This is a genomic window from Promicromonospora sp. NPDC023805 (assembly GCF_040639635.1).
Classification (GTDB): Bacteria; Actinomycetota; Actinomycetes; order Actinomycetales; family Cellulomonadaceae; genus Promicromonospora.
This window is the reverse complement of sequence record NZ_JBFAAH010000001.1, coordinates 629,826-687,193: the sequence shown is the minus strand read 5'-3', so window position 1 is coordinate 687,193 and position 57,368 is coordinate 629,826. Positions and strand designations below refer to the sequence as shown.

At 71.2% G+C, this 57,368-nt stretch carries 50 protein-coding genes (2 of these 50 cut by a window edge); 25 read left to right on the top strand and 25 right to left on the bottom strand.

The genetic code is table 11. The annotated features are described in order from the left end of the window. Positions 1-350 carry the beginning of an alpha-amylase family protein gene (locus AB0F70_RS03060; protein ID WP_357443430.1) on the bottom strand. The gene continues 1,366 nt to the left of window position 1, outside the view, so the window shows 350 of its 1,716 coding nt (coding positions 1-350); its start codon is at positions 348-350; the stop codon falls past the left edge of the window. 250 nt (positions 351-600) lie between these two features. Between AB0F70_RS03060 and AB0F70_RS03055 the strand changes: the two genes are divergently transcribed. Genes AB0F70_RS03055 through AB0F70_RS03045 form a run of 3 tightly spaced genes read left to right on the top strand, consistent with a single transcriptional unit; the run spans position 601 to position 3,926 of the window. Then, on the top strand, positions 601-1,242 hold the full coding sequence (locus tag AB0F70_RS03055; RefSeq protein ID WP_357443428.1) for a cytochrome b/b6 domain-containing protein: 642 nt from the start codon (positions 601-603) through the stop codon (positions 1,240-1,242). Positions 1,243-1,293: 51 nt separating this feature from the next. Then, entirely contained in the window at positions 1,294-2,847 is a 1,554-nt protein-coding gene (locus AB0F70_RS03050; RefSeq protein WP_357443426.1) for a peptide MFS transporter, read from the top strand. A gap of 23 nt (positions 2,848-2,870) precedes the next feature. Continuing rightward, positions 2,871-3,926 carry a LacI family DNA-binding transcriptional regulator gene (locus tag AB0F70_RS03045; RefSeq protein ID WP_357443424.1) on the top strand — a complete coding sequence of 352 codons (1,056 nt, stop codon included), beginning with the start codon at positions 2,871-2,873 and terminating at the stop codon, positions 3,924-3,926. Between the two features lie 63 nt (positions 3,927-3,989). On the opposite strand, the gene AB0F70_RS03040 is transcribed toward AB0F70_RS03045, so the two are convergent. Then, positions 3,990-4,802 carry a glycoside hydrolase family 16 protein gene (locus tag AB0F70_RS03040; RefSeq protein ID WP_357443422.1) on the bottom strand — a complete coding sequence of 271 codons (813 nt, stop codon included), beginning with the start codon at positions 4,800-4,802 and terminating at the stop codon, positions 3,990-3,992. A gap of 65 nt (positions 4,803-4,867) precedes the next feature. Beyond that, on the bottom strand, positions 4,868-6,163 hold the full coding sequence (locus AB0F70_RS03035) for a glycoside hydrolase family 6 protein (RefSeq protein ID WP_357443420.1): 1,296 nt from the start codon (positions 6,161-6,163) through the stop codon (positions 4,868-4,870). A gap of 331 nt (positions 6,164-6,494) precedes the next feature. Here AB0F70_RS03035 and AB0F70_RS03030 point away from each other — a divergent pair, with 331 nt between their 5' ends. Continuing rightward, positions 6,495-7,409: an aminoglycoside phosphotransferase family protein gene (locus tag AB0F70_RS03030; RefSeq protein ID WP_357443418.1), complete on the top strand. Its 915-nt coding sequence runs from the start codon at positions 6,495-6,497 to the stop codon at positions 7,407-7,409. A 68-nt stretch (positions 7,410-7,477) separates the two neighbouring features. After that, positions 7,478-8,230, top strand: a complete 753-nt coding sequence (locus AB0F70_RS03025; RefSeq protein WP_357443416.1) for a glutamine amidotransferase — start codon at positions 7,478-7,480, stop codon at positions 8,228-8,230. Positions 8,231-8,252: 22 nt separating this feature from the next. On the opposite strand, the gene putP is transcribed toward AB0F70_RS03025, so the two are convergent. Then, positions 8,253-9,755 (bottom strand): sodium/proline symporter PutP, encoded by a 1,503-nt coding sequence (putP, locus tag AB0F70_RS03020; protein ID WP_357443414.1) that lies wholly within the window; start codon positions 9,753-9,755, stop codon positions 8,253-8,255. 223 nt (positions 9,756-9,978) lie between these two features. Then, the gene (ilvD, locus tag AB0F70_RS03015; RefSeq protein ID WP_357443412.1) at positions 9,979-11,688 is read right to left on the bottom strand and encodes a dihydroxy-acid dehydratase; all 1,710 of its coding nucleotides are present in this window, start codon (positions 11,686-11,688) and stop codon (positions 9,979-9,981) included. A 113-nt stretch (positions 11,689-11,801) separates the two neighbouring features. On the opposite strand from ilvD, the gene AB0F70_RS03010 reads away from it, so the two are divergent. From AB0F70_RS03010 to AB0F70_RS02985, 6 genes are all read left to right on the top strand, one after another. Further along, positions 11,802-12,836 carry a TerC/Alx family metal homeostasis membrane protein gene (locus AB0F70_RS03010; protein ID WP_357443410.1) on the top strand — a complete coding sequence of 345 codons (1,035 nt, stop codon included), beginning with the start codon at positions 11,802-11,804 and terminating at the stop codon, positions 12,834-12,836. 102 nt (positions 12,837-12,938) lie between these two features. After that, entirely contained in the window at positions 12,939-13,742 is an 804-nt protein-coding gene (locus tag AB0F70_RS03005; protein WP_357443408.1) for an SDR family oxidoreductase, read from the top strand. Between the two features lie 39 nt (positions 13,743-13,781). Next, positions 13,782-14,771, top strand: coding sequence for an aldo/keto reductase (locus AB0F70_RS03000; RefSeq protein ID WP_357443406.1), 990 nt, complete (start codon positions 13,782-13,784; stop codon positions 14,769-14,771). Between the two features lie 138 nt (positions 14,772-14,909). Then, positions 14,910-16,460, top strand: coding sequence for a sugar ABC transporter ATP-binding protein (locus tag AB0F70_RS02995; RefSeq protein ID WP_357443404.1), 1,551 nt, complete (start codon positions 14,910-14,912; stop codon positions 16,458-16,460). Then, on the top strand, positions 16,457-17,482 hold the full coding sequence (locus AB0F70_RS02990) for an ABC transporter permease (protein ID WP_357443402.1): 1,026 nt from the start codon (positions 16,457-16,459) through the stop codon (positions 17,480-17,482). Before AB0F70_RS02995 ends, AB0F70_RS02990 begins: the two co-directional genes overlap by 4 nt. A 31-nt stretch (positions 17,483-17,513) precedes the next feature. Beyond that, positions 17,514-18,500, top strand: coding sequence for an ABC transporter substrate-binding protein (locus tag AB0F70_RS02985; RefSeq protein WP_357443400.1), 987 nt, complete (start codon positions 17,514-17,516; stop codon positions 18,498-18,500). Positions 18,501-18,519: 19 nt separating this feature from the next. On the opposite strand, the gene AB0F70_RS02980 is transcribed toward AB0F70_RS02985, so the two are convergent. The 7 genes from AB0F70_RS02980 to AB0F70_RS02950 form a co-directional block, all read right to left on the bottom strand. Further along, entirely contained in the window at positions 18,520-19,224 is a 705-nt protein-coding gene (locus AB0F70_RS02980; protein ID WP_357443399.1) for a FadR/GntR family transcriptional regulator, read from the bottom strand. Next, a complete protein-coding gene (locus AB0F70_RS02975; protein ID WP_357443397.1) occupies positions 19,211-20,593 on the bottom strand; it encodes an enolase C-terminal domain-like protein in 1,383 nt (460 codons plus the stop codon). The genes AB0F70_RS02980 and AB0F70_RS02975 overlap by 14 nt, the downstream gene beginning before the upstream one ends. Positions 20,594-20,925: 332 nt before the next feature. Next, positions 20,926-21,420, bottom strand: a complete 495-nt coding sequence (locus AB0F70_RS02970) for a GNAT family N-acetyltransferase (protein WP_357443395.1) — start codon at positions 21,418-21,420, stop codon at positions 20,926-20,928. Between the two features lie 3 nt (positions 21,421-21,423). Continuing rightward, positions 21,424-22,623 (bottom strand): MFS transporter, encoded by a 1,200-nt coding sequence (locus AB0F70_RS02965; RefSeq protein ID WP_357443393.1) that lies wholly within the window; start codon positions 22,621-22,623, stop codon positions 21,424-21,426. Between the two features lie 81 nt (positions 22,624-22,704). Next, positions 22,705-23,106 (bottom strand): hypothetical protein, encoded by a 402-nt coding sequence (locus tag AB0F70_RS02960; RefSeq protein WP_357443391.1) that lies wholly within the window; start codon positions 23,104-23,106, stop codon positions 22,705-22,707. Between the two features lie 80 nt (positions 23,107-23,186). Beyond that, on the bottom strand, positions 23,187-23,816 hold the full coding sequence (locus tag AB0F70_RS02955) for a hypothetical protein (RefSeq protein ID WP_357443389.1): 630 nt from the start codon (positions 23,814-23,816) through the stop codon (positions 23,187-23,189). A gap of 161 nt (positions 23,817-23,977) precedes the next feature. Further along, entirely contained in the window at positions 23,978-25,003 is a 1,026-nt protein-coding gene (locus AB0F70_RS02950; RefSeq protein WP_357443387.1) for a LacI family DNA-binding transcriptional regulator, read from the bottom strand. A gap of 91 nt (positions 25,004-25,094) precedes the next feature. On the opposite strand from AB0F70_RS02950, the gene AB0F70_RS02945 reads away from it, so the two are divergent. Together AB0F70_RS02945 and AB0F70_RS02940 are read left to right on the top strand one after the other, a co-directional pair. Further along, a complete protein-coding gene (locus tag AB0F70_RS02945) occupies positions 25,095-26,273 on the top strand; it encodes a Gfo/Idh/MocA family oxidoreductase (protein ID WP_357443385.1) in 1,179 nt (392 codons plus the stop codon). A 45-nt stretch (positions 26,274-26,318) separates the two neighbouring features. Continuing rightward, a complete protein-coding gene (locus tag AB0F70_RS02940) occupies positions 26,319-27,392 on the top strand; it encodes a Gfo/Idh/MocA family oxidoreductase (RefSeq protein WP_357443383.1) in 1,074 nt (357 codons plus the stop codon). A gap of 65 nt (positions 27,393-27,457) precedes the next feature. Here AB0F70_RS02940 and AB0F70_RS02935 read toward each other — a convergent pair whose 3' ends face one another. The 3 genes from AB0F70_RS02935 to AB0F70_RS02925 form a co-directional block, all read right to left on the bottom strand. Continuing rightward, positions 27,458-27,739: a hypothetical protein gene (locus AB0F70_RS02935; protein ID WP_357443381.1), complete on the bottom strand. Its 282-nt coding sequence runs from the start codon at positions 27,737-27,739 to the stop codon at positions 27,458-27,460. Between the two features lie 226 nt (positions 27,740-27,965). Next, the gene (locus AB0F70_RS02930) at positions 27,966-28,334 is read right to left on the bottom strand and encodes an SgcJ/EcaC family oxidoreductase (RefSeq protein WP_357443379.1); all 369 of its coding nucleotides are present in this window, start codon (positions 28,332-28,334) and stop codon (positions 27,966-27,968) included. Between the two features lie 122 nt (positions 28,335-28,456). Beyond that, on the bottom strand, positions 28,457-29,164 hold the full coding sequence (locus AB0F70_RS02925) for an SDR family oxidoreductase (protein WP_357443377.1): 708 nt from the start codon (positions 29,162-29,164) through the stop codon (positions 28,457-28,459). A gap of 77 nt (positions 29,165-29,241) precedes the next feature. Between AB0F70_RS02925 and AB0F70_RS02920 the strand changes: the two genes are divergently transcribed. After that, the gene (locus tag AB0F70_RS02920; RefSeq protein WP_357443375.1) at positions 29,242-29,895 is read left to right on the top strand and encodes a TetR/AcrR family transcriptional regulator; all 654 of its coding nucleotides are present in this window, start codon (positions 29,242-29,244) and stop codon (positions 29,893-29,895) included. Positions 29,896-29,911: 16 nt separating this feature from the next. Here AB0F70_RS02920 and AB0F70_RS02915 read toward each other — a convergent pair whose 3' ends face one another. Next, positions 29,912-30,967, bottom strand: a complete 1,056-nt coding sequence (locus tag AB0F70_RS02915; RefSeq protein WP_357443373.1) for a hypothetical protein — start codon at positions 30,965-30,967, stop codon at positions 29,912-29,914. A gap of 93 nt (positions 30,968-31,060) precedes the next feature. Here AB0F70_RS02915 and AB0F70_RS02910 point away from each other — a divergent pair, with 93 nt between their 5' ends. Beyond that, a complete protein-coding gene (locus AB0F70_RS02910) occupies positions 31,061-31,639 on the top strand; it encodes a dihydrofolate reductase family protein (RefSeq protein WP_357443371.1) in 579 nt (192 codons plus the stop codon). Positions 31,640-31,916: 277 nt separating this feature from the next. On the opposite strand, the gene AB0F70_RS02905 is transcribed toward AB0F70_RS02910, so the two are convergent. Further along, a complete protein-coding gene (locus AB0F70_RS02905; protein WP_357443369.1) occupies positions 31,917-33,770 on the bottom strand; it encodes a DUF222 domain-containing protein in 1,854 nt (617 codons plus the stop codon). Positions 33,771-34,115: 345 nt separating this feature from the next. Between AB0F70_RS02905 and AB0F70_RS02900 the strand changes: the two genes are divergently transcribed. The 7 genes from AB0F70_RS02900 (at position 34,116) to AB0F70_RS02870 (ending at position 47,853) form a co-directional block, all read left to right on the top strand. Then, on the top strand, positions 34,116-34,646 hold the full coding sequence (locus AB0F70_RS02900) for a glyoxalase superfamily protein (protein ID WP_357443367.1): 531 nt from the start codon (positions 34,116-34,118) through the stop codon (positions 34,644-34,646). 235 nt (positions 34,647-34,881) lie between these two features. Then, positions 34,882-39,951: an SGNH/GDSL hydrolase family protein gene (locus AB0F70_RS02895; protein WP_357443365.1), complete on the top strand. Its 5,070-nt coding sequence runs from the start codon at positions 34,882-34,884 to the stop codon at positions 39,949-39,951. A gap of 308 nt (positions 39,952-40,259) precedes the next feature. Next, a complete protein-coding gene (locus AB0F70_RS02890) occupies positions 40,260-43,685 on the top strand; it encodes a CARDB domain-containing protein (protein WP_357443363.1) in 3,426 nt (1,141 codons plus the stop codon). A 162-nt stretch (positions 43,686-43,847) separates the two neighbouring features. After that, the gene (locus tag AB0F70_RS02885) at positions 43,848-44,294 is read left to right on the top strand and encodes a DUF4383 domain-containing protein (protein WP_357443362.1); all 447 of its coding nucleotides are present in this window, start codon (positions 43,848-43,850) and stop codon (positions 44,292-44,294) included. Positions 44,295-44,413: 119 nt separating this feature from the next. Then, a complete protein-coding gene (locus tag AB0F70_RS02880) occupies positions 44,414-44,818 on the top strand; it encodes a pilus assembly protein CpaE (protein WP_357443360.1) in 405 nt (134 codons plus the stop codon). A 115-nt stretch (positions 44,819-44,933) separates the two neighbouring features. Then, positions 44,934-47,048, top strand: coding sequence for an elongation factor G (locus AB0F70_RS02875; protein WP_357443358.1), 2,115 nt, complete (start codon positions 44,934-44,936; stop codon positions 47,046-47,048). A gap of 172 nt (positions 47,049-47,220) precedes the next feature. Then, positions 47,221-47,853 carry a CGNR zinc finger domain-containing protein gene (locus AB0F70_RS02870; protein ID WP_357443356.1) on the top strand — a complete coding sequence of 211 codons (633 nt, stop codon included), beginning with the start codon at positions 47,221-47,223 and terminating at the stop codon, positions 47,851-47,853. Here AB0F70_RS02870 and AB0F70_RS02865 read toward each other — a convergent pair. Together AB0F70_RS02865 and AB0F70_RS02860 are read right to left on the bottom strand one after the other, a co-directional pair. Further along, the gene (locus AB0F70_RS02865) at positions 47,825-48,226 is read right to left on the bottom strand and encodes a RidA family protein (RefSeq protein ID WP_357443354.1); all 402 of its coding nucleotides are present in this window, start codon (positions 48,224-48,226) and stop codon (positions 47,825-47,827) included. The two genes, AB0F70_RS02870 and AB0F70_RS02865, sit on opposite strands and share 29 nt — an antisense overlap. Positions 48,227-48,296: 70 nt before the next feature. Next, positions 48,297-48,524, bottom strand: a complete 228-nt coding sequence (locus AB0F70_RS02860; RefSeq protein ID WP_357443352.1) for a hypothetical protein — start codon at positions 48,522-48,524, stop codon at positions 48,297-48,299. 26 nt (positions 48,525-48,550) lie between these two features. Between AB0F70_RS02860 and AB0F70_RS02855 the strand changes: the two genes are divergently transcribed. Continuing rightward, positions 48,551-49,069, top strand: coding sequence for a CGNR zinc finger domain-containing protein (locus AB0F70_RS02855; RefSeq protein WP_357443351.1), 519 nt, complete (start codon positions 48,551-48,553; stop codon positions 49,067-49,069). 12 nt (positions 49,070-49,081) lie between these two features. Here the strand turns inward: AB0F70_RS02855 and AB0F70_RS02850 are convergent, their stop codons facing one another. After that, positions 49,082-49,945, bottom strand: coding sequence for a helix-turn-helix transcriptional regulator (locus AB0F70_RS02850; RefSeq protein ID WP_357443349.1), 864 nt, complete (start codon positions 49,943-49,945; stop codon positions 49,082-49,084). Positions 49,946-50,049: 104 nt separating this feature from the next. Here AB0F70_RS02850 and AB0F70_RS02845 point away from each other — a divergent pair, with 104 nt between their 5' ends. Then, entirely contained in the window at positions 50,050-51,576 is a 1,527-nt protein-coding gene (locus tag AB0F70_RS02845) for an MFS transporter (protein ID WP_357443347.1), read from the top strand. On the opposite strand, the gene AB0F70_RS02840 is transcribed toward AB0F70_RS02845, so the two are convergent. The 5 genes from AB0F70_RS02840 to AB0F70_RS02820 all read right to left on the bottom strand — a co-directional run bounded on the left by AB0F70_RS02840 (position 51,501) and on the right by AB0F70_RS02820 (position 56,762). After that, positions 51,501-53,477, bottom strand: coding sequence for a thioredoxin domain-containing protein (locus tag AB0F70_RS02840; RefSeq protein WP_357443345.1), 1,977 nt, complete (start codon positions 53,475-53,477; stop codon positions 51,501-51,503). The two genes, AB0F70_RS02845 and AB0F70_RS02840, sit on opposite strands and share 76 nt — an antisense overlap. Positions 53,478-53,545: 68 nt before the next feature. Next, positions 53,546-54,421, bottom strand: a complete 876-nt coding sequence (locus tag AB0F70_RS02835; RefSeq protein WP_357443343.1) for an aminoglycoside phosphotransferase family protein — start codon at positions 54,419-54,421, stop codon at positions 53,546-53,548. 58 nt (positions 54,422-54,479) lie between these two features. Beyond that, positions 54,480-54,926 (bottom strand): alternative ribosome rescue aminoacyl-tRNA hydrolase ArfB, encoded by a 447-nt coding sequence (gene arfB, locus AB0F70_RS02830; protein WP_357443341.1) that lies wholly within the window; start codon positions 54,924-54,926, stop codon positions 54,480-54,482. A 4-nt stretch (positions 54,927-54,930) separates the two neighbouring features. Further along, positions 54,931-55,599 carry a response regulator transcription factor gene (locus tag AB0F70_RS02825; protein WP_357443339.1) on the bottom strand — a complete coding sequence of 223 codons (669 nt, stop codon included), beginning with the start codon at positions 55,597-55,599 and terminating at the stop codon, positions 54,931-54,933. Beyond that, positions 55,590-56,762 carry a histidine kinase gene (locus AB0F70_RS02820; RefSeq protein ID WP_357443337.1) on the bottom strand — a complete coding sequence of 391 codons (1,173 nt, stop codon included), beginning with the start codon at positions 56,760-56,762 and terminating at the stop codon, positions 55,590-55,592. The genes AB0F70_RS02825 and AB0F70_RS02820 overlap by 10 nt, the downstream gene beginning before the upstream one ends. Positions 56,763-56,892: 130 nt before the next feature. Here AB0F70_RS02820 and AB0F70_RS02815 point away from each other — a divergent pair, with 130 nt between their 5' ends. Further along, on the top strand, positions 56,893-57,368 hold the 5' portion of the coding sequence (locus tag AB0F70_RS02815) for a hypothetical protein (RefSeq protein ID WP_357443335.1). Its footprint extends 214 nt past the window's final position; 476 of the gene's 690 nt are visible here — the first part of the coding sequence; its start codon is at positions 56,893-56,895; its stop codon lies off the right edge, out of view.

The window sequence follows — 57,368 nt, the reverse complement described above, 5'->3', positions numbered from 1 at the left end:
TCCCGCCGCGCCTCCTGGAACCAGCGGTGCTGGTCCGAGGTGTGCTGGGCGATCAGCTCGACGAGGACGTGCAGGCCGAGGTCCTCGGCGGCCTCGAGCAGGTGAGCCATGTCGGCGAGGTCACCCAGACGAGGATCGATCTCGAGGTGGTCCGAGACGTCGTAGCCGCCGTCACGGAAGGGCGACGTGTAGAAGGGCAGCAGCCACACGCATGTGGCACCGAGCCCGCGCAGGTAGTGCAGGCGTTCGGTGATGCCACGCAGGTCGCCCCAGCCGTCGTCGTTGGAGTCGGCGTAGAGGCGAGGGTCGAGCTGATAGATGACGGCGTCCGTGTACCAGGAGGACCGCATGGTCACCTCAGCTCTCGGGGTGGGCTCGGGGACCGGTACGAGGGTTCATGGAGCCGGGGTCCTGGTCGGGGTCGTAGCCGGGCTGCTCGGTCATCGTCGTCTCCTGGTTCGGTGGGGCGTGGCCGGTGCGCCTCGTCTGCACCTCTTCTGGCACCGTGCCACGGCTCCCGGTAGCTCGCACTCGCGGTGGCTTTGGGTGGTTATGGGTGGCGACTGGACGACTGAGCCGATCTGCGGTGAGGTAACGCCCATGAGGTGGCGCAACGGCGAGCACGGCTACGGGATCGTCACGAAGGTCCTGCACTGGTCGACCGTCGCGCTGCTGCTCGGCCAGCTCGCCGTCGGCTACGTGATGGACGACAAGGCCGACGTGCCCGACGTCGACTGCGACCCGCCCGGCGAGGACCGCGGCGGCGGCGACACGTCGGACGCCGAGGAGCAGCGCCTCGACGAGCGCGAGGACCGGTGCGAGCGGGCGCAGGAAGTCCGCGAGGAGGGTGCGGAGGACGCCGTCGGCTCTGCTTGGTCCGACCTGTGGGCCGGGGACCTATGGGGCGGGGACCCGGCCGGCGGCCTGACGCTGCCCGGCTGGCACGTCCTGCTCGGCCTGGCGATCGTCGCGATCGGCGTCGTGCGCGTCGTCTGGCGCCGCACGACGTCGCTGCCGCCCTGGGACCCGCGGCTCACCCGGACCGACCGCAAGGTGCTGCACCGGGCCGAGCAGACCCTGCTCGCGATGCTCTTCGTCGTCCCGGCGACCGGCATCGTGCTGGTGGTCGGCAGCAGCGACCTCGTGCCGCTCCATATCGCCGCGCACCTCTGCTTCTACGTCGCGCTGGCGGTGCACGTCGGGGTCGTCGTCCGACGCCGGGTCGTCGGCCGCATGCTCTGACGTGCGCCGCTCTGACGTGCGCGCCGCCCGCAAGACGATGACGATCGGGGGATGAGCACAAGCTCCACAGGCTCCGCGCCCCCGCCCTCCGGACCACCGCCCGAACCGTCTCCCGCTGCCGCGCTCGCGGGCGACCGCCGGTTCTTCGGGCATCCGCTCGGCCTGATGACGCTGTTCACCACCGAGCTGTGGGAACGGTTCAGCTACTACGGCATGCGCGCCATCCTGGTCTACTACCTGACCGACACCATCGCCAACGGCGGCCTCGGGCTCGACCGGACGCTCGGCGAAGCGGTCGTCTCGATCTACGGCACAGGCGTCTACCTGCTCTCGGTGGTCGGGGGCTGGCTCGCGGACCGCGTGATCGGCGCGCGACGCTCCACGCTCTACGGCGGCGTCATCATCGCCGCGGGGCACGTCTGCCTCGCGATCCCCGCCGCCGGGTTCTCCTACCTCGGCATCGTGCTGGTCGCGCTCGGCACCGGCCTGCTCAAGCCGAACGTCTCCTCGATGGTCGGCTCCCTCTACCGCAGGGACGACCCCAAGCGCGAGGCCGCGTTCCAGATCTTCTACATGGGCATCAACATCGGCTCGCTCTTCTCGCCGATCGTCGTCGGTGCCGTCCGAGCCGTCTGGGGCTACCACGCGGGGTTCTCCGTCGCCGCGTTCGGCATGGCGTTCGCGCTCGTGTTCTTCGTGCTGGGCCGCAAGAACCTGCGCGGCGCCGGCGACGACGTACCCAACCCCGTCCGCCCAGAGGAGCGTCCAGCCGTCGCGCGGATGTTCGTCGTCATCGCCGCCGCCGTCGGCCTCGTCTACCTCGTGGCGCGGCTCGTGTCGGGGGAGTGGGGCGTGTACGCCCTCATCGACACGCTCAGCTACGTCGCGTTCCTCGCGCCCGTCGTGTTCTTCGTCGTCATGTACCGCTCACCCCGCGTGACCGACGCCGAACGTCCCCGCCTGCTCGCCTACATCCCGCTGTTCGTCGCCGCGATGCTCTTCTTCATGATCTTCGAGCAGGCGGCGACCACCCTCGCCACCTTCGCCGCGGACCGGACGTCGCGCGAGGTGCTCGGCTTCACCGTCAGCCCCGAGTTCTTCCAGTCCGTGAACCCCGCCTCGATCATCATCCTCGCGCCGGTCTTCGCCTGGCTCTGGGTCCGGACCAAGGACCGCCCGCCGACGCCGTACAAGTTCGCCATCGGGCTGGCGCTCGCGGCGACGTCGTTCCTCGTGCTCGCGGCCGCGTCGGCGATGGCGGGTGACGGCCTGACGCCGGGCTGGGTGCTCGTGTCCGTGTTCGTGATCCAGACGCTCGGCGAGCTGTGCCTGTCGCCCGTGGGGCTGGCCGCGACGACGCTGCTCGCGCCGCGTGCCTACCAGGGGCAGGCGATGGCCCTGTGGTTCCTCGCGCCGGCTGCCGGGCAGGCGATCACCGCGCAGCTCGTCCAGGTCACTGCCGGGGCGTCCGACACCGTGTACTTCGGCGGCATCGGCGTGGTCGCGCTCGTCTTCGCCGGTCTGCTCGCGCTGCTCGGCCCGTGGGTCACGCGGCACGTGCGCCTGGCCGACCGGATGGAGGGTGTGCGCACGGCGGGGGACTGAGTGGCTGGCACTAGGCTTGCCGCATGCTAGACCCCATGACCACCGGCCCGGGCCGAGCGCCGAAGGTGCCAACGCTCGAGGAGGTCGCCCGGCGGGCAGGGGTCTCGCGTTCCGTGGCGTCCCGCGCGATGAACAACGCCCGCAACGTGAGCCCGGCGAAACGCGAGGCGGTCGCCCGTGCGGCGAGCGAGCTCGGCTACGTCCCCAACGCGACGGCGCGTGCCCTGGCGACGAGCACCGGCGGGTCGGTGGTCCTCGCGATCTCCAACGACGACCCCGCGCTGTTCGGGGACCCGTTCTTCTCGCAGGTCCTCGTCGGTGTGGCGGCGGCGTTGGACCGGTCAGAGCTTGATCTCACGCTCATGCTGGCGTCCTCGGAGCGTGGCCAGGCCCGGCTCGAGCGGCTGCTGCGGTCCCGTCGTTCCGACGGGGTGATGCTCATGGCGCTGCGCGGCGACGACCCGCTGAACCGCGTCGCGTCGGCGACCGAGCTGCCGGTGGTCATCGGTGGCCGGCCGCTGCACGGCGAGGCCCGCTGGTACGTCGACGTGGACAACCGGGGCGGGGCCCGTTCGGCCACGGAGCACCTGCTGGGCTCCGGATGCCGGCGGATCGTCACGATCGCCGGTCCCACGGACCTGCAGGCGGCGGTCGCCAGGTACCAGGGGTTCGCGGACGCCATGGCGGTGGGAGGGCAGCCCGCCGACCGGGTGGAGCACGCCGACTTCAGCTTCGAGGACGGCGCCAGGGCGATGGCGCGGCTCCTCGACGCGCATCCCGACCTCGACGGCGTCTTCGCGGCGTCGGACAACATGGCAGCGGGCGCCCTGCGCGCCCTCAAGGAGGCCGGGCGCCGCGTCCCCGAGGACGTCGCGGTCGTGGGCTTCGACGACCTGGAGATCGCGCGCCGCACGGAGCCGGCGCTCACCACGGTCAGCCAGCCGATCCGTGGCCTCGGCCAGGAGATGGCCACGATGCTGGTGCGCCTGATCGACGGCGAGTCGCCGACCCCGGTCATCCTGCCCACGCGCCTGGTGGTGCGCGGGTCGGCGCCTGGTGGGGCGCCCGGTCGCGGCTGAGTCGCGACCGAGGCACCGGCGGGAGGGGTCGGAGCGTCACCCTCCCGCCGGGCGTTCTCGAGGTCAGTACTGCGTGTACCGGACCCAGTCGTACGTGGCGGTCTTCTGCCCGGTGTAGTTGAACGGCCCGAGCCAGCCGTCGACCCCGGTCCCCGGCCACAGGTTCATCATGATGCGCTGCGGACGCGTCGGCAGTGCGCCGCGGGAGCCGTTCTCCTCGTGCACCTGGCGACCGTCGACGAACCACTTGATGTTGCCGCTCCGCCACTCGATGGCGTAGTTGTGGTACCCGGCAGCGGCGTCGAAGCCGAGGTTGATGACGGCCTCGTGCCCGCCGACCCCGCCGGTGAAGTAGTTGGTCTGCATCTGCCAGGTGTTCTTGCCGAGGATCTCGACGTCGATCTCGTCCCACGGCTGGCCGTCGCTCGGCCCGGTGTAGGTGAAGAACGAGGAGACGATCCCGGACCCGGACGCCGCTTTCATCCGGACCTCGTAACGCCCGTAGGAGTACAGCTCGTTGGTGCGGTACTCCCCGGAGGCGTACGGCTTGCCCGAGCAGCCGCCCGGACACGGGGTGTTGTTCAGGTTCAGGCCCATGACCCCGCCGCTGTGCCAGACGTGGTCGGCACGCCAGCCTGCGTTGAACATGCCCCCGTTGCTCCACCCGTCGGCCTTGTTCCAGCGGCCGCCGTTGTGCGAGTCGAAGTTGTCGGTGAAGCTGCCGCCGACGGCGGCGGCAGGGGGCGTCAGTCCCGGCACCGCCGAGAGCCCGAGCAGCAGGCCCAGGGCCAGGGCGGGAGCCAGGCTCAGGAGCCGGCGGCGTGAGCGTGCGGTGGAGCGGGGCTGCGTCGTCGTTGATCGCTTGGTTGATCGCATGGGTGATCGCATGAGTACCTCCATTGGTACCGGTGGGCGACTGGTGGACTGTTGGTGGTGGGTCTTCAGCTGCCACCGAGCGGGGGCTGAGCGAGCTCGATCAGCTCGCGGGCCTGCTCGGGGAACCACTGGCCGGCGGCCGGGTCGACCATGCCGCGCTCCGGGTCCTCGGGTCCGCCGAGGCCGCGGAAGCACTGACCGTCGGACTCGCCAGGAATCTTGATCCACAGCAGGGCGTCGACGAGCTCGTTGCCGGTGCTGGTCGTCGGACGCAGGCCCAGGCCGCGGTCCGGCGGGTTGCACCACGTCTCGGCGTCGGGGTAGACGCCGGCCGGTGCGGCCCAGGCTCCCCGGCCGTTGCGGCTGGTGTCGATGAGGAAGTGCGTGCTGGGTTCGACGTCGCCCAGCGCGGCCTCGTAGCGCGAGTCGATGCCCGCGGTGTTCAGCGCCGGATCGGCCGCCGTCGGGCTCCAGATGCCCTGGTTGGACAGCGTGACGCCGGTCCAGTCGTTCGCGGGGCCGCCGCTCCAGTACTGGTTGCCGCAGCTCGCGTAGTCGCCGGGCACCACCTGCGTGGCGTAAGCGATGCACTGCGAGATCCAGGTGCCGTAGGCGGTGCTGTTCTCGGTGAACTCGTAGTTGGACACGTTCAGGAAGAACCCGTCAGCGCGCTGGACGCCGGCCTTGACGAGGCGGTCGGAGGCCTCGCCAACGTTGAGCCAGGACGTGTTAGTCCCGTCGAGGTACACGACGGCGTTCGGCTGCTGCTTCAGGCGGTCGACCGCGTAGTTGAGCATCTCGAAGCGCTCGGCGGCGGCGTCCCGGCCAGTGGTCTCGGGGTCGTACTCCGGCGGCTGGCACCGCTCGAGCTGTCCGTCCAGCGTGGTGTACCAGGGGATGACGCCGAGCCCGTCGGGCTCCAGCACGACGGCGACCTCCTCCCGTCCGATCCCGGCCGCGAAGCCGTCGATCCATGCCTTGTACTCGGCGACGCCGAGGGCGCCACCCGCCGAGTAGAGCGCGCAGTCGCGGAACGGGATGTTGTAGGCGACCAGCACGGGCACCTTCCTGCCGGTGTGCTTGACCAGCTTGCGGACGTCGTTCTTCACCTCGGCGGGCGTGCCGTCCGTGAACCAGGTGGAGCTGGGGACCCGGCTGAGCTGGAGCGCGTCGCGCTTGGCCTGCCCGCGCAGGTCGCGGGCCGCGTCCCTGGTGGAGCTGTGGGGGTCGTTGTAGATCTGCGTCCCGGGGGACAGCACGTCGTTGCTCGCCTGGGCGGGCCCGGCGCCGAGCAGGGCCGCGCCGATGGCGCAGACGGTCAGGGCGGCCAGGAGCCGGCGCCGAGAGGTCGGTCGTGTCATGTGGGGGATCTCCCAGGGTCTCTGCGAACAGGGTCTCCGCGAACGCTTCGTTGCTGTTCGCTACGGTGAGCTTCCGCTGCGGTGGACAAGGGACTGGAAGATTGTGGAAGCGCTCCCAGTCGGACCATGGTCGGGTCCGTCCGGCGGCTGTGTCAAGGTTTCGTGCGTCGGAGTTCTGTCGTCGCTGGATCCAGTTCCGGCCCGTGTACCTGGTCATGGCGCGAACCCGCGAGCGGCATGCGTGGTGAGCATCACCTCTTGCCGGGAGGGCAAGGTGCCGGGCTTAAGGTTGCCGGGCGGGCAAAGTGCCCGCTGTGCTCAAGGAGCTGGCGTGACATCGGACTTCCTCACCGTCCCGGAACCGTTCGCCGTCCAGACCGTCGAACGCGAGCAGCGGGCCGGGCGCGAGTGGCTCGACCGGCTCCCGGGGCTGGTACGGCAGCTCCTGCGCGACTGGGGCCTGACGCTGGCCGGTCCGCCGGTCGCCGGCAACGTAGGCCTGGTGTGGGAGGTACGCCGCACGGACGGGACCGCCGCCATGCTGAAGGTGAGCTGGCGTGACGCGGAGACGAGGAACGAGGCGGAGGCCCTGCGCCGGTGGGACGGGCATGGGGCGGCACAGCTCATCGAGGCGTCCGCCGAGGCGGGTGCGCTGCTGCTCGAACGCCTCGACGCGACCACGAGCCTGAGCTCCGCCCCGATGGGCGACGCGATCCAGGTCGCCGCCGAACTCCTGAGCGTTCTGCACGTCTCGGAATGGTCGGGCTCTGAATGGTCAGGGCTCGACGACGCGCTGGAGCTCGAGGCCCACGTCCCGGCGCCGGGCGAGACCTACCGCGCGCGCATCCGCGAGCTCCGGCCCGACGTCGACCGCGCCTTCCGCAGCGCGCCCCACGTGCTGCTGCACGGCGACTTCCACTACGAGAACGTGCTGCGATCAGGCACGTCAGGTACGTCGGGAACGTCCTGGAAGGCGATCGACCCCAAGCCGTCGCACGGCCCGGGCGAGTGGGACCTCCTGCCGCTCCTCAGGAATCGCTTCGACGAGTTCCCGCCGGGCCCGCAGCTGCTGCCGGGCATCCGGGACCGTCTCGAGTCCCTGATCGCGGCGACCGGCGCGCATCCCGAGCGGGCCTACCTGTTCGCCCACTACCGGGCGCTCCGGGACGCGGACTACGCCCGCCGGATCAACGACGCCGGCTTCGAGGAAGTGGCGACCGCGATAGCGGACGCCACGGCCTCCTAGGCGCCTTACCGGCGAAACTACCGGCGAAACTACCGGCGAAACCGGAACCTGACCGAGGAGCTGAACCCATGACGCACCCCGTGGCGCGCAACGTGCTCGCGATCCGACACGTGCCCTTCGAGGACCTCGGGCTGCTCGAGCCACTGCTGCGCGCCCGCGGATACCGGACGTCGTACCTCGACGTTCCGGTCGAGCCCGTCACGCCGGAGACCGCGCTGGAGCCGGATCTCCTGGTCGTGCTCGGCGGCCCGATCGGCGTGTACGAGACGGAAACCTACCCGTTCCTGGCCGCCGAGCGGGAAGCCATCGCGGCGCGGGTCCAGGCCGGGCGACCGACCCTCGGCGTCTGCCTGGGGGCGCAGCTCGTCGCCGCGGCGCTCGGGGCGGACGTCGTCGCCACCGGCCGCAAGGAGATCGGCTACGCCACGCTGACCCTGACAGCCGCGGGCCGTGACACTGCCGAGGGCCATGACACTGCCGACGGCCGTGACTCGGTGCTGGCGCCGTTGGACGACGTCCGGGTGCTGCACTGGCACGGCGACCAGTTCGCGATCCCGGAGGGCGCCGTCCGCCTCGCGGAGACACCGGGCTTCCCCAACCAGGCGTTCGCGATCGGCTCGCACGTGCTCGGGCTGCAGTTCCACCTCGAGGCCGACCACACGCAGATCGAACGGTGGCTGGTGGGCCACGCGCACGAGCTCGCGAGCGCCGGCATCGACCCGAACAGCATCCGGTCGGACGCCGCCGCGTACGGCCCGGCGCTCGCCGAGGCCGCGCGGCGCACGTTCGACCGGTGGCTCGACGGGTCGCTCGACCGGTAGCTCGACCGGTGGCTCGACGGGGTCAGGCCTTGACGGTCCGCTTCGCCGACGCGAGGCGTGTCGCCTCGGCGAACTCCGCCCGGACCGCCTCGGACGGCGCAGGAGTGAGCAGGCTGACGACTATCGCGACGAGCCCGCCCAGCACGAACCCGGGGACGAGCTCGTAGAGCGTGTCCGCGAGCGGGGACCGGCCCCAGGCGAACGCGACGACGGCGCCCACGAGCATGCCGGACAGCGCGCCCCAGCTGGTGAGGCGGCGCCAGTACAGGCTCAGGAGGACCGTCGGCCCGAACGCGGCGCCGAACCCGGCCCAGGCGAACCCGACGAGGTCAAGGATCGTGTCGGTGCGGTCGAACGCGATGATCCCGGCCACCAGAGCGACGAGCAGGACGCCGGCGCGGCCCAGCATCACCTCGGTGCGGGGCGTCATCGCGCGGCCGGTGATCTTGACCAGGTCCTCGACCAGGGCGGACGAGGAGACGATGAGCTGCGACGAGATCGTCGACATGATCGCGGCGAGGACCGCCGCCAGGACGAGGCCGGCGATCAGCGGGTGGAACAGCACCTGCGACAGGAAGAGGAACACCGTCTCCGGGTTCTCCAGGGTCTCGCCGTGGATGTTGACGTAGGCGACGCCGATCAGACCGGTGACTATCGCGCCGCCGGCGGTGAGGATCATCCAGGTGATGCCGATGCGGCGTCCGGCGACGGCGTCCTGCGGGGAGCGCATCGCCATGAAGCGCACGATGATGTGCGGCTGGCCGAAATAGCCGAGGCCCCACGCGGCGGCCGAGATCACGCCGGTGACGGTGGCGCCGGCCAGGAGCGACAGGTGGTTCGCCGCGTCACTCGTCTCCGCGGCGAGGATGCCGTCGTGGATCGGCCCCCAGCCACCGAGGTCGATGAAGGCCACGACGGGCACCGCGACCAGGGCGAGCAGCATCAGGATGCCCTGCGCGACGTCGGTCCAGGTGGCGCCGAGGAAGCCGCCGAACAGCGTGTAGGCGAGCGTCACGCCGCCCACTACCCAGATGCCCGTCGTGTAGTCGAGCCCGAACGAGCCCTCGAAGAACGTGCCGCCTGCCACCATGCCGGAGGAGACGTAGAAGGTGAAGAACACGAGGATGATGGCGCCGGAGGCGACCCGGAGGAAGCGCGAGGTGTCGTGCAGCCGGTTCTCGAAGAAGCTCGGGATGGTGATCGAGTTCTTCGCCGTCTCGGTGTAGGCCCGCAGGCGGGGAGCGACGAACTTCCAGTTGAGCCAGGCGCCGATCGTCAGGCCGATGGCGATCCAGGCCTCGACGAGCCCGCTCACGTAGATGGCGCCGGGCAGACCCATCAGGAGCCAGCCGGACATGTCCGACGCGCCGGCGCTGAGCGCGGCCACACCGGGGCTGAGCCGCCGGCCGCCGAGCATGTAGTCGTCGAGGTTGTCGTCGGTGCGGCGGAAGGCCGCGTAGCCGATACCCAGCATCAGTGCCAGGTACGCGACGATCGCTGTCGTCTTCCAGGCCTCGGGGGTCATGGAGGTGCTCCAGTACTTGTCGCGGACAGTGCGGGTGAAACTTCAGCCCGGCAGTCTGGCACACCAACGCGACCCGCACACCCGCGAGACCTACACACCAGCGAGACCTACACACTGCACGCGACACGCCGACGGTGCGATGCAGTGTGTAGGTCTCGTTCGTCACGAGCCCCGGCCTGGCCGGCATAGGGCTACGCCAGCACAGCCCTACGCCAGCACAGCCCTACGCCAGCACGGCGCCCTTCGACGCCGACTGGACCAGCTTCGAGTACTTGGCGAGCACGCCCCGCGTGTACTTGTGGGGGAGCGGCGCCCAGCCGGCGGCCTCGCGCGCCGCGAGCTCGGTCGGCTCCACGAGGATGTCGAGCGTCTTGGACGCCACGTCCAGGCGGATGCGGTCGCCGTCGCGCACGAACGCGATGGGCCCGCCGTCGACCGCCTCGGGCGCGATGTGGCCGACGCACAGGCCGGTGGTCCCGCCGGAGAACCGGCCGTCCGTGATGAGCAGGACGTCCTTGCCCAGGCCCGCACCCTTGATGGCGCCGGTGATGGCGAGCATCTCGCGCATGCCGGGCCCGCCCTTCGGGCCCTCGTAGCGGATGACGACGACGTCGCCCGCCTGGATCGTCCCGTCCTCCAGCGCGTCGAGCGCGCTCCGCTCGCGCTCGAACACGCGCGCGGTGCCCTCGAACACGTCGGAGTCGAAGCCCGCCGACTTCACGACGGCGCCCTCCGGCGCGAGCGACCCGTTCAGGATGGTGATGCCACCGGTCTTGTGGATCGGGTTGTCCATGGCGCGCAGGATCTTGCCGTCCGGGTCCGGCGGGGCGATCTCGGCGAGGTTCTCGGCCATGGTGCGGCCCGTGACCGTCATGACGTCGCCGTGCAGCAGCCCGGCGTCCAGCAGCGCCTTCATCACGACGGGCACGCCGCCGATCCGGTCGACGTCGTTCATCACGTACTGCCCGAAGGGCTTGAGGTCGCCCAGGTGCGGCACGCGGTCGGCGACGCGGGAGAAGTCGTCGAGGGTCAGCTCGACCTCGGCCTCGTAGGCGATGGCGAGCAGGTGCAGCACCGCGTTCGTGGACCCGCCGAACGCCATGACCACGGCGATGGCGTTCTCGAACGCCTCCTTCGTCATGATGTCGCGCGCGGTGATGCCCTTGCGCAGCAGGTTCACCACCGCCTCACCCGAGCGGTGCGCCCAGGTATCGCGACGGCGGTCGGCCGACGGCGGCGCCGCGGAGCCGGGCAGCGACATACCGAGCGCCTCGGCCGCCGACGCCATCGTGTTGGCGGTGTACATGCCGCCGCACGCGCCCTCGCCGGGGCAGATCGCCCGCTCGATCCGGTCGACGTCGCCCTGGCTCATGAGCCCGCGCGAGCACGCCCCGACGGCCTCGAAGGCGTCGATGATCGTCACCTGCTTCTCGGTGCCGTCCTCGAGCTTGACCCAGCCGGGCATGATCGAGCCGGCATAGAGGAACACGCTGGAGAGGTCGAGACGCGCGGCGGCCATCAGCATGCCGGGGAGCGACTTGTCGCAGCCGGCCAGCAGCACCGAGCCGTCCAGCCGCTCGGCCTGCATGACCGTCTCCACCGAGTCGGCGATGACGTCGCGGGACACGAGCGAGAAGTGCATGCCCTCGTGGCCCATGGAGATGCCGTCGGAGACCGAGATCGTGCCGAACTCCAGCGGGTAGCCGCCGGCGGCGTGCACGCCCTCCTTGGTGGCCTTCGCGAGCCGGTCGAGCGAGAGGTTGCACGGCGTGATCTCGTTCCAGGAGCTCGCGACGCCGACCTGTGGCTTGACCCAGTCCTCGTCGCCCATCCCGACGGCGCGGAGCATCCCGCGCGAAGCGGTGGCCTCCAGGCCGTCGGTCACCGTGCGGGAACGGGGCTTGACGTCGACAGGGCTCTCGGGACTGCTCATGAACTCTCCTCGGGCACAAAGATATTCAGTAGTGGATATTCAACACTGTCAGTTCCGCGGCCTCAGGCCCGCGGTCTCGATCCTGCAGTGCCTACAACCAGACGGAGAGACCCTTGCTCGAGATCAGTCCACTCACGTGGGGCGTGACCATCGGCTTTATCGTCCTGCTGCTGGCGGTGGACCTGGTGCTGGCGGCGGCCCGTCCGCACCACGTCGGCTTCAAGGAGGCTACCGCCTGGTCCGTGTTCTACATCGCGGTAGCCATCGGGTTCGGCGTCTGGTTCGGCCTGCAGTACGGCGGGACGGCGGGCACCGAGTACTTCGCGGGCTACATCATCGAGAAGAGCCTGTCGGTCGACAACCTCTTCGTCTTCGTCATCATCATGAGCACCTTCGCGGTGCCGGACAAGCACCAGCACAAGGTCCTCGTCTTCGGCATAGTGCTCGCGCTGATCATGCGCGCCGTCTTCATCGCGCTCGGCGCGTCGCTCATCAGCCTGTTCTCGTTCACGTTCCTGCTGTTCGGGCTGCTGCTGATCTACACGGCGGTGCAGCTGTTCCGGCACCGGAACGAGGACCCGGACATCGAGAGCAACCTGATGGTGCGCGGCGCGCGCCGCTTCCTGCCGGTCAGCGACGACTACATCGGCGGCAGGCTCGTCGCCAAGGTGGACGGCCGCCGGGTCGTCACCCCGCTGTTCATCGTGCTGATCGCCATCGGCAGCGTCGACCTGCTGTTCGCGCTCGACTCGATCCCGGCGGTCTTCGGCGTCACCGAGGAGGCGTACATCGTCTTCACCGCCAACGCCTTCGCGCTGCTCGGCCTGCGGGCGCTGTTCTTCCTCGTCAAGGGGCTGCTCGACCGGCTCGTCTACCTCTCGGCGGGCCTGGCGATCATCCTGGCGTTCATCGGCGTCAAGCTGATCCTGCACTGGGGCCACGTCGACATCGACGAGTCGATCCCGGAGATCCCGACGCCGCTGAGCCTCGGCGTCGTCCTCGGGGTCCTCGCCGTGGTGACCGTCGCGAGCCTGATCAGGACGCGCGGCATGCCGGACGAGAAGGCCCACGCGGGCTCGCTCACGGCCACCAAGGCCAGGCTGGAGGTCGGGCCGAAGGCCGGGCCCGACCAGGAGCCGCCGCGCTGACCGGGCTGTCGGCTCCGGCCGCCCCTGTGCTATACATCGGACGCTAATACATCTGATGTTTCCGCGCGGGGTCGCCGGAGCGGAGCCGGAGAAGGGTCACACATGACGGTCGAGACCACAGCAGGGGCATCAGCAGGAGCCGCGCCGGACGGTGAGCTCGCCGGCGTCCGCGCCGTCGTCACCGGGGGCGCGTCGGGCATCGGGGCCGCGATAGTGCGCGCCATGCTCGCACGCGGGGCGACGGCGACGTCGATCGACCGGGTGGCCGACGGCGTGCCGGCGGGCGCTGGGGCGCAGATCGCCGACGTGACGGACGACGCGGCGGTGCGCGCCGCCGTCGTGGCCGCGGCCGAGGCGATGGGCGGCATCGACGTCGTCGTGAACAACGCGGGGATCGGCGCGCAGGGCACCGTGGCGGACAACGACGACGCGGAGTGGCTGCGGGTCCTGGACGTGAACGTGCTCGGGATCGTCCGCGTGACGCGCGCCGCGCTGCCGTACCTGCGCGAGTCGCCGCACGCCGCCGTCGTGAACACCTGCTCGATCGCCGCGTGGACCGGCCTGCCGAACCGGGCGCTGTACTCGGCGTCCAAGGGTGCCGTGCAGTCGCTCACGCTCGCCATGGCCGCGGACCACGTGCGCGAGGGAATCCGGTTCAACTGCGTCAACCCAGGGACCGCCGACACGCCGTGGGTGAGCCGGCTGCTCGACGTCGCCGCAGACCCGGCCGCCGAGCGGGCGGCGCTGGAGGCCCGCCAGCCCTCGGGCCGGCTCGTCAGCGCCGACGAGGTGGCGCACGCCGTCTGCTACCTCGCGAGCCCGCTCGCCGCCTCCACGACGGGCGCGATGCTCGCCGTCGACGGCGGATCCCACGCGCTGCGCACCCGCGCGCCCGAGCAGGGCTGAGCTGAGTTGAGCGCAGAGTTGAGTGGAGGGCGCGACACCATGGAGACGACGACGGTGCGCGGCACCGGGATCCGGCTCACCACGCTCGGGTTCGGCGCCGCACCGGCGGGCAACCTGTACCAGGCGATGACCGACGAGGACGTGCACGCGACCTTCGAGGCCGCCTGGGCCGCCGGGATCCGGTACTTCGACACCGCGCCGCACTACGGGCTCGGCCTGTCGGAGCGCCGGCTCGGCGCCTTCCTGCGCACGCGGCCGCGGGACGAGCTGGTGGTGTCCACCAAGGTCGGGCGGCTGCTCGTGCCGTCGCCCGAGACCGCACACCGCAAGGACTCGGACATCTTCGAGGTGCCCGCCGCGACCCGCCGGGTCTGGGACTTCTCGCGCGACGGGGTGCTGCGGTCGCTCGAGGCCAGCCTGGAGCGCACCGGCCTGGACCGGGTGGACGTCGTCTACCTGCACGACCCCGACGAGCACTGGGAGCAGGCGGCGCACGAGGCGGTGCCCGCGCTCGTCGAGCTCCGCGACCAGGGTGTGGTCGGCGCGGTCGGCGCCGGGATGAACCAGTCCGCGATGCTCACGCGGTTCGTCCGCGAGACCGACGTCGACGTCGTCATGTGTGCCGGCCGGTTCACGCTCCTGGAGCAGGCCGCGCTGGCCGACCTGCTGCCGGCGGCCGCCGAACGGGGCGTGGCGGTGGTCGCCGCCGCCGCGTACAACTCGGGCATCCTCGCGTACGACTCACCGCCGTCGGACGCCACGTACGACTACGCGCCGGCGGCGGCGGAGCTGCTCGACCGGGCCCGGCGGATCGCCGCCGTCTGCGCCGAGCACGGCGTGACGCTCCCGCAGGCGGCGCTCGCCTACGTGCGCACGCACCCGGCGGTCGTGAGCACGGTCGTCGGGCTCGCGACGCCCGAGCAGGCACGGCAGGCCGGGGAGCGGGCCGCGGTGCGGGTGCCGGCAGAGCTGTGGCGGGCGCTGGCCGATGCGGGCCTGCTTCCGGAGGCGGCGGTCCCGGATCGCTGACCAGTCATCGGTCATCCGATCTATCCAAGCGAACTAGCGATCCAACGGCACGGCTTGGTAGAGATCTAGCCGCAGATCTTGAGATGCATCGGATGTCTGCGGTATGAATGCGACTACACGGAGGCAAAGGAGCATCGCGTGTCGGACCCAGCACTTCTCCGCGCCACGGGGATCAGCAAGTCCTTCCCCGGCGTGCTCGCGCTCGACGACGTCCACCTCGACCTGCGGCCCGGTGAGGTGCTGGCGCTCGTCGGGGAGAACGGCGCGGGCAAGTCGACCCTCCTGAAGCTGCTCTCCGGCATCCACCGGCCGGACGCCGGGACGATGGAGCTGGACGGGGCGCCGATGAGCCCCGCCGGCCCACGCCAGGCCAACGAGCTCGGCATCAGCGTGATCCACCAGGAGTTCCACCTGATGCCCGACCTGACGGTCGCGCAGAACATCTTCATCGGTCGGGAACCCCGCCGGGCAGGCCTCATCAGGGACGACGAGCTCGTGCGCCGGGCGACCGCGCTCTTCGAACGGCTCGGCATCCCGCTCGACCCGCGGCAGCCGGTGTCGCACCTGAGCGTGGCCGGTCAGCAGATGGTCGAGATCGCCAAGGCGCTCTCGTTCGACGCACGGGTGCTGATCATGGACGAGCCGACGGCGGCGCTCACGGAGACCGAGGTCGCGACGCTGTTCCGGATCGTGCGCGACTTCGTCTCGCCGCGCACCGGCGTCATCTACGTCTCGCACCGCATGGACGAGATCAAGGAGATCTCCGACCGCATCACCGTGCTGCGCGACGGCCGCTACGTGGACACGCTGCCGACCGCGAGTACCGAGACCCGCGAGGTCATCGCCGCGATGGTGGGCCGGCAGCTCGAGACCGGGGTGCGGCCGGCCTTTCGTACCAGCAGGGCCACGGCGTCGGACGCGACCGGGCGCGAGGTGGTGCTCGCGGTGCGCGGGCTGAGCACCCGCAAGCTCCTCAAGGACATGTCCTTCGAGCTGCACCGTGGCGAGATCCTCGGCTTCGCGGGCCTCATGGGCGCCGGGCGCACCGAGGTCGCCCGGGCGATCATCGGGGCGGACCGGTCGACCGGCGTCGTCGAGGTACGGGGCAAGCCGGTCACGGTGCGCCACCCCGCTGACGCCGTCCGGCACGGCATCGGCTACCTCTCGGAGGACCGCAAGCGCTACGGACTGCTCCTGGACCAGGACGTCGTGCGCAACGTGATGCTCTCCTCGCTGCCCGGCATGACCCGCGCGGGTTTCGTCCGCGACGCCGAAGGGCTCCGCGCGGCGACCGAGATGGTGGACCGGCTCTCGATCCGCACACCGTCGGTCACCCAGACGGCCAAGAACCTCTCGGGCGGCAACCAGCAGAAGGTGGTCCTGGCCAAGTGGCTCGTGCGGGACTGCGACGTGCTGATCGTTGACGAGCCGACACGGGGGATCGACGTCGGCGCGAAGGACGAGATCTACGGCCTGCTCACGAGCCTGGCCGCGCAGGGCAAGTCGATCATCGTGATCTCGTCCGAGCTGCCCGAGGTGCTGCGGCTCGCCGACCGGATAGTCGTCATGTGCGAGGGCCGGGTCACCGGCACCCTCGCGAACGCCGACGCGACCCAGCACGACATCATGGAGCTCGCGACGCGGTTCGGTGCCGACCGCTCGCTCGTCAAGACCGGAGACCCAGCATGACGACGCCGTCCAACCCGGCCACGGAGACGACCACCGGCCCGGCCCCGAAACGTGCCACCGCGAAACGTGCCACCGCGTTCGGCAACCGGCAGCAGCTGCAGCAGGTTCTCGCCTTCGCGGGGCTGGTGGTCATCTTCGCCTTCTTCTCGTTCGCCAGCCCGTACTTCCTCGACTGGGCGAACGTGAAGGGCATCCTCCTCGCGACGGCGGTCACCGGGATCATGGCGCTGGGCGCCACCTTCGTCATCGCGACCGGCGGGATCGACCTCTCGGTCGGCACCGGAATGACCCTGTGCTCGGTGATGACCGGCGTATTCCTGGCGAACCTCGGCCTCCCGCTCGTCGTCGGCGTGCTGGGCGGCCTCGCGATCGGCGCCCTGATCGGCCTGCTGAACGGCCTGAACGTCTCCTACCTGCGGCTGCCGCCGTTCATCGCGACGCTGGCGATGATGATGGTCGCGCAGGGGCTCTCGCTGGTGATCTCCGGGACGAAGCCCATCTACTTCAGCGAGGTGGGCGGGTTCGACCAGCTCGCCGCGGGGGAGCTGGTCCCCGGGCTGCCCAACGCCGTCCTGATCTTCTTCGTCGCCGCCGTCATCGCCGGCGTCACGCTGAGCAAGACGCTCACCGGCCGCTATGCGCTCTCGATCGGCTCCAACGAGGAGGCGACCGCGATCTCCGGCGTCGACGTGCGGCGGTGGAAGGTGGTCATCTACACGGTCGCCGGCCTGTTCACGGGTCTGGCGGGCGTCGTAATGGCCTCCCGGCTCAACTCCGCGCAGCCCGGCCTGGGCCTCGGGTACGAGCTCGAGGCGATCGCCGCCGTCGTCATCGGCGGAACCTCCCTGCGGGGCGGCAAGGCGACGATCCTCGGCACCGTGATCGGCGCGCTGATCATGGCGACGCTCACCAACGGCCTGCGGATCATGTCGATCCCGCAGGAATGGCAGAAGGTCGCCGTCGGCATAGTGATCGTGCTCGCCGTGTACGCCGACATGCTGCGCCGCGGCAAGGAAGCCTGAACTGACTGACCATCGAAGGAGCTGGATCAGCATGAACATCAAAACCACCACGCGCAGGCGGTTCGCCGCGGCGGCCGCCGCCTCCGTCGCCGCGCTGCTCGCGCTCACGGCCTGTGCCTCGGGCGGGGGCGCGGAGCCGGGGGCCGGCGACAAGCCCTACGTCGCCCTGGTCTCCAAGGGTTTCCAGCACCAGTTCTGGCAGGCGGTCAAGCAGGGGGCCGACGACGCCGCGGCCGAGCTCGACGTCGAGGTCACCTTCGAGGGACCCGAGACCGAGACCGAGGTCGAGAAGCAGCTCACCATGCTCCAGACGGCCCTCGACAAGAGCCCGGACGCGCTGGGCTTCGCGGCCCTCGACTCCGAGGCGTCCATCCCGATGATGACCGACGCCGAGTCGCGCGGGATCCCCGTCGTCGCGTTCGACTCCGGCGTGGAGTCGGACGTGCCGGTGACCACGGTGTCGACCGACAACCTGGCGGCGTCCGCCGAGGCGGCCAAGCACATGGCCGAGCTGGTCGGGAGCGGCAAGATCGCCATCATCGCGCACGACCAGACGTCGCAGACCGGGCAGCAGCGCGTGGAGGGGTTCACGCAGTACATCGAGGAGAACGCCCCCGACATCGAGATAGTCGACACGCAGTACGCGAACGGCGACCAGCTCAAGTCCGCCGACGCCGCCAAGGCGATCATGGTGGCCCACCCCGACCTCAAGGGCATCTACGGCACCAACGAGGGCTCCGCCGTCGGCGTCGTGAAGGCGGTGGAGGAGACCGGCAGGTCGGGCGAGCTCACGGTCATCGGCTTCGACTCGGGCAAGGCGCAGACCGACGCGATCCGCGACGGGCTGATGGCCGGCGCGATCACGCAGGACCCGATCAAGATGGGCTACGAGACCGTGAAGGCCGCCGTGGCCGCGATCAACGGCGAGGAGCTGGAGCCGGTCATCGACTCGGGCTTCTACTGGTACGACAAGAACAACATCGACGACGAGAACATAGCGGCAGTCCTCTACGAGTAGCGTCTGACAGGTGGGCAGGTCAGGGGACCTCGTCGAGGTTTTCCGGCCTGGGGAGCGAGTCCTCGACGCCCAGGAGGTGGCTCGCCATCCGGATCCGGGCCGCCTCCGGGTCCCGCGCGGCGAGCGCGCGCCAGATGGCCTCGTGCTCGCCGTGCGTGCGTTCCTCGATGCCCTCGGTGTGCAGGCCGCGCCACAGCCGCGCCCGGACGGTGCGGCCCGCGAACGACTCGATGAGCGCCTCCAGCACCGGGTTCCCGGTGTGCGCCGCGATGACGCGGTGGAACGCGATGTCGATCTCGATGAACCTGTCGTGGTCCACCGACGTGCCGTGCATGATCTCCGGGACCCGGTCCAGGATCGCGCGCGCCTCGGCCACCGCGTCGTCGGTCATCCGGATGGCGGCCAGCCCCGCCGCCTCCGTCTCCAGCACGCGGCGCACGCTGTGGAAGGCGGGCATGGCGCCGTCGTCCTGCAGGTCCAGGACCATGGCCATGGGGGAGAGCAGGCGGGCTGGGTCGAGGCTGGTGACGTAGGTGCCGTCGCCCTGGCGGGTGTGCACGACGCCGAGGATCGACAGGGCGCGGACGCCCTCCCGGAGCGAGCCGCGGGAGACCTGGAGCGTGTCGGCCAGGTCCTTCTCGACGGGCAGCCGGTCGCCGGGGCGGAGCTGTCCGTCGAGGATCATCCTGCGGATGCCGTCGACTACCTCGTCAGTGCGGGACATGCTCGGAAGTATCGCGTACGGGAGTGTCGCGCACAGAATCATCGCGCACCCAGTACGTCCCGTGCGGGAACCTGAACCGGTCCAGTGACTCCTCGTACATCTGCGTGGAGTAGCCCGGCCGGGACGGCAGCACGTAGGCGGTGCCCGCGCCCTTGTCGGCGACGATGCACGGGTCAGTGAAGTGCTCGTGCAGGTGGTCCACGTACTCGGTCACGCGGCCGTCGAGGTCGCCGCCGATCGCCACGTAGTCGAGCACGGAGACGTGCTGCACCATCTCGCACAGGCCGACGCCGCCCGCGTGCGGGCACACCGGCACCCCGAACTTCGCCGCGAGCAGCAGCACGGCGACTATCTCGTTGATGCTCGCGAGCCGCCCGGTGTCGAGCTGGCAGTAGTCGATCGCCTCGGCCTGGAACAGCTGCTTGAACATCACGCGGTTGTGGCAGTGCTCGCCCGTCGCCACCCCGATCGGCGCGACGGCGCGGCGGATGGCCGCGTGCCCGAGGATGTCGTCGGGCGACGTCGGCTCCTCGATCCACAGCGGGTCGAACCGGGCCAGCTCGCGCATCCACTCGATGGCCTGCGGCACGTCCCAGACCTGGTTGGCGTCGATCATCAGCGCGCGGTCGGGTCCCAGCACCTCGCGCGCGATGGTCAGCCGGCGCACGTCCTCTTCGAGGTTCGCCCCGACCTTGAGCTTCACGTGCTGGTACCCGGCGTCCACGGCCTCCTGGCAGAGCCGCCGCAGCTTGTCGTCGCTGTAGCCGAGCCACCCGGCCGACGTCGTGTACACCGGGTAGCCGGTCCGTTCGAGGTGCGCGAGGCGCTCCTGCTTGGTGCCCTCGCGCTCCCGGAGGATCTTGAGTGCGTCCTCGCGGGTCAGCGCGTCGGAGAGGTACCGCAGGTCGGCGACGTCGACCAGCTCCTCCGGCGTCATGTCGACCAGCACCCGCCAGAGCGGCTTGCCCGCGCGGCGTGCGACCAGGTCCCAGGCCGCGTTGAGCACCGCGGCCAGCGACAGGTGCACCACACCCTTCTCGGGCCCGAGCCAGCGCATCTGGCTGTCGGACGTCAGCTCCCGGTAGACGGCGCCCATGTCGGCGGCGAGCTTGTCGACGTCCCGGCCCACAAGCGCTGCCGCCTGCTGGCGCGCGGCCTCGGCGACTATGTCGTTGCCCCGGCCGATGGTGAACGTCAGCCCGTAGCCGCCGAGCGTGGCGCCCGGGTCGTCCGGGTCGGGTGCGTCCGTCTCCAGCACGACGTAGGCGGCCGAGTAGTCGGCATCCTTGTTCATCGCGTCGGAACCGTCGGCGGTGACCGACGTCGGGAACCGCACGTCCTCTACCCGGACCCCTGTGATCGTGGCCATGCCCGCCCTTCCGCAAACATCCGATGAACTGCCAGCAATCTACGGATGGTAGGCGCAACGGTCAAGGCGGCGATGTGGGGTCCCGGGGATTGGTTTGATCAATGGGCGAAGGACTGGGCCGGGCGCGGGCGGGGCGGGGACAGCCGGGCGGGCGGGAACCAGGGTTGGCGGGCTCACGAGTTCGGTCCCTTGCACCGTCACTGAGATGACTTCGGTCGGTTGCGCTGAGATCGGTCAATCAACCGACCGATCTCATGGCAACCGACCGAAGTCGCTCACGATCGGCAGCAACCGACCGAAGTCACGGCGCTGTCGGTGCCCAGTTCACTGCGTCATGACGGTCGAGCGAGATAGGCAGTCTTGGCATCGGGCGAGAAACCACACGCTCTGTAGAACGCATGCGCGGAAGGCTCGCGTGAACCTGTCAGCAACATCGCTTTGTAGCACCCCGCGTCCCATGCCGCTCGGAGCGTCCCGGCCATGATCTGCTTGCCCAGACCCGTGCCCCGAAGGGCTTCGTCAACGACGACGTTCTCGATGACCGCGTACGGCGACGCGGATCGAGTCATGTTCGGGATGACGTTCAGGTACGTCGTGGCAACGATGACTCCATCGGCTTCGAGCACGAACAGGTGCAGGCCCGACGAACTCAGAATCTGCGCGAAGGCCGCTGCATCAGAACCGTCAAGCAGAACCGGGTCCTCCGGCTGCAGCTGGCGGTAGAGACGAAGAACGTCTTCGAGGTCGCCCGGTCCGGCTTCGCGAAACAGAGTCATGGCCCGCAGGCTAGTGCGGCGACGCCGCGGAGCGCCGATGAGGCAGCGCACCGTCTACCCGCGGCGCTTGCGGTCGGCCTTGCCCGTCCAGTGGCCCACCCAGATCGCGCCCAGCAGCGCCAGCGTGCCGATGACCACCGGCGCGGCGGCCAGGGGTGCGATCGCGGCTACCGCGGACACGAGCAGCGGCCCGCCGGTGTTGCCGATGTCCCCGCACAGCCGCCAGCCGCCGAGGAACTGCGCGCGGCCCTCCTGCGGCGCGGCGTCGGCGCCGAGGGTCATCACGATCCCCGAGCCGAGCCCGTTGCCGACCGCGATGATCGCCATCACCAGGCCGACGCCGAGCGCGGAGTCGGTGAGTGGCAGCAGCAGGCAGCCGACGCCGACGGCGAGGACCACCGGTATCGCGACGACCTGCCGGCCGCGCTTGTCGAGCAGCCAGCCGCCCGGCAGGGTCAGCGCGATGTCGATAGTCGCCGCCACCGCGAAGAGCAGGGAGACCACCGCCGCGGAGATGTGGATGTGATCGGCCCACAGGGGCAGCAGGCCGGTGCGTACCGAACGCGAGGCGCCGATGATGATGACCGCCACGCCGAGGGTGAGCAGCGTGCGCCGGTGCTCCCACAGCACCGAGCGCACGGACAGCGGGGCGACGCCGCGGGTCACCCGGCCGAAGTCCGGCATGCGGGTGACGATCAGCGCCGAGGCGAGGGCTGCGCACACCGCGAGCGCGAACACCGAGCGCACCCCGGCCAGGTGGATCAGCAGGGCACCCAGCAGCGGGCCGATCAGAGCCCCGAGGCGCATCGACCCGCCCAGCAGTGCCATCGCGCGCGCCCGGTGGCTGATCGGTACGGCGTCGATCAGGAATCCCTGGCGAGCCTGCAGGAAGGTCGTCCAGCTCATGCCGCTGACGAAGACGCACAGGCACAGCAGCCAGACCGACGGCACCAGGAAGGCGGCAAGCATCGCCGCCGCGTCCACGAGCCCCGCGATCACGAGGGTGCGGCGCTCGCCGAGGCGGGCCACCAGCGCGCCGGACGGGAGGGAGTTGGCGAGCTGCCCGATCCCCAGGAGGGCGACCACGAACGCGGCCACCGCGGTCGTCGCGCCGAGGTTGCCCGCGTGGATCACCAGCACCGGCATGACGGCGCCGTGGCCGACCGAGCTGACCACCGACGGCAGGTACGCCACGACGGCGATGTCCCGGAAGCGGAAGTCCGGATCGTCTCCTGGGTCGCCCGTGCTCGTCACACCGGCATCCTGTCAGATAGTTAGCCGCGGCAACGACCTGGTCCGCAGGATGGGCAGACCTGGGTGGTCAGGCCGGCGGCGTCAGCCGCCGAGGTGCGGGTTCGCGGCGCGGATCGCGTCGGCGACCACGCTGCGGGCGTCGTCGCGCAGCAGCAGCTCCTCGCCATGGAAGAGCAGCACCACGCCGTTGCCCTCGTTGAAGACGCCGCGCGCGGCGAGGCCGGCTCGTTCCCACAGGAGCGCCAGCTCGGTGCCGAGCCGGGCGATCGCGCCGTCGGTCGGCCGGTCGGTGTCGAAGGTCCACTTCCCGAGCGGTACGCCCGCGACCGCGGCGATCGTCCACCCGAGCCCGCTGGTCCGCGGGTAGCTGGCGCCCAGGACCGGCGTGTACGCCCGGACGAAGACTTCGGCGGCGAGCTCTGCACGATCCATCGCGAGCAGCGCGGCGAGCTCTGGTGCGGGTCCTGCGGCAGGTTTCGGCACGGGCGCACGCTATCCGCGCCGGGTTGCCGTCGGGTGAACGGCAAGCCGACGCGATCGGCGCGTCACGTCGGCCGCCGTCGTCAGGCCATCTCGGGTACGTGGAGGTGTGCGAACGCGATCTCCATCTCCTCGACGTTGTCGACGGTGGCACCCAGCTCCGCGATGACTCGTTCGCGGATGCCGGTGGTGGCCTCGCGGCTGGCCTCCAGCGCCTCGCGGCTGTCGAAGGCCGCGGTGCCGACGACCCGGCCGGTCTCCCGGTCGACCATCAGGCTGGCGCTGCAGAAGCCGTCGAACTCCTGGATCTGCGGCACGATGACCATCCGGAACATGTCGATGGCGTTGTCGACCATGTGCAGGTCGCCGCCGCTGAGCCAGGTGAGGCGGGCGCAGGCGCCTTCGGGTGCGGCGTGGTCGCGGTGCACGACGGCGACCTCCCACTCGTGGACGTACCGGCCGGAGGTGCTGCCCAGCGCCCGCTCGGCGCGGTCGCGCAGCGGGCGCACGGCCGCGGCGCTCTCCTGCATCGTGTCCTCGGACGACCACGCCGTCGTGGTGATGCACCGGCCGCTCTGCCGGTCGACCAGCATCGACATCCCGACACAGCCGTCCATCGCGGAGACCGCCGGGAAGATCTCCTCACGAACGAGGCCCAGCCCGGAGTCGATCTCGGCGGGCTCACCCTGGATCTCGGTACTGCGGATGTACATGGCGGACTCCCTGGGTTCGTCAGCAGCGTCCGGACGGCGCTGCCGTCCCTCTACACGCTCCGCCGACCGGCGCTCGCGGTCAAGGGGGGAGCCCGTCGAGTTCGGCCGGTCCGGCGGCTCCTGACAGTTCCCGTCAGTTCCCGTCAGTTCGGCAGCTCCGGTCAGCCCGGCGCCCTCGCGGCGCCCGTCGACTCCCGCCAGACGATGCGCTGGAGGGTGGCCTCGCGCGGCGGCGGCTCGTCGCCCCGCAGCGCCGCGACCAGCAGCCGCATGGCGTGGTGCCCGGCCGCCTGGAAGTCGACGTCGACGGTGGTGAGCGACGGCATCGTGTAGGCGCCGAACGCCGCGTTGTCCCAGCCGGTCACCACGACGTCGCCGGGTACCGTCCAGCCGCGCTCGGCGGCGGCGCGCAGGACGCCGATCGCGAGCATGTCGTTGGCGGCGAGCACGGCGACCGGGGGCGCGTCGTCGGGCAGGGCGAGGATCGCCTGCCGCGCGGACTCCGCGGACCACCCGCTGCCGACCACGCCGAGCGACTCGAGCGGCTCGTGCGACTCGGCGCCGAGGCGCTCCAGGCAGGCGAGGTAGGTGTCGCGGCGTGCCCGCGCGGAGGCGAACTCCTGGGAGCCGGCGACGTGCAGGAACCTGCGGTGACCGGCCGCGACGAGCGCCTGGACGAGGACCTCCATGAGGTCGGCCTCGGCGAGCTCGCCCGAGCTGCGCATCTGCTCGTCGAACGCGGTCGCGGCCAGGACGGGAGGGGCGCCTCCGCCGTCGGACAGAGCCTCGGGGAGCACCGGGACGAACGTCAGGATGCCCTCGTACTGGCCGCCGGCCGCCAGCTCGAGCACACGCTCGGTCCGGTCCGCCACGCTGCCGTCGACGCTGCTGGTCTCGATGGCGTAGCCGGCCTCGGCTGCCGCACGGCTCGCGCCGGTCAGCATGCGCATCTGGTTCCCGACGGCTACGACGCCGGTGATCACCGCGAGCCGTCCGGAGCGCCGGGTCCGCATCGACCGGGCGGCGAGGTTCGGGCGGTAGCCGATCGACTCGGCCGCCCGCAGGACGCGCTCCCGGGTGGCCGGGGAGATCGAGCCCTTCCCGGTCAGCACGTAGGACACCGTGGCCTGGGAGACGCCCGCGAGACGCGCGACGTCACGGCTCGTCGGCGGGACTGCAGTGCTCACGGCGCTCCACTCTCTTGACAGCGGCCTACCCGACCACAACCATAGTGACACGTATCACCAGTGACACGTATAAGTCGCATCCGGGGGAACAGTGCTCAAGATCGGGATCATCGGGACCGGCGGGATCTCCCGCACCCACATCGACGGCTACCAGCGGTTCGGCGACGAGTGCGAGATCGTCGCCCTGTGCGACATCGCGCCGGGCAAGGCCGCCGCCCTGGGCGCGGAGCTCGGCCTCACCTCGGCGCGGGCGTACGAGCGGGTAGCGGACCTGCTGGCCGCCGAGGACCTGGACCTCGTCAGCATCGCGACGCCGCCGTCCACCCACGCCGAGCTGACGATCGCCGCCCTGCGCGCCGGCGTCGACGTGCTCGTCGAGAAGCCGATGGCGCCGTCGCTCGAGGAGTGCGACGCGATGATCGCGGCCGCTGCCGAGAACGACCGGATCCTGTCCGTCGTGGCGCAGAACCGCTTCCGCGACGACATGGCCACCCTGAAGGAGGTGCTGGACTCGGGTCTGATCGGCCCCGTCTCCCACGCCCAGGTCTCCTCGTCCTGGTGGCGCGGCACCGCCTACTACGACCTGTGGTGGCGCGGCACGTGGGAGCGCGAGGGCGGCGGGTGCACCCTCAACCACGCGATCCACCACCTTGACCTCACCTCCTGGATGCTCGGCGCGCCCAGCGCCGTCACCGCGGTGCTGACCAACGCCCAGCACGAGAACTCGGAGGTCGAGGACCTCTCCGTGGCCGTGCTGCAGTACGACCGGGCGCTGGCCGAGGTGACCAGCTCGGTGGTGCACCACGGCGAGGAGCAGGCGATAGTCGTCCACGGGCGGCACGCGCGGGTGTCCCAGCCGTGGAAGGTGGTCGCCGACGTCGCCGAGCCCAATGGGTTCCCCGCCCCCGGCGGAGACCCCGCCCTGGTCGCCAAGATCGAGGCGCTCGCCGCGGCGCACAGCCCGCTGGAGCACGAGGGCCACCCCGGGCAGATCGGCGACGTGCTCGGTGCGGTGCGCGAACGCCGTCGTCCAGTGGTGGACGGCGCGGACGGACGTCGCGCGATCGAGCTCGTGACCGCGATCTACCAGGCGGGTATCGAGCGGCGGACGGTCGACCTGCCGCTCTCGCCGGACGACCCGTACTACCGCGCGGGCACGCTCGTCGAGCGCGCGCCGCACTTCTTCGAGAAGACGACGACGGTGGCCGACCTGCCCGGTGACATCACCGTCGGCAGCAGCGCGACCAGCAGTGCAGCCAGCGACGGCTGACCTGCTTCAAGAACGAAGCCCGAGACGAACAGGACCAGAGATCTCATGACGACGACCAGCGGCGCCGCCTACGCGCCGGAACCGATCCCCGCACCCGTAGTGGGTGCCGGAGACTTCTCCTTCGCCGCGGTGGGCCTGGACCACGGGCACATCTACGGCATGTGCGAGGGCCTGATGGGCGCCGGCGCGACGCTCAAGTGGGTGTACGACCCGGATCCGGCGAAGGTGGCGGAGTTCCGCGACAAGTTCCCTGACGTGCAGGTGGCGCGCGCCGAGGACGAGGTCCTCGGCGACGACGAGGTCCGTCTCGTCGCCGGCGCACCGGTCACCTCCGAACGCTGCGCGCTCGGCCTGCGGGCCATCGAGGCCGGCAAGGACTACTTCGTCGACAAGGCTCCGCTGACCACCCTCGACCAGCTCGCGGCGGCCCGGGAGGCGACCGCCCGGACCGGGCGCAAGTACGCCGTCTACTACTCCGAGCGGATCCACGTCGAGGCGGCGGTCCTGGCCGGCCAGCTCATCGACCAGGGCGCCATCGGCCGGGTGCTGCAGGTCATGGGCCTCGGGCCGCACCGCCTGGGCACCGGCCGCCCGGACTGGTTCTACGAGAAGGAGAAGTACGGCGGGATCCTGTGCGACATCGGCAGCCACAACTTCGAGCAGATGCTGCACTTCGCGGGCGCCAAGGACGCCGAGGTCGGCTACTCGGCGATCGCCAACTACAACCACCCCGAGCACCCGGGGCTCGACGACTTCGGTGAGGCGTCCATCGTCATGGACACCGGCGCCAGCGGCTACGTCCGCGTGGACTGGTTCACCCCGGACGGCCTGAGCACGTGGGGCGACGGGCGCACGTTCGTGCTCGGCACCGAGGGCTACCTCGAGCTGCGCAAGTACGCCAACGTCGCGACGGACCAGGGCCCCGGCCACGTGTTCCTCGTCGACGGCAAGGGCGAGCACCACATCGTGGCGGAGGGGAAGGTCGGATTCCCCTACTTCGGCCAGCTCGTCCTCGACTGCCTGGAGCGCACCGAGACCGCGATGACGCAGGAGCACGCGTTCAAGGCGGCGGAGCTCAGCGTCCTCGCCCAGCAGGGCGCGCGCGTCCTGTCTGCGTGACCTTTCGTGAGCCCGCCCGGTCCGCCGGGCGGGTTCGCGCGGGCGGCGCCGCCCGGCGGACCGGGTCACCAGTCCCGGGTCGCGTCGACGCCGTCGATCAGCGCCTGCCGTTCCGCGGTGACGTCGAGGCCCCGTTCCGCGGCTGCGGAGTTGAGGAGGCCGACCACTGCGTCGTACAGCTCCTCGCGCTCCTGGGTCATGATCAGGCCCGCGCGGGTCGCCTCGTCGATGGCGTTGAAGGCTTCGCCGTACTCGGCTCCGATGCGCTCGAGGACTGACGTCCGGTCGGCCGAGGCGCCGTCGAGCGCGGCCAGGATCTGACCACGTGTCTTCCTGATCTGCGCCACCGACTTCTGGTAGGCCCTCTTGCTGACTGCGGGGCGTCCGCGTCCAGGCCGGTGACCTGAGCTGCTGCCCACTCGCCGAGGTCGGCGTGCCAGGTGACGACGACGTCTCCCGGGGCGAGTGGGCGGGGCGGGCAGTGGAGCGCTGGGGAGGCATTGCCGCAAACGTAGCCGCGGCCACTGACATCGCTGCGGCCGCTGACATCGCCGCAGCCAGTGACGTCGTCCGCTACCGCACGCGGGAGACGTGGTAGTGGCTGATCAGCCACTGGCCGTCCACCTCGACGGCGGCGACGGTGAGGTGGACGTCCACCGGCCGGTCGGGCCGGTGAAAAGTGACCGCCGCGTAGCCGAGCACGGCCCCAGGGGCGAGCGTCCGGCTGTGGAGCAGCGTGTGGTCGGCGGTCAGCCCGGGCGGCTGCTTGCCGTAGTAGGCGGCGACCGCGGCCCTGCCGAAGGCGGGCTCGGGGTCGAAGCCCTGGAACAGGGCGTCGTCGGTGAACTGGGCGGCGATCTGGTCGAGGTCGCGCCGTCGGATCCCGTCGGCCCAGCGGTCGAGCAGGGCGGAGATCGTGGCGGCAGCGTCGGGGCGAGTCATGGTCTGTCTCCTGGTCCGGTCATGCGGTTCGGTCATGCGGTTCGGTCGTGCGGTTCGGTCGTGCGGTTCGTGGTTCGTGTGGCAGCGTGCGGGGCGGCCCTCTCGGGCCGCCCCGGTGCGGGTCAGTGCCCCGCGATCTGTCCGCCGTCGATGTGGAGGAACTCGCCCGTCACGAAGGGCGACTGCTCCAGGTAGATGACGCCGCGGGCGACGTCCTCGATCTCGCCGAGGCTGCCCAGCGGGTGCAGGCCGGCGAGTGCCTCGTGCGTCTCCTCCGGGTGCATCGGGGTCTTGATGACGCCGGGGGAGACCGCGTTGAAGCGGATGCCCTGCGACGCGTACTCGATGGCCAGCGCACGGGTCGCCGAGGCGACACCGCCCTTGGTCACCGATGCCAGGGCCGAGGGGAAGACCGAGAGCGCGCTCTCGACCAGCGTCGTGGTGATGTTGACGACGTGCCCGCCACCGGCGGCCTGCAGCTCCGGGATGACGCGCTGGGTCAGGTGGAAGAAGCCCCCGACGTTGATCGCGACCATGGTGTTGAAGTCCTCGGTCGTGTACTCGGTGAACGGCTTGGCGATGAAGACGCCCGCGTTGTTCACGAGCGTGTCGACGCGGCCGAAACGCTCCACGGCGGTCTTGACGATCAGGTCAGCGGTCGCCGGGTCGGAGATGTCCCCGGCGACGGTGGCGAGGTCGTCGGCCTCGTCCTGGTCGATGGTGCGCGAGTTCGCCACGACGGCGTAACCCAGTTCCCGGTACGCGGCGACGAGGCCGGCGCCGATGCCCTGTGAGGCTCCCGTGACGATGGCTACCTTGCGAGTGCTCATGATGGTCGGTTCCCTTGTAGACGGTCGGTCAACTACTGGAGGTTCCAGTTATAGTTGACCAGTCGTATACTGTCAACATGCCGCGAACCTCAGATGGACGAGAGCGCCTGATCGAAGCGGGCGTCGAGCTGTTCTCCCAACGCCCCTACGGTTCGATAGGCGTCGCGGAGCTCTGCACGCGCGCCGGTGTGAACAAGGGGTCCTTCTACTACTTCTTCCCGTCCAAGGAGGCCCTGGCGCTCGCCGTCATCGACCGGCACTGGGCGTGGCAGCAGGGCGTATGGGCCGAGATCCTCGGCGGACCCGGGACGATCCTCGAGCGGCTCCGCGCGCTGTTCGCCGCCACCGCGCAGATGCAGATCGACGCGCGGACCGGCACGGGCTGGGTCGCCGGCTGCCTCTTCGGGAACTTGGCGCTCGAGGTCAGCTCCCAGAACGAGCCGGTGCGCGAACGCCTGCAGGCGATCTTCGACGAGCAGATCGAGCTGATCCGGGCACCCCTCGCCGCGGCCGTCGAGTCCGGCGAGCTCCAGCGTCCGGCCGAGGACGTCGAGGGCGCGGCGAAGGCGATAGTCGCCCAGGTCGAGGGACTCGTGCTGTTCGCCAAGCTGTTCAACGACCCGGCACACCTGGACGCGCTCTGGCAGAACAGCCTGCGGCTCCTCGGGCTGGAGCCCGCGAACGCCGCAGGTATGGCGAACGCCGCGGGCGCGCCGCCCTCGCGGGCGTAGGCGGCCCACCGGCTGGTCAGGGCCTGCGCGTCCGGACCATCCGCTCCTCGCGGAGCGCAACCTCCAGCGCCATGAAGGCCAGCACGTCCAGGACCAGCCCGAACGCCGCCGTCCACCGCAGTGCGCGGAACACCAGGAGCTGGGTGAACAGCAGGCTGATGAGCACCGCGCGGCGCATCCAGACGGCTCCGCGCAGGTGATTGTTGCGGCCGACGACGACGCCCACGAGCAGCAGCACCACTGACGCGCCGACGGCGGCGAGGATCGCGAAGCCGGTCCACTGGGGCAGCCCCGGCACCTCGCCGCGTACGACGCTCAGCCCCACCATCGCCTCTGCGACGCCCACCAGCACCAGGACGCAGATCAGCAGCCACGCCGCCCATGCCCGGTCCACCAGCGCGTCCAGCCAGCGCACGACGCGGTCGACGCCGCCGCGGACGGGGTCGGGCAGGTCGGTGTCGTCGTCGGGCACCGCGTCGACCAGCTCGGCGACCAGGTGGGCGCCGGGCTCGCCGGCACCCTTGGCGGCGAGCTCGCGTGCCTCGGCGCGGGCCGTCGGGGTGAACCCGCCGGCCAGCCCTGCCGTGAGCCGGTCCGCCGCCACGGCGAGGTACTCGGCGGGATGGTGGGCACGGCGGCCGTGCAGCCCTTCGACGATGAGGACGAGCACCACCGTGACGAAGTAGATGATCGCTGCGGTCGGCGCGTAGAAGTAGTCGTTGTCGGCGGTCACGAACTTGCCGACCTCGTCGATGAACAACCCGAAGCCCACGCCGCCGAGCGCCGCGCCGAGGGACCGCGGCACGGGGCCGACGTAGGACAGCAGCAGCATCATCGCCAGCGCCATGAGCAGCCCGCCCCACAGGACGTGCGCGACATGCAGATCGCCGCCGCCGATCTGCGGGTAGTCCGCCGCGGCCAGGTAGGCGCGCGTGGCCAGCACCGTCACGACGCTCGCTACGAGGAAGGTCACCAGGTGCCGCACCGCCGCCGTGTCGCGTGGCGCCCCGAGCCGCAGCAGCTGGCTGCGGCCCGCGAGGCTGCCTGGTCCGGTCGTCAGCTCGTTCGTCACGCTGTGTCCTCTCCTGCCGTCCGACGGCGATGAGATCCGCCGCGGCCTCCGGTCTGTATCGACGTACCCGACAACTATTCCCAGGAGACCATCATGACCACTACCTACACGTTCGACGTGTTCTCCAGCCTCGACGGCTTCGGCGCCGCCGGCGGCGACTGGACAGGCTACTGGGGCAAGCAGGGCCCGGAGCTCCTGGAGCACCGGCTCGCCCTGTACTCACAGGAGCAGCGGTTGGTCCTCGGGGCCAACACCTACCGGGCGTTCGCGCAGATGCTGTCCGAGAGCTCCGAGGACTCCGACGTGCGCGACCCGTGGGTCACCCGGATGCGGAACCTGCCGACGACGGTGGTGTCGAATACGCTGGAGGGTCCCCTCGACTGGCCCGACGCGCAGGCGGTGGGCGGCGACGCGGTCGACGTCGTCGCACGGCTCAAGGAGGAGTCAGAGGTGCCGCTGTGTTCGCACGGGAGTCTGTCGATGAACCGGGCGCTGATGGCCGCAGGCCTGGTCGACCGGGTCCGAGTCACGCTCTTCCCGGTGATCACCGGCCGGACCGGCCTGGACCCGATCTTCCAGGGTGCCTCCGACTTCGACCTCGAGCTGATCGAGCACGTGACGCTCGACGGCGACATCCAGGAGCTCGTCTACCGGCCGACTCTGCATGAGTGACGGATCGGTGGGCCGAGTACTGGGATTGGACCGGAAGGCTCCGGGGTGCGCCTGACCGATCGCAGGTCAGGCTGCCTCGGTGGTCGCTTACGGCGGGCGTGGGGGTGGTGGCCTGGTGAGCCGGTGCGGCCCGGTGCGGTGCGGTGAGCCTTTGGTGGGCTCGCTGGGTGCGCCAGACCTGCCGGACTGCTGGGCCTGACTGGTCATACGGGCGCGGCGGGGCCCGGCAGCCGGATCAGGCGGGTTGTCGAGGTAGTGCCGGGTCCGGCCGGCCGGGTCAGGCGGCTTCGGTGCCCGTTGGGGGTGGGGCTTCGATGGGTTCGGGTAGTTGGATGCGGTGCCCGTAGGCGTCGGTGAAGGCCCATCCGGTCTCGAGCAGGGCTCCGGCGGTGGTGTTCGTGGTGGGCTTGCCGGTCCAGTGCATGGTGATGCCCTTGGTGTCGACGAGCTGGTGATGGAACCAGCACAGCAGCGCACTGTTGGTGACGGAGGTGTCTCCACCATCAGCCCAGTGGGTGATGGCGTGGTGGACCTCGCATCGTGAGGGTGGTTGGTCGCATCCTGGGTAGACGCAGTGTTGGTCTCTTGCGATGACGGCGCGTCGCATCTGCCCTGACACGGTCCGTTGGGCGCGTCCCACGTCGAGGACGGCGCCGTCGGGGCCGAACACGATCCGGGTGATGGCGCTGTGGCACGCCAACCGGCGCACCAAGGCGCGTGGGGCGCGGCCGCCGGTCTCGGTGAACACCGGACCACCGGGTGACAAGAACCCGGACACTGTCGTATCCGCTGTACTCCAGCCACCTGGACCTCCGCCTGGACGTCCATCCGGGCTTGCGGTGAGGCTCCCGACCGGACTTCCGGCAGACTCTCCAGCCGGGCTTCCGGCGGGCTCTCCGGCCACTGAGCCGGTGTTCACCGCACCCGCATCCGCACCCTCACCAACATTGGCACCTGCACCTGCACCTGCACCTGCACCTGCACCTGCACCGGTGCCCGTGCCCGTGCCCGTGATCTTCACACCCGCGCCGAGGCGCTTGCCGCGACCGGGCCGGGCCTGTCCGCAGGTCAGGCACAGGCCGTCCCGGGTCCGGGTGACCTGGGCGACGAACTCGCTCCAGGACACCGTCACGTTCAGGTGCGGCGCGATGGCGGCTCCCGGGGAAGCCTGGTTCGTGTCCAGCGCCACCCGGGCGACGTCCGCGAGGCCTTGTGCGCGGCGCTGGGTCGTGGTTCGGGTGTCCTCGGCTGACGGGGCGCCCAGGACCGCGTTGATCGCGGTGGTGAGCTGGAGGCCGTGCTCGTCGGTGAGGAACCCTGCCACGTGATACCCGCCGAATGTCTTGGCCAGGTCGAAGAACTCGCCCTGCGCGGCCTTGTCGTCGTCGAGGTCGTCGGTGTCCGGGTCGGTCACCGTGGCGAACCGGCGGGCGACCTTGCGGAACTGGTCCGCGTTCAACGATCCAGCCTCCCGCAGGACCACGCCCTCACCCGTGGTCAGCGTCCCGTCCGCGATCGCACCCTCCAGGACCTGCGTCACTAGCTCGCGGGTGCGGGTCCCGTCCGGGTCGTCGGCCGGGTCGGGGAAGTCGACCGGCACGGTCTGCACGAACTCTTCCGGTGTCGTGGTGTGCCCGGTGCGGGTATTGATCAACCACGCCAACGCGTCCGTGCGGGTCTCGCTCGTGGGCGCGACCTCCGTCATCACACGGGCATGGTCGACGCCGAGGGTTCCCGCGACCAGGCGCTCCCTAGTGACGGGTAGCGCGGTCGCCAGGCGGCGCGCGATCGTCATGTCCTTACCCGCGGTGTAGGAGGAGATGCCTTCGCGGAGTCGGAGCCAGGACGTGAACGTACGAGTCATGCCACCCGAGCGCCACGACCCCTCGTTCTCGATGCGGGGCAGCAGGGTGTAGCGGACACCGTCCAGGCGCCCGGTCAGTCGGCGGATCCGCGTGTGTGCCTCGACCAGGCGACCGATGCTCGGGGCATCCCATCCGGTCAGCGTCTCGGGGTCGGTCAGCGCGGACAACTCGTCTACCGCATTGTCGATCCGGGCCAGCACGTCCTCGATCGACGTAGCACCGGGCAGGCCGCCGGCGGGTCCGTCGTTAGTCGTCCGCTCCACCATGCCCACCCCCTGTTCGCCTCTAGCACTCACTGCCTCGGTATCCCCATTATGTCGAACACTCGTGCGATCTGCTTGGTAGATTTCAAATCTGTGGATAACCCTTTGTAGGTGGCGGCAGGCGCTGGCCACCCCCTCCGTAAGCTGTGAGCGCATGCTGACCCGTGAGTTGGGCGCCGGGTTGCTAATCTCTACCCGGGCACTCGATGAGCCCACCGCCCGCGCCGAGATGATCGGTCTGGTGAATGCATCGACGAAGACGTCTGTCAGAGGTTCGTGCCTACCACGGTGCCCCGGACGGCAGTGCGGGCACCGACCAGCTCACGGCACCGGGATAGCGATGAACTCGTGGACCTGACACTTGCCCATGCCAAGACGGCCGCCCACGCGCTGCGCCGGGCGCTCGCCGACACCGACGTCACCATCAGCCACAGCCGCGCGCTGGAGATCGTCGCTGCGCAGCTCGGCTTCGCTGACTGGAACACCGCATCCGCGCGGCTGCCTGGAGGGCCGCCGGACTTCGGGCGCGCGGTCCCGGTACTCCGTGTCCAGGACGAGGCGCGCGCACGAGAGTTCTACGTGGACTACCTTGGGTTCGGCGTCGAGTGGGAGCACCGCTTCGAGCCGGGGATGCCGCTCTACCTGCGGATCCGCCGCGGCCAGGCGGTGCTGGACCTGTCCGAGCACCACGGCGACGGGACGCCGGGAACAGTGGTCTGGGTGCCTGTCGCCAGCGCCGACGTGCTCCATGCGGAACTCTCGCGCCGACCGCATGCGCGGCTTCGGCCCGGCATCGACCGCGACGCTCCGGGCGGGCCCACCATCGAGCTCGTCGATCCGTTCGGCAACGTGCTGCGACTCTGCGAGCCCACGGGCTGACGTCGAGCCGTCGGCGTCCGCCCGCCCGCCCCTGCGAAGGGCGGGCGCCGAGGCCTTCGGCGACGCGGTCGTCCGGCTGCGCCACCGCCGCTGACTGACTCTTTACAACCTCAGGCGCGCGCGGCAAGATGACTGCTTGGCCGGAATTGAATCCATTTAATCCCTGCCGATCGGCCCCAACGCCGGGGCTTGTCCGGTCCGGTCCGACTCGACGACGAGACGACAAGGTGATCCCATGCTGCAGCTTCGATGGCGCACTCCCGGCATGCTAGAAAGCGCTTACCGACTGGGTTCGAGGGCCCTCGGTTCCAGAGCCCTGCGTTCGCGCGCCCTAGGTTCAAGAGCACTGCCGCAGTCCCGCCCCGCCCGACCGCTCGTCGCGGGCCTGGCCGCCGCGGCGCTCGTGCTCCCGCTCGCGCCGGCGATCGCGGCCGCGGCAGCACCCGTCCCGCCGACGTCGGTGCGCGTCGCGCACGCCGCGCCCGGCGCGCTCGGCCTCCGCTGGAACGCGGTGCCGGACGCGACGGGCTACGTCCTGACCCGGAGCGACACGCTCGACGGCGAGTACACGGAGATCGCGCGCACCGACGCGCGGACCGTGTTCGCCACCGACGCGGGGGCCGACACCACCGAGGTCAGCTACTACCGCGTGCGCGCGATCGGCGCCGACGGCGAGTCCGCGCCGTCCGCCGCCGCCGTCGGGACGCTGGTCGGCGACGGGGTTCCCGAGCCGACGTTCCCCGAGAGCGGTGTGCTCACCCTCGACCTGGGCAGCGGCGCCGTCGCCGCGGGGGCGACCGGGATCGACGCCGACACCGGGTACGGCGTCGACCAGCGGATCGGGTTCGTCGACCCCGGCCAGGTCACCGCCGCCGACCGTGGCGGCGCGGACGCCCTGCGCTCCGACTTCGTCACCGTCGGTGACACCGAGCTCGTCGCCGACCTGCCGAACGGCGACTACCGGGTACGCCTGATCGCGGGCGATCCGCAGGGCGCCACCGACATCGCGCTCACCGCCGAGCAGATGGTCAAGGTCCAGCCGACCCAGCGGCCCGCCGGCGAGTACCTCGAGATGGAGTTCGACCTCGCGCTGGTCGACGGCCAGCTCAACCTCGAGCTCTCCGGCGGCGCCGCAAACCTCGCCGGCCTGACCCTCACCCGGACGTCGCCGCGCGGCGCGGGGCCGAAGCCCACCGTCTACCTCACCGGCGACTCGACGGTGCAGACGTACGACCCGTTCTGGGCCCCGCAGGCCGGCTGGGGCCAGATGATCGACAGGTTCCTGTCCGACGACGTGGTCGTCGCCAACCACTCCATCGGCGGCCGGTCGTCGAAGAACTTCATCAGCCAGGGACGCCTCGACGCGGTGCTGACGCAGATCAGGCCGGGCGACTACCTGTACGTGCAGTTCGGCCACAACGACAACTCCTTCGGCGTCGACGACCGCTACGCGGCGCCCGCCGACTACCGCGACTACCTCCGCATCTTCGTCGAGGGCGCCCGCCAGCGCGGGGCCACGCCGATCATCGTCACCCCGGTCTCGCGGCGCAGCTACGACGCCGCCGGGCAGGCGAACGTCTCGTTCCCGCAGTACGTAGAGCAGGCGGCAGCGCTCGCGGCGGAGACCGATACGCCGCTGGTCGACCTGTCGGCCTCCAGCCGCCAGTACCTGACCGAGATCGGCCCGGAGGAGGCGAAGTCGGTATTCCTGCACGTCCCGGCGGGTGTCTACCCGAACCGGCCCAACGGCACTGCCGACGACACCCACTTCCAGAACTACGGGGCCATCCAGATGGCCCGCCTCGTCGCCCGCGACACCGCGGAGCTGGACGTACCGCTCGCCGGCGAGGTGGTCGACGCCGAGCCTCCGGCCGCCGTCCCCGGGACGCCGGCCGGCGTGGTCGCGGGCAGCATCAACGCCTCCGGCGCCGCGCTGAGCTGGACGGAGGTCGACGGCGCCGACATCTACCGGGTGTACGCCAAGACCGCCGCAGCACCCGAGTCGGACTTCGCCCTGGCGGCCACCTCCACGGTCGGCCTCGCGAACATCGTTGGCCTCGCCGAGGGCACCGCCTACGACCTGCGGGTGGTGGCGGTCAACGGGCGCGGCGAGTCCGCGCCGTCGGACGTCGTGACGTTCACGACCAAGGCGCCGCTGCTCCGGTTCGACGTCCAGCTCGCCGGGAACCCCACGAAGGCGGGCTACACCGCCCTCGACCAGAACACCCTCTACACCGAGCAGCTGGGCTACGGCTTCACCTCGGCCGCCGGCCCGGGCGGCCGGGACCGCGGGGCCGGCGAAGAAGGCCTCGACGACCTCCAGCGCGACTTCCTGCTGCCGAGCGCCGCGACCCCCCTGCGGTTCGACGTCCCGAACGGCACCTACGCCGTCGAGGTGATCTGGGGTGACCGGACCGGCACCGCGCGCCTCGGCGTCACCGTCGAGGGCGTCAACCACGGCACCGCCAACGCCCCGCGCGGCGGCACGTCGAGCAAGGTGATCCAGCCCGTGGTCGTCACCGACGGGCACATCGACCTGATCGCCGACGGCTGGCTGAACGGCCTGCAGATCACCTCGCTGCTCTACGCGCCGACGGCGCTCGTCGCCGGCGACGTCAGCATCGACGGGTCCGCGGTCTCCGTGCCCCTGACGTGGGAGCCGGCACGCGACGTCGCCGGCTACCGCGTCTACCGCCAGGCGGAGGGCGCCGCCGAGCCGACGGCGCTCGCGGACGTCACGGAGGCCTCGTACGTCGACACGACGGCGGACGTCGGCCTCCGGTACACGTACTCGGTAGTGGCGCTCGACGACGCGGACAACGAGTCCGTCCCGTCCAACGAGGTGGAGCTCACCACCGTCGACCCCGACGTGCCGACCGCTCCGACGCCGTCGGGCCTCGCGGTGGCCGACGTCGAGAAGCACGCAGTCTCCCTCACCTGGGAGCCGGTGGACGGCGCGCTGTTCTACCACGTCTACCGGACCGACAGGTCGGGCGACCAGGTGCTGCTCGCGCGTACCGCCGAGCCTGGGTACACCGACACCGACGTGCTCACCACGGTCGAGTACACCTACGCGGTCGCCGCGGTGAACGCCGGTGGTGTCTCGGAGCTCTCGGACACGGTCGCCTCCGCCGCCGTGACGAACCTGTCCCGGCAGACCGAGCGCATCGGGCGGCAGCCGGTCGCCGTCGCGGGCGCAGGGGAGGGCACAGAAGCAGGCGCCGACGGCGTCCACGTCGGCTGGCGCATGCAGGGCGACGACCCGCAGGACGTCGCGTTCCACGTCTACCGCGACGGCGAGCGGATCACCGACGCGCCCCTGACCGGCGCGACCAGCCTCCTGGACCCGGACGGCACCGCGGACGCGACTTACCGGGTGGCGACCGTCGCGGACGGGATCGAGCACTGGGCCACCGGCGAGTTCACGCCGTGGGACGGCCAGACCCTGGACATCCCGCTCGACAAGCCGGCGGACGGCACGACGAAGGACGGCCAGCCGTACACCTACTCCGCGAACGACGCCTCGGTCGCGGACCTCGACGGTGACGGCGAGTACGAGTACGTCGTCAAGTGGTACCCGTCCAACGCGAAGGACAACTCGCAGGCCGGCTACACGGGCAACACCTACCTGGACGCCTACGAGCTCGACGGCACCAAGCTGTGGCGCATCGACCTCGGCCGCAACATCCGCTCCGGTGCGCACTACACCCAGTTCCAGGTCTTCGACTACGACGGCGACGGGCGGGCCGAGGTGGCGATGAAGACCGCCGACGGCACTACCGACGCCGACGGGACGGTCATCGGGGACGCCCGGGCTGACTTCCGGACGTCTGCCGGCTACGTGCTGTCCGGGCCGGAGTTCCTCACGGTGTTCGACGGCGCCACCGGCGTTGCGCTCGACACCATCGACTACGTGCCGCCGCGCGGCGACGTCGGCTCGTGGGGCGACGGCTACGGCAACCGCGTGGACCGGTTCCTGGCGACCACCGCCTACCTCGACGGGGAGCACCCGTCGATGGTGTTCAGCCGCGGCTACTACACGCGCGCCGTGATCGCGGCGTTCGACTTCGACGGCGAGGAGCTCACCCAGCGGTGGGTCTTCGACACCGACGTCGCGGGGGACCAGTACCGCGGCCAGGGCAACCACGACATGCAGACCGCCGACGTGGACGGCGACCAGAAGGACGAGATCGTCTTCGGGTCGATGACCATCGACGACGACGGTCAGGTGTTCGTCAATACCGGTCTCGGGCACGGCGACGCCATGCACGTGTCCGACTTCGACCCGGCGCGGCCAGGGCTCGAGCAGTTCGCCGCCCACGAGAACATGGTGCAGTCCGGCAACGCGGGGGCGACCTTCCGGGACGCCGAGACCGGAGAGACCATCTGGTCGATCCCTGCCGCGCGGGACACGGGACGCGCCGCCATGGGCGACATCGACCCGCGGCACGACGGCGCAGAAGGCTGGGCGGTCGGCGGCGACGCCGCATGGAACTCACCGGTCGGGAAGGTCGTCTCGTCCTCGACGGGTGAGGTCCTCTCGGAGAGCATCCCGGCGGCGAACTTCCTGACCTTCTGGGACGGGGACCTGCTGGCGGAGATCGGCAACCACGACTGGGACGTCGCGACCTCCACCGGGGTGCCGACCATCGCGAAGTGGGACTACGAGAACGGCCGCGAGGTGGAGCTCTACCGGGCCGAGGGCACGCTCTCGAACAACAGCACGAAGGGCACGCCGTCCCTCCAGGCGGACCTCTTCGGCGACTGGCGTGAGGAGCTCGTCACCCGTACCGCGGACTCGACGGCGCTGCGGATCGCCACCACTGTCATCCCGACCGAGCACCGGCTGCGGACGCTCATGTCCGACCCGCAGTACCGCACGGCCGTGACCTGGCAGAACACCGGCTACAACCAGCCGCCGCACACCTCGTACTTCATCGGCGAGGGGATGGCGACGCCGGCCGCGCCGCGCCTCGCCTACACCAGCGCGGCGGCGGCCGCCGAGCGGGTGCCGGGTCCGGCGCGCGGTGTGCCGGGCAAGGTCTCCGTCCACGTCGAGGACGCCGAGGACGGGCGGATCGAGGTCGAGGCCAGGATCGCCTACGGTGCCAACGCGCAGCGCATGGCGCTGCTGGTCGACGGCGAGGTGGTGCGGACCGTGGAGCTGGTGGACCGCACGCCCAGGAAGCAGGAGGCGACGCTCGAGGTGACCGGCGTCGGGCGGGGCACGCACCGGATCGCCGTCGTGGCGACCAACCAGCACGGCGAGACGTCGAGCAAGGAGGTGCGGGTCCGGATGCGCTGAGCCGTAGCCGGTGACCGGCCATCGGCGACGGACGGCTGTCGTCCGACCGAGCGAACCGGGCGGGGGCGGCGGGAGGGGTGCTCTGACGAGCGCTCCGCCCGCCGTCCCCGCCCTTGTTGTTGCCTGCGTCCGCCCCTGCCGCACCCTTGACGCGCAGTGCGCGGTCTCGTAACGTCCGTACAGCAAGCCGCAAGAAATTGACAGACGCTGAGCACAAAGCAGTGCGCACGCTGCAACTTTCTACTCTCGCCGGGCAATGCTGCCCCGCGGCTGGACGAGCCCGCCCCGGCGGGAGAACGAGGACGTTCATGAGAATCCCCTGGAAGCACACGGTCGTGGCGGGTGCCGCGCTGGCGCTCGTCGCGCCGCTCGGCCTCGGTGCCGTCGCGTACGCCGCGGCGGAGGCCACCAACCTCGCGCTCACGAAGCCGATCGCCGCATCGTCGGTGACGCAGACCTACGTCGCGGGCAACGCCAACGACGGGAACGCGAGCTCCTACTGGGAGGGTGCGGGCGGCCAGTACCCGGCGCACCTCACCGTCGACCTGGGCGCGGCGGCCAACGTCGAGCGCGTGGTCGTCACCGTGCCCCCGGCCTCCGCGTGGGCGGCGCGCACGCAGACGTTCAGCGTGCTCGGCCGGTCCGACGGCGAGTCGTCGTTCCGCACGCTCAAGGCGTCGGCGGCCCATCGCTTCGACCCCGCGAGCGGCAACAAGGTGGAGCTCGCGCTCGGCTCCGAGGGCGGCTCGGAGATCGACTCGGAGGTGGACGAGGTGCGCCTCGCCTTCACGTCCAACACCGGCGCGGGCAACGGCCAGGTCGCCGAGCTGCAGGTCTGGGGCACGCCGACGGGAGGCGGAGACCCGACCGATCCGCCGACCGATCCGCCCACCGACCCGACCGGCACCAACTACGCGAAGGACCGGCCCGCAGCGGCGTCGTCCACCGAGTGGTCGTACGTCGCGGCGAACGCCGTCGACGGGCAGACCGGCTCGTACTGGGAGGGCGCAGGCGGGCAGTACCCGTCGACGCTCGATGTCTCCCTCACCGCGCCCACGCAGGTCAGCAGCGTGCGGGTGCGCGTGAACCCCGACGGCGCGTGGGGTCCGCGGACGCAGACGTTCTCGGTCTGGGGTCGCTCCGGCACCGCGGCGTGGCAGGAGCTCAAGGCGTCCGCCGGGTACGCGTTCGCACCCGCGAGCGGCAACCTCGTGAACGTCCCGGTGACGGGCACCGTCTCCGACGTCCGCCTGCGCTTCACGGGCAACAGCGGCGCGGGCAACGGCCAGGTCGCCGAGCTCGAGGTCTACGGCGCCCCGGCCCCCAACCCGAACCTCACGGTCACGGCGGTGAGCGCGTCCCCGGCGTCGCCCACCGCGACCACACCCGTGACGCTCACGGCGACCGTGCGGAACACCGGTGACCGGGCGTCTGCGGGCACCACTGTCGACGCGAAGCTCGGCGGCACCACCGTGGGCTCGGCCAACGTGGCTGCCCTGCAGCCCGGCGCGAGCGCCCAGGTTCCGGTCGCGGCAGGCACCCGTCCGGCGGGGGAGTACACGGTGAGCGCGGTCGTCGACCCGGCGAACGCGGTGGCCGAGCAGAACGAGGCCGACAACGCGTTCACGGCGACGGCGAAGCTCGTCGTGGGCGAGGCGCCTGGACCCGACCTCGAGGTCGTCTCCGTGTCCTCGAACCCGGCCAACCCCGCCGTCGGCGCTGCAGTGACGTTCACGGTCCAGGTGCGCAACCGCGGCAACCAGCCGGCCGCGGCCGGTTCGGTGACCCGCGTCGTCGCGGGCTCCAGCACGCTGAACGGCACGACGCCGGCGGTCCCGGCGGGCCAGACCGTCACCGTCACGCCGTCCGGGTCCTGGACCGCGACGAACGGCGGGGTGACGGTCCGGGCCACGGCCGACGCCACCGACGTCGTCGACGAGACGAACGAGGACAACAACGCCGGGACGCTCGCCGTGACAGTGGGCCGCGGCGCCGCCGTGCCGTACACCACCTACGAGGCGGAGGACGGCGAGTACACGGGCACGCTCCTGCAGAGCGACCCGCTGCGTACGTTCGGGCACACGAACTTCGCCACCGAGTCGTCGGGCCGCGAGTCCGTGCGGCTGAACAGCACTGGCCAGAACGTGGAGTTCACGTCCACGGCCCCGACCAACTCGATAGTCGTGCGGAACTCGATCCCCGACGCCGCGGGTGGTGGCGGCCAGGAGAAGACGATCAGCCTGTACGCGAACGGCACGTTCGTGCAGAAGCTGACGCTGTCGTCCAAGTACTCGTGGCTGTACGGGACCACCGACCAGCCCGAGGGCCTCGTCAACACCCCGGGCGGCGACGCCCGCCGCCTCTTCGACGAGTCGCACGCGCTGCTGAGCCGCTCGTTCCCCGCCGGCACGGAGTTCAAGCTCCAGCGCGACGCCGGAGACGACGCCGCGTTCTACGTCATCGACCTGATCGAGCTCGAGCAGGTCGCACCGGCCGCCTCGAAGCCCGCCCAGTGCACCTCGATCACCGAGTACGGCGCGGTGCCGAACGACGGGCAGGAGGACACGGCCGCCATCCAGGCCGCCGTGACCGCCGACCAGAACGGCGACATCGCCTGCGTATGGATCCCGGCGGGCCAGTGGCGCCAGGAGAAGAAGATCCTCACGGACGACCCGCTCAACCGCGGCATGCACAACCAGGTAGGCATCAGCGACGTCACGATCCGCGGTGCGGGCATGTGGCACTCGCAGCTGTACAGCCTGATCAAGCCGCACCTCGCCCCTGGCGTCATCAACCACCCGCACGAGGGCAACTTCGGGTTCGACATCGACGACAACGTCCAGATCTCCGACATCGCGATCTTCGGCTCCGGCGACATCCGCGGCAACAACGGCCAGGAGGAGGGCGGCGTCGGCCTCAACGGCCGGTTCGGCACGGACACGAAGATCACCAACGTCTGGATCGAGCACGCGAACGTCGGCGCCTGGGTCGGCCGCGACTACAGCAACATCCCCGAGCTGTGGGGCCCGGGTGACGGCCTCGAGTTCTCCGGCATGCGTATCCGCAACACCTACGCGGACGGCATCAACTTCAGCAACGGGACGCGCAACTCGCTCGTCTTCAACTCGTCGTTCCGCAACACCGGCGACGACGCGCTCGCCGTCTGGGCCAACCCCTACGTCAAGGACCGCAACGTCGACATCGGGCACGACAACGCGTTCCGCAACAACACGGTCCAGCTGCCGTGGCGCGCCAACGGCATCGCCATCTACGGCGGCTACGACAACTCCATAGAGAACAACCTGATCTCCGACACCATGAACTACCCAGGCATCATGCTGGCGACCGACCACGACCCCCTGCCCTTCTCGGGGACGACGCTCATCGCCAACAACGGCCTCTACCGCACCGGCGGGGCGTTCTGGAACGAGGACCAGGAGTTCGGGGCGATCACGATCTTCCCGCAGACGCACGACATCACCGGCGTCACCATCCGTGACACCGACATCTACGACTCCACCTACGACGGCATCCAGTTCAAGAACGGCGGCGGCAACATGCCCGACGTCCGGATCACGAACGTGCGGATCGACGGGTCCAACAACGGCTCCGGCATCCTCGCGATGGGCGGCGCTCGCGGCAACGCCATCCTGTCGAACGTGACAGTCACCAACTCCCGTGACGGGGACATCGAGAAGGAGCCCGGCTCCCAGTTCGTGTTCACGGGGCAGTAGGGCAGGTCTGCTCCACCGCCGGGCCGGTGCCGTCATCCTGGGGATGGCGGCACCGGCATCTTTTCTCCCGTTCTTCCCATCCGGTCCGGTCCTGGCTCCGAACCCGTTGCATGACCGTCGCCGCAGCGACGGGTGCCACACAAGAAGGAACGGAGAAGTGCCATGACTCAGTCCACGTCCTCGACGCGCACCCGAGCACCGCACCAGTGGATCGCCCTCGCGATCGGCGCGGTCTACCTCCTGGTGGGGGCCGCCGGCTTCCTGGTGACCGGGTTCAGCGGGTTCGCCGAGCACGACCACAGCCAGACGCTGCTCGGGTTCGCCATCAACCCCCTGCACAACATCGTGCACATCCTGATCGGGCTCCTGGGCCTCGCCCTGTGGTCGGCGACGGGCCGCGCGCGGACGTTCGGCTGGCTGCTCGTGGCCGGCTACGGCGCGACGTTCGTCTTCGGCCTGTTCGCGGTGAACAACCCGGAGATCAACTTCCTCAACATCAACGCGGCGGACAACGGGCTGCACCTCGGGAGCGTCCTGGCCGGCCTGGCCATCGCGCTGTGGCCCCACCGGAGCACCGCCACCGCCGCACCCGGGCTGGAGCGGTTCTGACGGGCAAGCCGCCGACGGGCGAGAACGGGGTTGTGTTCGCCGGAGCGTCGAGCACGAACACAAGCCCGTTCTCGTCCGAGTTGTTCTCCTTTGAGGGAGAGGGGTTCCACAATGGGTCGATGATCTCCACCGAGCTTGCCGCGGAGCTGCGTGACGCCGGCCTGGTCTGGAAGCCGGTCGACGGCGACCAGTTCCGTATCGCCGCGCCCGAGCTCGCGGGCGACGTCTTCACCGTGAGCACCATGACCATCGAGGCGCACGAGTTCCCGACGGGAACCATCCTCGGCTTCAACGGCACCACCGAGTGGGCGCTCGACTCGGTGGCCATCGAGGACGCCCTCTGGCTGCCGCGCGAGGACCAGCTGCGCACGCTCCTGCGCTCCAGCTTCCGTGCGCTGCGCCGGGCCGACGGCGTCTACGAGGTGGACGTCGAGCTCCTGGGCCGGCCGCGCGTGTTCGCCGCCCCGGAGCCCGTTGATGCCTATGGGCGGGCGTTGCTCGCGCTGATCGAGCTCAGCCGCTGACCGTGTGGTTGCCGATCGCGGTGGTTGCCGATCGCGCGATTGCGCCGCCCTGGGGGTGCATGCTCGCCGACAAAAGCGCCATGATGGCCGGTAGCACCCAATGGCGGGAGGCCTCATGGACGCGGCATCGACCAACAGGCACCGGACCGTCGCCCTGGTGGGCGCGTCCGGCTCCGGGAAGACGACGCTCACCGAGGCGCTGCTGCGCCGCGCCGGCGCGATTCCCCGCGCCGGCCGCGTGGAGGACGGCAGCACGGTGACCGACCACGAGCCCGAGGAGATCGCCCGGGGCATCTCGCTCGGCCTCGCGCTCGGAACGCTCACCTGGACGTGTCCCGACGGCGCCGTGCGCACCCTGACCCTGGCGGATGCGCCCGGCCACCCGGACTTCGCGGGCGCCATGGACACGGCACTGGCGGTCGCCGACCTCGCGCTCGTCGTCGTCAGCGCGGTCGACGGCGTGCAGCCCGGCACCCGGTCCGCGTGGGCGACCGCCGAGATGCTCGGCGTGCCGCGCCTCGTCGTCGTGACGCAGGAGGACCGGGCGCGCGCCGACTTCCGGCGCGTGCTCGCAGAGCTGCGCGAGGCGTTCGGCGAGCACCTGTGGCCCATCGAGCTGCCGCTCGGCGAGGAGCAGTCGTTCCACGCCATCGCCGACGTGCTCGGCGAGCACGCCCTCGTGTACGACGACGAGGGCCGGCACCACGAGGAGGACCTGCCGCCCGAGGTCGTCGACGAGGAGCACCGGATGCACGTCGACGTGACCGAGGAGCTCGTGTCGCACGACGACGAGCAGCTCGACGCGTACCTGTCCGGACGGGAGCCGTCCGCGGCCGACCTGGAGCGTGACCTCGCGCGCGAGGTGGCCACGGGCGAGGCGGTGCCGGTCGTGGTCGCGTCCGGCGTGACCGCCACCGGCGTCGACCGCCTCACGGACCTGCTGTGCGAGCTGGCACCCGCGCCGACGGAGCGCGACAGCCGCATAGTCGTCGGCTCGGCCGCTCCTGACGCGCCCGCCGGCACGCACCACGGAGGGGAGGACGGCGATGCGGGCCGCACCGTCGCGGTCGCCGCCGACCCGTCGGGGGAGCCGCTCGTGCACATCTTCCGCACCGTGGTCGACCCCTTCGTGGGCCAGGTCTCGATGCTCAAGGTGCTCTCCGGCACCGTGCGCACGTCCGACCGGCTGCGCAATGCGACCACCGGCGCCGACGAGCGCATCCACGGCCTGTTCCGGTTGCAGGGCAAGGAGCACATCCCGGTCGGGGAGCTCGCCGCTGGCGACGTCGGAGCCGCGGCCAAGCTGGGCGGCTCGCCGTCGGGCACGCTGCTCTGGTCGCGGCCGGCGGGCCAGGCCCGGCCCTTCCTGCCACCCCCGCGCCAGCCCGTCCATGCCGCGTCGCTCGTGCCGACGTCGCAGTCCGACGACGAGCGCATGCCGACGGCGCTGGCCCGGCTCGTCGCCGAGGACCTGACGCTCGTCGTCGACCGGGTGGGCGAGGCGACGGTGCTGCGGGGCCTCGGTGACGCGCAGCTCGCCGTCGCGGTCGAGCGGCTCGCGCGCGTGTTCGGCGTCCACGTCGAGACCGGGCCCGTGCCCATGGCGTACCGGGAGACGATCGCACGGCCGACGCAGGCCGAGGGCAAGGTCAAGAAGCAGTCGGGCGGGCACGGCCAGTTCGCCGTCGTGCAGCTCCGGGTGGGGCCGCTGCCCGAAGGCGGCTTCGAGTTCGTCGACTCGGTGGTGGGCGGGACGGTGCCCCGGCAGTACATCTCCGCCGTCGAGAAGGGAGCCCGCGACGCGATGGCCGCCGGAGGGCCGCTGGGCCACCCTGTCGTGGGCCTGCGCGTCGAGGTGTACGACGGCAGGTCGCACTCGGTGGACTCGTCCGACATGGCGTTCCGCGTCGCGACGGCCGCGGGCGTCAAGGCTGCGCTGGCCGAGGCCGGAACGGTGCTGCTGGAGCCCGTCGCGACGGTGACCGTGACCGTCCCGCCCGACCACCAGGGTGCGGTGCTCACCGACCTGTCCGGGCGGCGCGGACACGTCTCGGCGACCGAGCTGGCCGACGACGGCCGGGCGCGCCTGGTCGCGACGGTCCCGGAGGCGGAGCTCAGCCGCTACGTCCTCGACCTGCGGTCGCTGACCGGCGGCCGCGCCGAGCTCACGATCCGGCCCGCCGGCTACGAGCGGGCTCCGGGCAGAAGCCGGCCCCACACACCGTCGTGAGGCTCGCAAGCGGGCCTGGGCGTCGAACGTAGGAGTGGTCGCGGCATGGGCACTGATAGGGCGACCAACCCTACGTTCGACGGAACGCGTACGTCGGTTCTTGGTCTGCAGAAACACCGGACGCACCGTACGGACGTAACGCAGAAACCGTCTACGAGCGTTACAGTGGACGATGGTCTCACCGAATGGCGACTGGCCCGTACGGCTTTCCCCGCGCGCCGCCGCACGGCGTACCGCGGCGATGATCAACGTGCTGGCCGGCGACCCGACACCGGCAGCTGTCCGCGAGGTCCTGCTCGCCCACGGCGAGGACGAGTCGCTGACCGTCACGGCCGACGACGTCGAGCCCCTGCGGCGCGCGGCTCACAAGCTCCGCCCGATCTTCGACGCCGACGACCTCGAGACGGCGACCGGGGTGCTCAATCACCTGCTGGCCCGGCACACGCAGCGGCTGCGGCTGACCGCCCACGGCGGGACGGCGTGGCACGTCCACCTCGACCGCGACGACGACGGCCCGATCGGCGAGTGGTTCCTGGCGTCAGCCTGTCTGGCGATAGCCGTGCTGATCTGGGACCGGCAGGAGCTGCCGGGCGGGGTCTGCGCGGCGACCGGCTGCGATCAGGTGTTCCTCGCGGTCGGGAGCGGGCCGGACCAGCGGTACTGCTCGCGGCGGTGCGCCACCCGTGAGCGGGTCGCCGCTCACCGCGCCAAGGCTGCCGACGGTGTAGCGGGACGCGCCGAGCGGCACGGAGCGGGACGCGCTGAGCGGCACGGAGTCAGCGCAGCACGGCGGCTATCGCGCTGACCTCGATGAGCGCACCCGGCACACCAAGACCCGCGACGCGCGCCCCGAGTACCAGGGGCGGCTCGTCGGACGCGAGGACGGGAGCGATCGCACCGTAGGCGGCCGCGAGGTCGACGCCGTCGACGAAGAGCACCGTCCACTGGACCACGTCGGCGAAGGTGGCACCGGCCGCGGCGAGCGCGGTCCCTGCGTTCTCCAGGGCGCGGGCCGACTGCGCCGCGACGTCGTCCCCGCCGACGAGCGAGCCGTCCGCATCGACGGAGTTCTGGCCGCCGACGTAGATCGTCGTCGCCCCCGGCGGCACGACGGCGACGTGGCTGAAGGCGGGGCTGAAGACCAGCCCGTCCGGGCGAAGGCGCTGAATGTTGTCCATACCCGATGCTTGCACGAGCCACTGACACGAGCCCCGAACGCCGTCAGCTCCGCCGCCGCGAGCGCTGGGCTCAGGACGCGCCGCCGACCACCCGGGTCAGCGGCGCGGGCGGCAACTCACGGTGTCCCTGCAGGTCTACCCGATGACTCCCGCACGCCGTGCACCGCACGTAGACCACGTATCCCGCGGAGGTCGCGTGGCGCGATTCCGTCGCCCACGAGTGCTCGTGCCGGGTCTCCTGCGTGCGGGTCTTCTGGGTGCTGGTCCGCGGGGCGGGACGGGTGTCGGTCGTCGTCATGCCACCCACGATGCTGTAATGGCCTTATGCATCTCAACCCTTACGGCGAGTATGCGGTCCTGCTCGCCGGATCCCTCGCGGACGACTGGCCCGACGACCGTGCCGGGATCGAGGCGCGGACCCGCGAGTTCGGTATGACCATGGAGTTCCAGGAGGAGCCAGAGGACCACGCGCGCTCGCGCCTCGTCGTCGACGACTGGCTGCGCATCGTGGACGAGCCCGGTCCCGCGGGCCGTGCCGCCCTGCTGAACGCGCAGATGGCAGCGGTGGCGGCCTACCCGCGGCTCACCGATCACGACGGCGAGGGTTGGCACCTCCACTACCGGGACGACGACCAGGTGCTGTCCTCGGTCCTCCGCGCCGTCATCAGCGTGGGCACCTCGCTCCACCTGGTCACGCGCGGGATGCACCGGCTGGGACGCTGCGCGTCCGAACCCTGCACCAACGTGGTGGTCGACGTGACCCGCAACGGGCGTCAGCGGTACTGCTCGGTGCGGTGCGCCAACCGTGCGGGTGTCCGGCGGCACCGGGAGCGGGCCGCCTGATCCGGCACGTGGTCACTCGGCCCTGCTGCTCCACGCCGGATGAGCGCGCTGGGCGAGCAGGCGGATCGCGTCCGCCGACGGTGCGTCGTTCGGTGTGTAGATCTCGAGGCGGTGGTCCGGGCTGTCGGGCTGCAGCCAGACCTGGTACGCGATATTCGTGGCGCCGACAGTTGGATGACGCAGGCGCATGTCGCCGGTGGTGCAGTCGGCGACCTCCCCGGTCGCCCACATGGTCGCGAACCGGTCGCTGCGCATCGTGAGCTCGCCGATGAGGTTCGCCAGCCGTGCGTCGTCGGGAAACCGGCCGGCGGTGAGGCGCAGGTAGGCGACGTGGATCCGCGCGAGCTCCTCCCAGTTGCTGTGCAGATCCCGGGTGAGGGGGTCGAGGAAGAACATCCGCGGGATCGAAGGACGGTTGCCGAGGTCCTCCGGGGCTTCGAAGGCCACGTGCTCGGCGAACAGCGCGTGCCCGGTGCGGTTCCACGCGAGCACGTCACCGCGTCTGCCCAGCACGATCGCCGGAGTCGCCTCGGCCAGCGACGTGAGGAGCGCGAGCACACGCGGATGGGGCCGTTCCACCGGCGGTTCCGCGAGCCCGCCTCGGGCGGGCTGGCGAGCCAGGTTGTGCAGGTGGAGCGTCTCGACGTCGTCCAGCTCCAGCACGCGGGCCAGGGCATCGAGAACCTGCGCGGAAGCCGCATCCGCCTGGCCCTGCTCCAGCCGCGTGTAGTAGCCCACGCTGACTCCCGCCAGGTGTGCGAGCTCCTCGCGGCGTAGACCAGGGACGCGCCTGCTGCTTCCGTAGGTGCGTAGCCCGATCGTGTCCGGGGTCACCCGGTCACGGCGGCTCTTCAGGAAGGTTCCAAGGCTCTCCACATCGCCGAGCCTAGGCACACACGCCCAAGGTATGGGTATCCCTGCTGGGTGTACCCACACCAGGTGCCTGGTTGCGCCCGACGCCGGGCGGGAGCGTTGCCCGCATGACACAACGCGACTCACGCACTACCGGCACCCGGGCCTGGCTCGGCCTGCTGGTGGTCCTCGGCCCCGTGCTCCTGGTCTCGATGGACGGATCCATCCTGTTCCTCGCGATGCCGCGAGTCAGCCAGGCCCTCAGCCCGAGCGCCGACCAGGCGCTGTGGATCCTGGACAGCTACGGCTTCGCGGTGGGCTCGTTGCTCATCGCGTTCGGGAACATCGGCGACCGCTACGGACGGCTGCGGCTGCTCATGATCGGCGCGGCAGTCTTCGGGATCGGCTCGGCCGCCGCCGCGTACGCGCCCACCCCTGAGCTGCTCATCGCCGCACGCGCCCTGATGGGTGTCGCCGGCGCCACCCTGCTTCCCTCCGCCCTGGCCGTCCTGAGTGAGCTCTTCACCGAACCCAGGCGTCGAGCGCAGGCCATCGGCATCTTCGCCGCGACGTTCGCCGCAGGCTTCGCGGTAGGCCCGGTCATCGGCGGCCTGCTGCTCGAACGCTTCTGGTGGGGATCCGTGCTCCTGATCAACCTGCCGGTAGTCGTGGCGTTCCTCTGCCTCGCGCCCGTGCTGCTCCGTGAGGTGCGCGCCCCACGGCAGGGCCGGATCGACCTGGCCAGCGTCGTGACCTCCGCCGTCGGCCTGCTGCTGACGATCTACGGGCTCAAGCACGCGGCAGCCGAGGGGCTGTCCGGCACCGCCGTCGGCGCAGTGATCGCGGGTATCGCCGTCATGGTCTGGTTCGGCAGGCGCCAGCTGCGGCTGGAACACCCGCTCATCGACTTCTCGCTGTTCCGCGACCGCATCTTCACGGTCGCCGTGATCACCGGACTGATCCCGCTCGCGGCCTGGTCGGCAACTGCCTATCTGGCGGGGATCTACCTGCAGTCCGTCCTGGACCTCCCCGTCCTGCACGCCGCGCTGCTGGCGCTGCCGGGAGCCGTCGTACTCGTCACGACCAGCATCGTCACCCCGGTACTGGCGGACCGCGTCGGGAAGCGGACGATGCTGCTCGCCTGCCACCTCTCCATAGCGTTCGGGCTGCTGCTGCTCCTGCTCACGACCGTCGAAGGCAGGATCGGCTGGTACGTCGCCTCCACGGTGGTCGCGGGCATCGGCTACGGCATCTCCTTCGCCGTCGTCGCCGATATCGCCGTCGGTGCCGTCCCGCCCGAGCGCGCAGGATCTGCCGGGGCGATCGCCGAGACGAGCAACGAGCTGGGCAACGCCCTGGGCATAGCGATGCTCGGCTCCGTGGCAGCGCTGCTGTTCCGCCTGCAGGGCCCTGACCTCGCCCCGACGCTGGACGAGACGCTCCAGCTCCCGGCGCTCGCCGCCGCCGCGATCGCCGACGCCAAGTCGGCCTTCGTCGCCGGACTGCACGTCGCGGCAGCCGTGGCCGCCGCGCTGCACCTTGCGCTGGGTCTCGTCACGCTGCGCTGGCTGCCGGCGCGTCAGACCCCGAGCGCCGCCGCGAGGTCCTCGGCGGTCGTCACCGGCCGGTCGCACACGAACCCCCTGCACACGTAGGCCGCCGCCCGCCCGTCGACGAGCGGTCGGGCGGCGAGCAGGGGTGCGCCCGGGGCGTCCGGCTCGCCGACGGCGACCACGAGTCCCGGCGACGCCGCACCCCTGGCGACTCGTTCGAGCGCGGCACGCGCCTCGTCGTCGGGCCCGACGACGGCGACCTGCAGCGGGCCGGCGCCGAGCGCCTCCGCGATCGCGAGGGTCCAGCCGGCGAACCGTGGCGCCTGCCTGGCCAGTCCGCCGGCAGCGGCCACCGCGGTCTCGGCCGCTGCCCGGTGCCGGGGCGATCCGGTCAGGGCGGCGTAGGTGCACAGCGCGCCGGCGAGCGCCGACTGGCCCGCCGGCTCGGCCGCGTCCGTGGCGTCCTTCGGCCGACTGACGAGGCGTTCGGCGTCGTCGGCCGCGTCGAAGAAGCCGCCCGCTCCGTCGCCGAACCGGTCGAGCGCGACGTCGAGCAGGCCGCCCGCGGCGTCGAGCCAGCGTGTCTCGCCGGTCGCCTGGTGCAGGGCAAGGAGCCCCTCGGCGAGGTCGCCGTGGTCGACGGCGACGCCGGGTGCGGTTCCGACGACGCCGCCGCGTGATGCCCGCCGCAGGCGCCCGTCGACGAGGTGGAGGCCGAGGACGAGCTCTGCGCACTCCCGCGCGGCGGCGATGTGGTCCGGCTCGCCGAGCAGTACCCCGGCCTCCGCGAGGGCGGCGATCGCCAGGCCGTTCCACGCGGTGACCACCTTGTCGTCGCGCGCGGGCTGGGGTCGCGTGGACCGGGCCTCGGCGAGCCGGGCGCGCACCCCGGCCCACCAGCCGGGGTCGGGGTCCTCGGGCAGCTGGAGGGTCGAGGCGCCCTCCTCGAAGGTGCCCTCTGGCGTGACGGACAGGGTCGCCGCGGCGCGGGCGCCGTCGTCGGGCCCGAGGACCTCCGCGAGCTGCGCCGGGGTCCAGACGTAGGTGAGGCCCTCGACGCCGTCGGTGTCGGCGTCGAGGGCCGAGGCGAAGCCGCCTTCGGGCGTGCGCAGGTCGGCCAGGAGGAAGCCGGCGGTCTCGCGGGCGACGCGGGCGGCGAGCGGCGAACCGGTCGCGCGGTAGAGGTGCAGGTAGACCCGCAGGAGCTGCGCGTTGTCGTACAGCATCTTCTCGAAGTGCGGCACGACCCAGGCGGCGTCCACCGCGTAGCGCGCGAACCCACCCGCGAGCTGGTCGTAGATGCCGCCGCGGGCCATCGCCTCGCATGCGCGCTCGACGATCCGCAGCGCCTCCGGGTCGCCGGTGCGGGCGTGGTGGCGCAGCAGGTGCTCCAGCGTCATGGACGGCGGGAACTTGGGCGCGCGGCCGAACCCGCCGTGCACCGGGTCGGCCTCGCGGGCCAGGACGCGCACCGCGGCGGCGAGGGCGCCGTCGTCCAGCCGGTCGGGGGTCAGGCGTGTGGACGCCTGGGTCACCGCCTCGGTGATCGCCGCGCCCTGCTGCTCGACGGCGTCCCGGCGTTCCGCCCAGGCCTCCGCGACGCCGTCGAGCAGCGCCAGGAAATGGTCGCGGGGGTAGTAGGTGCCGCAGTAGAAGGGATCGCCGTCCGGGGTGAGGAAGCAGGTCATGGGCCAGCCGCCCTGACCGGTGAGCGCGGTGGCCGCGCTCATGTAGACGGAGTCGACGTCGGGCCGCTCCTCGCGGTCCACCTTCACCGCGACGAAGCGGTCGTTGACCGCCGCGGCCACGCCTGCGTCCTCGAACGACTCGTGCGCCATGACGTGGCACCAGTGGCACGCGGCGTACCCGACGGACAGCAGCACCGGGACGTCGCGGCGCCGGGCCTCAGCGAACGCCTCCTCGCCCCACTCCCGCCAGTCGACTGGATTGTTCGCGTGCTGGAGGAGGTACGGGCTGGTCGCGGTCGCCAGACGGTTCGCCATCCCTCCAGCCTGACACGTGATCGCTACGGAGCGTCCAGCTACGGACCGTCCAGCTCGGGACCGTCCAGCTACGGACCATCCAACCCGCTGGGCAGCGTGTCGAGCGCCGGCCAGGGCGGACCCGCGCGCAGCAGGCGCAGGCACTCCTCGCCGAACCGCCGCCCCTTCGGGAACTGGTCACCGAGCTCCCAGCGCCACGTGGCGATCATCGCGATGACGAGCTGCCGGCAGTCGTCCAGCAGCCCCTGGTCGACGCCGGGGTAGTGGTCGCCGACAGCCACAGGTGCATGCGCGAGGTCGAACTCGACGGGTCCGCGGCAGCAGGTCTCGAGGTCGATGAACAACGGGCCGTACTCCGTGCTGAGCACGTTGCCCGGATGCGGCTCGCCGTGGAGCAGCTGCTCGACGGCGCCACGGCCGACTATCGCTTCCCGCAGGCTCGCCAGCCTGCCGCCGAGCAGCACGCGGTCGGCGTCGGCGAGCTCCGGCGAGCGGGCGGGGTCGGCGACGACATCTTCCGCCTCGGTGATCCGGTCGATGAACCTCGGGCTCGGCAGCGCCACCTCGTCCACCTCGCGCATGCCGGCGTGCAGCCGCTCCAGCGCCTTGGCGTAGTCCACCGGTGAGGTGGGCGGCGTCACGGGCCGGTAGTAGGTCCACAGCGTCACGGCGAAACCGTCGCGCCGGTACACCCGCGGATCCGCCCGGGGCTCCAGCAGACCCACCGGGCTGCCTACCTCGGCGAGCCGCTGCGCCAGCTCGACCTCGAACTGCGCGACCTCCTGTCCCTCGGGGGCGACCCGGGCGAAGACGTCGCACGGCGTCAGCCGCAGCGACAGCTTGTTCGAGTTGTGCAGGACGACGGCGTCGTCGGCCCGCAGGTCGAGCGATGCGGCGATCGAGGTTGCCGCTGCGATCGCACGTGCGACGACTGTCGTGTTCACCGTCGAAGCCTGGCACGGGGGAGCAAGGCCAATTTCGACAAGCGATCTACGGTGGCTGTCAGTCCTCGCGCCGGGGCTTCGACGAGCGCAGCTGCTTGGTCGTGGACCGCTGCTTCTTGGCGGTCAGCCGCCGTTCCTTCGAACCCCGCGTCGCGCGCGTGGGGCGGCGGGTCCGCGGGGGAGGGGCGAGGGCGTCGGCCACGAGAGCCGCGAGGCGCTTGGCTGCGGCGTCGCGGTTGCGTCGCTGCTCCCGGTTCTCCGAGGCGACGACGGTGAGGACGCCGTCGACCAGCCGCTCCGCGAGCCGGCCCATGACACGCTCGCGCTGCGCGTCGCTCAGGACTGCCGACCGGCTGACGTCCCAGGACAGCTCGACGCGCGAGTCGGTGGTGTTCACGCCCTGGCCGCCCGGGCCGGAGGCGCGCGAGAACCGCTCCGTGAGCTCTGCCCGGGGGATGGTCAGCGCGGAGGTGACCGCAAGGCCGGGGCGGACGGGGGAGGGCATGTGCTCATCCTCTCGCGCTCTGCGCCTGGTAGACGAGCAGCGCGACCTGGACGCGGTTCTCGCTGCCCGTCTTCGTCAGGATCCGGGACACGTGGGTCTTCACGGTCGCCTCGCTCATGTACATCTGGGCGGCGATCGTGGCGTTGGACCTGCCGGCGGCCACGGCCTCGGCGACCTCGCGCTCACGTTCGGTCAGGGCCGCGAGCGCGCGGCGGGCGGCGTCGGCCAGTGGCGCGGCCGCCGGGTCCGCGACCTGCTGCACCAGGCGCTGCGTGATCGAGGCGGAGAAGACCGACTCGCCCGCGGCGACCAGGCGTACCGCGCGCGCGATCTCCGTCGGCGGGACGTCCTTGAGGAGGTAGCCGCGGGCGCCCGCCGACAGGGCGTCGAGGACGTACGTGTCGAGGTGGAACGTGGTCAGCACCAGGACGGCCGGGGCGTCCGGGTACTTGTGCAGCTCGCGGGTGGCGCCCACGCCGTCCAGCACCGGCATCTGCAGGTCCATCAGGACGACGTCGGGCTTCAGCTCGCGAGCCAGCCCTACGGCCTGGCGTCCGTCCCCGGCCTCGCCCACGACGACGAGCCCCGGGTCGCCGCGCAGGACCATCTTCAGGCCGTTGCGGACCATGGGGTCGTCGTCGACCAGCAGCACCGAGATGGTGGTCACGTCCATGGCAGCTCACCGACCAGCTCGAACCGTCCTGCCGACGGGCCGTAGCGCAGGGTTCCGCCGGCGAGGTCCGCGCGCTCCTTCAGGCCGATCAGCCCGGCCCCCGCGCCCGGGACGCCGAGCGACCGCTCGACCACCTCGTTCTCCACGCGCACCCGGAGCGCGCCCTCCTCGAGCGCGAGCGTCACCAGGGCGGTGGCATCGGGTGCGTGCTTGCGTGCGTTCGCGAGCCCCTCCTGGACTATGCGGTAGGCATCCCTGCCGACGCCGGTCCGCGCCCGTTCCAGGAGCGCCGGGTCCATGTCGAGCTCCACCCGCTGCCCCGCCCGGACGGCCTCGCCGACCAGGTCCTGGATCCGGTCGAGGCTGGGCTGCTCGAGCGAGATCGGCTCGTCCGCCCGGAGCGCGCCGAGGGCGATCCTGAGCTCGTCGAGCGCCTGGTGGGCGGAACCGTAGATCAGCTCGCCCGCGTCCTTGACCGCGGCGCGGGACAGGTCAGGATCGACCATCAGCCCACCCGCGTGCAGAGCGATGAGGGAGATCCGGTGCGTGACGACGTCGTGCATCTCGCGCGCGATCCGCGTCCGCTCGGCCTGGCGCACCTGGGACTCGCGCAGCCGCTGCTCCTGTTCGGCGCGTTCGGCCCGCTCGCGGTAGGACAGGAGGAGAGAGGCCTGGGCCTGCCGGAGCGCGCCGGACGCCACGACGGCGGTGACGATGGCGAGGTTCACGACCACGGTCAGGTAGACCTGGTTGTTGCCGGGATAGACGAGCCAGAAGACGTAGCCGGCGAGCACGTTCGCGGCGCCGATCACGATCGCCACCCGCAGCCGGCCGTGGCGGGCGACGCCGTACAGCGCGACCATGTTGGCCACGCCCGCCGTCGCGACGAACGCCGCCGCGGCCGCCAGCGTCAGAGCGATGGCGGTCCGCGCCCGGCGCCTGAACAGCAGCGCGGAGCACGCCAGCACGCCGCAGCCGATGTCCACCCACAGCAGCGCACCGGCCGGTCGCTCGACCAGCACCCAGCGCAGCAGCGCGAGGCCACCGGCGAAGGACGCGAGCGTAGGAAGGATCGTGCGCAGGAGCGTCCCGGCGCTCCGGGGACCCGTCGTCCCCGCAGTGGCCGGCTCACTCGTCGGGCCTTGCTCGTTCTGCTCCGTCACGACGCCGAGCGTAGGTGTGCGGGCCTGCGGGGACGTCACTCTTTAGTATTTTGTCCGGTGCGACTTTAGTCAGCGGGGAGCACCAGAAGGGTGGATGCCCCGCCCTGTCCGGCTCGGCGACGCTGAAGCCATGGACATCACAGAAGCACCCCGTTCGGGGCAGAGCACGTTCCAGATCAGCCGATCCGACCGTCTCGTCACCGGGCTCAGCGGCCTGGTCTCCGGGGCCCTGTCAGTCGTCATGGTGGGCCTGTACTTCGTCCACATGGGCCCGCCCCCTGCGGAGAACGTCATCACCCGCAACCTCATCACGGTCGCTACCTTCGTCGGCTTCCTTCTCTTCGCAGTGGGCCTGGCGCGGCTGCTCAAGCAGAGCCGGCAGGGGGATGCGGGACTCTCCGGGTCGATCGCCGTCGCCTCGCTGCTGACCTACGTGGCGGTCACCCTGGTATCGGCCTCCCTGGAGGTCGGCACGTCCCTCTGGGTTCCTGACGGCTCCATGGACCCGACGGTCGACGGCCCGCTCGCCGCCGGCATGGTGCTCCTGCACGGCCCCATCGCCCGCGTCCTGGTGGCGACGTTCCTCATCTCCCTGACGATCAGCGC

Excerpts from the sequence above, each read along its gene's own strand:
- AB0F70_RS02855 (WP_357443351.1), top strand. The coding sequence starts at position 48,551 with ATGCATCTCAACCCTTACGGCGAGTATGCGGTCCTGCTCGCCGGATCC.
- putP (WP_357443414.1), bottom strand. The coding sequence starts at position 9,755 with ATGACCCCCGAGGCCTGGAAGACGACAGCGATCGTCGCGTACCTGGCA.
- arfB (WP_357443341.1), bottom strand. The coding sequence starts at position 54,926 with ATGCCCTCCCCCGTCCGCCCCGGCCTTGCGGTCACCTCCGCGCTGACC.
- AB0F70_RS02885 (WP_357443362.1), top strand. The coding sequence starts at position 43,848 with ATGACTCAGTCCACGTCCTCGACGCGCACCCGAGCACCGCACCAGTGG.
- AB0F70_RS02940 (WP_357443383.1), top strand. The coding sequence starts at position 26,319 with ATGACGACGACCAGCGGCGCCGCCTACGCGCCGGAACCGATCCCCGCA.
- AB0F70_RS02870 (WP_357443356.1), top strand. The coding sequence starts at position 47,221 with ATGGTCTCACCGAATGGCGACTGGCCCGTACGGCTTTCCCCGCGCGCC.
- AB0F70_RS02985 (WP_357443400.1), top strand. The coding sequence starts at position 17,514 with ATGAACATCAAAACCACCACGCGCAGGCGGTTCGCCGCGGCGGCCGCC.
- AB0F70_RS03035 (WP_357443420.1), bottom strand. The coding sequence starts at position 6,163 with ATGACACGACCGACCTCTCGGCGCCGGCTCCTGGCCGCCCTGACCGTC.
- AB0F70_RS03045 (WP_357443424.1), top strand. The coding sequence starts at position 2,871 with ATGCTAGACCCCATGACCACCGGCCCGGGCCGAGCGCCGAAGGTGCCA.
- AB0F70_RS02840 (WP_357443345.1), bottom strand. The coding sequence starts at position 53,477 with ATGGCGAACCGTCTGGCGACCGCGACCAGCCCGTACCTCCTCCAGCAC.
- AB0F70_RS02920 (WP_357443375.1), top strand. The coding sequence starts at position 29,242 with ATGCCGCGAACCTCAGATGGACGAGAGCGCCTGATCGAAGCGGGCGTC.
- AB0F70_RS02910 (WP_357443371.1), top strand. The coding sequence starts at position 31,061 with ATGACCACTACCTACACGTTCGACGTGTTCTCCAGCCTCGACGGCTTC.
- AB0F70_RS02860 (WP_357443352.1), bottom strand. The coding sequence starts at position 48,524 with ATGACGACGACCGACACCCGTCCCGCCCCGCGGACCAGCACCCAGAAG.
- AB0F70_RS02925 (WP_357443377.1), bottom strand. The coding sequence starts at position 29,164 with ATGAGCACTCGCAAGGTAGCCATCGTCACGGGAGCCTCACAGGGCATC.
- AB0F70_RS02955 (WP_357443389.1), bottom strand. The coding sequence starts at position 23,816 with ATGTACATCCGCAGTACCGAGATCCAGGGTGAGCCCGCCGAGATCGAC.
- AB0F70_RS03055 (WP_357443428.1), top strand. The coding sequence starts at position 601 with ATGAGGTGGCGCAACGGCGAGCACGGCTACGGGATCGTCACGAAGGTC.
- ilvD (WP_357443412.1), bottom strand. The coding sequence starts at position 11,688 with ATGAGCAGTCCCGAGAGCCCTGTCGACGTCAAGCCCCGTTCCCGCACG.
- AB0F70_RS02880 (WP_357443360.1), top strand. The coding sequence starts at position 44,414 with ATGATCTCCACCGAGCTTGCCGCGGAGCTGCGTGACGCCGGCCTGGTC.
- AB0F70_RS02845 (WP_357443347.1), top strand. The coding sequence starts at position 50,050 with ATGACACAACGCGACTCACGCACTACCGGCACCCGGGCCTGGCTCGGC.
- AB0F70_RS02980 (WP_357443399.1), bottom strand. The coding sequence starts at position 19,224 with ATGTCCCGCACTGACGAGGTAGTCGACGGCATCCGCAGGATGATCCTC.
- AB0F70_RS02895 (WP_357443365.1), top strand. The coding sequence starts at position 34,882 with ATGCTGCAGCTTCGATGGCGCACTCCCGGCATGCTAGAAAGCGCTTAC.
- AB0F70_RS02890 (WP_357443363.1), top strand. The coding sequence starts at position 40,260 with ATGAGAATCCCCTGGAAGCACACGGTCGTGGCGGGTGCCGCGCTGGCG.
- AB0F70_RS02990 (WP_357443402.1), top strand. The coding sequence starts at position 16,457 with ATGACGACGCCGTCCAACCCGGCCACGGAGACGACCACCGGCCCGGCC.
- AB0F70_RS02875 (WP_357443358.1), top strand. The coding sequence starts at position 44,934 with ATGGACGCGGCATCGACCAACAGGCACCGGACCGTCGCCCTGGTGGGC.
- AB0F70_RS02975 (WP_357443397.1), bottom strand. The coding sequence starts at position 20,593 with ATGGCCACGATCACAGGGGTCCGGGTAGAGGACGTGCGGTTCCCGACG.
- AB0F70_RS02865 (WP_357443354.1), bottom strand. The coding sequence starts at position 48,226 with ATGGACAACATTCAGCGCCTTCGCCCGGACGGGCTGGTCTTCAGCCCC.
- AB0F70_RS03025 (WP_357443416.1), top strand. The coding sequence starts at position 7,478 with ATGACGCACCCCGTGGCGCGCAACGTGCTCGCGATCCGACACGTGCCC.
- AB0F70_RS03050 (WP_357443426.1), top strand. The coding sequence starts at position 1,294 with ATGAGCACAAGCTCCACAGGCTCCGCGCCCCCGCCCTCCGGACCACCG.
- AB0F70_RS03000 (WP_357443406.1), top strand. The coding sequence starts at position 13,782 with ATGGAGACGACGACGGTGCGCGGCACCGGGATCCGGCTCACCACGCTC.
- AB0F70_RS03005 (WP_357443408.1), top strand. The coding sequence starts at position 12,939 with ATGACGGTCGAGACCACAGCAGGGGCATCAGCAGGAGCCGCGCCGGAC.
- AB0F70_RS02825 (WP_357443339.1), bottom strand. The coding sequence starts at position 55,599 with ATGGACGTGACCACCATCTCGGTGCTGCTGGTCGACGACGACCCCATG.
- AB0F70_RS02930 (WP_357443379.1), bottom strand. The coding sequence starts at position 28,334 with ATGACTCGCCCCGACGCTGCCGCCACGATCTCCGCCCTGCTCGACCGC.
- AB0F70_RS02905 (WP_357443369.1), bottom strand. The coding sequence starts at position 33,770 with ATGGTGGAGCGGACGACTAACGACGGACCCGCCGGCGGCCTGCCCGGT.
- AB0F70_RS03040 (WP_357443422.1), bottom strand. The coding sequence starts at position 4,802 with ATGCGATCAACCAAGCGATCAACGACGACGCAGCCCCGCTCCACCGCA.